General features: G+C 73.6%; 44 protein-coding genes (1 of these 44 running past the window's edge). 31 read left to right on the top strand and 13 right to left on the bottom strand.

All coding sequences use genetic code 11. The features are described from left to right. Positions 1-432 carry the beginning of a cytochrome P450 gene (locus ACLWS4_RS19090; RefSeq protein WP_416874716.1) on the bottom strand. 807 nt of this gene lie to the left of the window's left edge, so the window shows 432 of its 1,239 coding nt (coding positions 1-432); the start codon lies at positions 430-432; the stop codon falls past the left edge of the window. Between the two features lie 196 nt (positions 433-628). Here ACLWS4_RS19090 and ACLWS4_RS19085 point away from each other — a divergent pair, with 196 nt between their 5' ends. After that, positions 629-1,234, top strand: a complete 606-nt coding sequence (locus ACLWS4_RS19085; protein WP_416874715.1) for a hypothetical protein — start codon at positions 629-631, stop codon at positions 1,232-1,234. A gap of 113 nt (positions 1,235-1,347) precedes the next feature. Beyond that, positions 1,348-2,124 carry a hypothetical protein gene (locus ACLWS4_RS19080; RefSeq protein WP_387830285.1) on the top strand — a complete coding sequence of 259 codons (777 nt, stop codon included), beginning with the start codon at positions 1,348-1,350 and terminating at the stop codon, positions 2,122-2,124. A 111-nt stretch (positions 2,125-2,235) separates the two neighbouring features. On the opposite strand, the gene ACLWS4_RS19075 is transcribed toward ACLWS4_RS19080, so the two are convergent. Continuing rightward, positions 2,236-5,448: a M28 family peptidase gene (locus ACLWS4_RS19075; protein WP_416874714.1), complete on the bottom strand. Its 3,213-nt coding sequence runs from the start codon at positions 5,446-5,448 to the stop codon at positions 2,236-2,238. A 357-nt stretch (positions 5,449-5,805) separates the two neighbouring features. Here ACLWS4_RS19075 and ACLWS4_RS19070 point away from each other — a divergent pair, with 357 nt between their 5' ends. The 6 genes from ACLWS4_RS19070 to ACLWS4_RS19045 all read left to right on the top strand — a co-directional run bounded on the left by ACLWS4_RS19070 (position 5,806) and on the right by ACLWS4_RS19045 (position 22,186). After that, positions 5,806-7,245 carry a helix-turn-helix domain-containing protein gene (locus ACLWS4_RS19070; RefSeq protein ID WP_416874713.1) on the top strand — a complete coding sequence of 480 codons (1,440 nt, stop codon included), beginning with the start codon at positions 5,806-5,808 and terminating at the stop codon, positions 7,243-7,245. Between the two features lie 308 nt (positions 7,246-7,553). Further along, the gene (locus tag ACLWS4_RS19065) at positions 7,554-8,411 is read left to right on the top strand and encodes a sterol desaturase family protein (RefSeq protein WP_234348325.1); all 858 of its coding nucleotides are present in this window, start codon (positions 7,554-7,556) and stop codon (positions 8,409-8,411) included. A 72-nt stretch (positions 8,412-8,483) separates the two neighbouring features. After that, the gene (locus tag ACLWS4_RS19060; protein WP_416874712.1) at positions 8,484-17,729 is read left to right on the top strand and encodes an amino acid adenylation domain-containing protein; all 9,246 of its coding nucleotides are present in this window, start codon (positions 8,484-8,486) and stop codon (positions 17,727-17,729) included. After that, a complete protein-coding gene (locus tag ACLWS4_RS19055; RefSeq protein ID WP_416874711.1) occupies positions 17,716-19,440 on the top strand; it encodes a phytoene desaturase family protein in 1,725 nt (574 codons plus the stop codon). The genes ACLWS4_RS19060 and ACLWS4_RS19055 overlap by 14 nt, the downstream gene beginning before the upstream one ends. A gap of 29 nt (positions 19,441-19,469) precedes the next feature. After that, the gene (locus tag ACLWS4_RS19050; protein ID WP_375875498.1) at positions 19,470-21,134 is read left to right on the top strand and encodes a phytoene desaturase family protein; all 1,665 of its coding nucleotides are present in this window, start codon (positions 19,470-19,472) and stop codon (positions 21,132-21,134) included. Continuing rightward, positions 21,131-22,186, top strand: a complete 1,056-nt coding sequence (locus tag ACLWS4_RS19045) for an MDR family NADP-dependent oxidoreductase (protein WP_416874710.1) — start codon at positions 21,131-21,133, stop codon at positions 22,184-22,186. Before ACLWS4_RS19050 ends, ACLWS4_RS19045 begins: the two co-directional genes overlap by 4 nt. A 58-nt stretch (positions 22,187-22,244) precedes the next feature. Here ACLWS4_RS19045 and ACLWS4_RS19040 read toward each other — a convergent pair whose 3' ends face one another. The 3 genes from ACLWS4_RS19040 to ACLWS4_RS19030 form a co-directional block, all read right to left on the bottom strand. Then, entirely contained in the window at positions 22,245-23,630 is a 1,386-nt protein-coding gene (locus ACLWS4_RS19040) for a hypothetical protein (RefSeq protein ID WP_416874709.1), read from the bottom strand. A gap of 142 nt (positions 23,631-23,772) precedes the next feature. Further along, complete coding sequence (locus ACLWS4_RS19035; RefSeq protein ID WP_375875489.1) at positions 23,773-24,990, bottom strand: threonine synthase; 1,218 nt, start codon at positions 24,988-24,990, stop codon at positions 23,773-23,775. A gap of 131 nt (positions 24,991-25,121) precedes the next feature. Beyond that, complete coding sequence (locus ACLWS4_RS19030) at positions 25,122-25,676, bottom strand: YceI family protein (protein WP_074005987.1); 555 nt, start codon at positions 25,674-25,676, stop codon at positions 25,122-25,124. 175 nt (positions 25,677-25,851) lie between these two features. On the opposite strand from ACLWS4_RS19030, the gene ACLWS4_RS19025 reads away from it, so the two are divergent. Next, on the top strand, positions 25,852-26,154 hold the full coding sequence (locus ACLWS4_RS19025) for a hypothetical protein (RefSeq protein ID WP_416874708.1): 303 nt from the start codon (positions 25,852-25,854) through the stop codon (positions 26,152-26,154). A 42-nt stretch (positions 26,155-26,196) separates the two neighbouring features. Here ACLWS4_RS19025 and ACLWS4_RS19020 read toward each other — a convergent pair whose 3' ends face one another. Further along, positions 26,197-29,013 carry a penicillin acylase family protein gene (locus ACLWS4_RS19020; RefSeq protein ID WP_416874707.1) on the bottom strand — a complete coding sequence of 939 codons (2,817 nt, stop codon included), beginning with the start codon at positions 29,011-29,013 and terminating at the stop codon, positions 26,197-26,199. A gap of 193 nt (positions 29,014-29,206) precedes the next feature. Then, entirely contained in the window at positions 29,207-30,220 is a 1,014-nt protein-coding gene (locus tag ACLWS4_RS19015) for a zinc-binding dehydrogenase (protein WP_387830263.1), read from the bottom strand. Between the two features lie 99 nt (positions 30,221-30,319). On the opposite strand from ACLWS4_RS19015, the gene ACLWS4_RS19010 reads away from it, so the two are divergent. From ACLWS4_RS19010 to ACLWS4_RS18995, 4 genes are all read left to right on the top strand, one after another. After that, positions 30,320-30,982 (top strand): TetR/AcrR family transcriptional regulator, encoded by a 663-nt coding sequence (locus ACLWS4_RS19010; RefSeq protein ID WP_416874706.1) that lies wholly within the window; start codon positions 30,320-30,322, stop codon positions 30,980-30,982. Positions 30,983-31,103: 121 nt separating this feature from the next. Beyond that, positions 31,104-31,460, top strand: a complete 357-nt coding sequence (locus tag ACLWS4_RS19005) for a zinc ribbon domain-containing protein YjdM (RefSeq protein ID WP_117486841.1) — start codon at positions 31,104-31,106, stop codon at positions 31,458-31,460. 153 nt (positions 31,461-31,613) lie between these two features. Beyond that, a complete protein-coding gene (locus ACLWS4_RS19000) occupies positions 31,614-31,766 on the top strand; it encodes a hypothetical protein (RefSeq protein ID WP_158077791.1) in 153 nt (50 codons plus the stop codon). Next, positions 31,766-32,218, top strand: a complete 453-nt coding sequence (locus ACLWS4_RS18995; protein ID WP_117486839.1) for a MarR family winged helix-turn-helix transcriptional regulator — start codon at positions 31,766-31,768, stop codon at positions 32,216-32,218. The genes ACLWS4_RS19000 and ACLWS4_RS18995 overlap by 1 nt, the downstream gene beginning before the upstream one ends. Positions 32,219-32,339: 121 nt before the next feature. Here the strand turns inward: ACLWS4_RS18995 and ACLWS4_RS18990 are convergent, their stop codons facing one another. Then, entirely contained in the window at positions 32,340-33,302 is a 963-nt protein-coding gene (locus ACLWS4_RS18990; RefSeq protein WP_380741014.1) for an ABC transporter substrate-binding protein, read from the bottom strand. 90 nt (positions 33,303-33,392) lie between these two features. On the opposite strand from ACLWS4_RS18990, the gene ACLWS4_RS18985 reads away from it, so the two are divergent. From ACLWS4_RS18985 to ACLWS4_RS18975, 3 genes are read left to right on the top strand one after another with little or no spacing between them, the layout of a single operon-like run. Further along, positions 33,393-34,391, top strand: coding sequence for a FecCD family ABC transporter permease (locus ACLWS4_RS18985; RefSeq protein ID WP_079272857.1), 999 nt, complete (start codon positions 33,393-33,395; stop codon positions 34,389-34,391). 20 nt (positions 34,392-34,411) lie between these two features. Next, a complete protein-coding gene (locus tag ACLWS4_RS18980; RefSeq protein ID WP_416874705.1) occupies positions 34,412-35,530 on the top strand; it encodes a FecCD family ABC transporter permease in 1,119 nt (372 codons plus the stop codon). Positions 35,531-35,565: 35 nt separating this feature from the next. Beyond that, the gene (locus tag ACLWS4_RS18975; protein ID WP_074005983.1) at positions 35,566-36,378 is read left to right on the top strand and encodes an ABC transporter ATP-binding protein; all 813 of its coding nucleotides are present in this window, start codon (positions 35,566-35,568) and stop codon (positions 36,376-36,378) included. A 14-nt stretch (positions 36,379-36,392) separates the two neighbouring features. On the opposite strand, the gene ACLWS4_RS18970 is transcribed toward ACLWS4_RS18975, so the two are convergent. Together ACLWS4_RS18970 and ACLWS4_RS18965 are read right to left on the bottom strand one after the other, a co-directional pair. Continuing rightward, positions 36,393-36,956, bottom strand: coding sequence for a YbaK/EbsC family protein (locus tag ACLWS4_RS18970; RefSeq protein WP_387830247.1), 564 nt, complete (start codon positions 36,954-36,956; stop codon positions 36,393-36,395). A 74-nt stretch (positions 36,957-37,030) separates the two neighbouring features. Continuing rightward, the gene (locus ACLWS4_RS18965; protein WP_117486836.1) at positions 37,031-37,879 is read right to left on the bottom strand and encodes a universal stress protein; all 849 of its coding nucleotides are present in this window, start codon (positions 37,877-37,879) and stop codon (positions 37,031-37,033) included. A 275-nt stretch (positions 37,880-38,154) separates the two neighbouring features. Between ACLWS4_RS18965 and ACLWS4_RS18960 the strand changes: the two genes are divergently transcribed. The 8 genes from ACLWS4_RS18960 to ACLWS4_RS18925 all read left to right on the top strand — a co-directional run bounded on the left by ACLWS4_RS18960 (position 38,155) and on the right by ACLWS4_RS18925 (position 47,200). Beyond that, complete coding sequence (locus tag ACLWS4_RS18960) at positions 38,155-39,432, top strand: ABC transporter substrate-binding protein (RefSeq protein WP_416874704.1); 1,278 nt, start codon at positions 38,155-38,157, stop codon at positions 39,430-39,432. Positions 39,433-39,569: 137 nt separating this feature from the next. Beyond that, positions 39,570-40,421, top strand: coding sequence for a carbohydrate ABC transporter permease (locus ACLWS4_RS18955; protein ID WP_416874794.1), 852 nt, complete (start codon positions 39,570-39,572; stop codon positions 40,419-40,421). Next, entirely contained in the window at positions 40,418-41,251 is an 834-nt protein-coding gene (locus tag ACLWS4_RS18950; RefSeq protein ID WP_375875480.1) for a carbohydrate ABC transporter permease, read from the top strand. The genes ACLWS4_RS18955 and ACLWS4_RS18950 overlap by 4 nt, the downstream gene beginning before the upstream one ends. 75 nt (positions 41,252-41,326) lie before the next feature. After that, positions 41,327-42,553 (top strand): ABC transporter ATP-binding protein, encoded by a 1,227-nt coding sequence (locus tag ACLWS4_RS18945; protein WP_380741019.1) that lies wholly within the window; start codon positions 41,327-41,329, stop codon positions 42,551-42,553. Positions 42,554-42,636: 83 nt separating this feature from the next. Further along, a complete protein-coding gene (locus ACLWS4_RS18940; RefSeq protein WP_416874703.1) occupies positions 42,637-44,379 on the top strand; it encodes a multicopper oxidase family protein in 1,743 nt (580 codons plus the stop codon). Between the two features lie 264 nt (positions 44,380-44,643). After that, entirely contained in the window at positions 44,644-45,603 is a 960-nt protein-coding gene (locus ACLWS4_RS18935) for a SigB/SigF/SigG family RNA polymerase sigma factor (RefSeq protein ID WP_416874702.1), read from the top strand. A 100-nt stretch (positions 45,604-45,703) separates the two neighbouring features. Further along, positions 45,704-46,633 carry a DUF5133 domain-containing protein gene (locus ACLWS4_RS18930; RefSeq protein ID WP_241853195.1) on the top strand — a complete coding sequence of 310 codons (930 nt, stop codon included), beginning with the start codon at positions 45,704-45,706 and terminating at the stop codon, positions 46,631-46,633. Positions 46,634-46,759: 126 nt separating this feature from the next. Then, on the top strand, positions 46,760-47,200 hold the full coding sequence (locus tag ACLWS4_RS18925; protein WP_416874701.1) for an SRPBCC family protein: 441 nt from the start codon (positions 46,760-46,762) through the stop codon (positions 47,198-47,200). 48 nt (positions 47,201-47,248) lie between these two features. Here the strand turns inward: ACLWS4_RS18925 and ACLWS4_RS18920 are convergent, their stop codons facing one another. Then, on the bottom strand, positions 47,249-47,689 hold the full coding sequence (locus ACLWS4_RS18920; protein WP_416874700.1) for a hypothetical protein: 441 nt from the start codon (positions 47,687-47,689) through the stop codon (positions 47,249-47,251). A gap of 412 nt (positions 47,690-48,101) precedes the next feature. Between ACLWS4_RS18920 and ACLWS4_RS18915 the strand changes: the two genes are divergently transcribed. From ACLWS4_RS18915 to ACLWS4_RS18895, 5 genes are all read left to right on the top strand, one after another. Further along, a complete protein-coding gene (locus tag ACLWS4_RS18915; RefSeq protein ID WP_074005940.1) occupies positions 48,102-48,689 on the top strand; it encodes a restriction endonuclease in 588 nt (195 codons plus the stop codon). A gap of 674 nt (positions 48,690-49,363) precedes the next feature. Further along, the gene (locus ACLWS4_RS18910; RefSeq protein ID WP_416874699.1) at positions 49,364-50,710 is read left to right on the top strand and encodes a histidine kinase; all 1,347 of its coding nucleotides are present in this window, start codon (positions 49,364-49,366) and stop codon (positions 50,708-50,710) included. After that, positions 50,674-51,330, top strand: coding sequence for a LuxR C-terminal-related transcriptional regulator (locus ACLWS4_RS18905; protein WP_049650944.1), 657 nt, complete (start codon positions 50,674-50,676; stop codon positions 51,328-51,330). Before ACLWS4_RS18910 ends, ACLWS4_RS18905 begins: the two co-directional genes overlap by 37 nt. A 177-nt stretch (positions 51,331-51,507) precedes the next feature. Next, on the top strand, positions 51,508-51,777 hold the full coding sequence (locus tag ACLWS4_RS18900; protein WP_416874698.1) for a hypothetical protein: 270 nt from the start codon (positions 51,508-51,510) through the stop codon (positions 51,775-51,777). Next, positions 51,770-52,396: a DUF6879 family protein gene (locus tag ACLWS4_RS18895; protein ID WP_416874697.1), complete on the top strand. Its 627-nt coding sequence runs from the start codon at positions 51,770-51,772 to the stop codon at positions 52,394-52,396. Before ACLWS4_RS18900 ends, ACLWS4_RS18895 begins: the two co-directional genes overlap by 8 nt. Before the next feature lie 48 nt (positions 52,397-52,444). On the opposite strand, the gene ACLWS4_RS18890 is transcribed toward ACLWS4_RS18895, so the two are convergent. Further along, complete coding sequence (locus ACLWS4_RS18890) at positions 52,445-53,095, bottom strand: TetR-like C-terminal domain-containing protein (protein WP_117486827.1); 651 nt, start codon at positions 53,093-53,095, stop codon at positions 52,445-52,447. A gap of 106 nt (positions 53,096-53,201) precedes the next feature. Between ACLWS4_RS18890 and ACLWS4_RS18885 the strand changes: the two genes are divergently transcribed. Further along, on the top strand, positions 53,202-54,419 hold the full coding sequence (locus tag ACLWS4_RS18885; RefSeq protein WP_416874696.1) for an alpha/beta hydrolase family protein: 1,218 nt from the start codon (positions 53,202-53,204) through the stop codon (positions 54,417-54,419). Positions 54,420-54,440: 21 nt separating this feature from the next. Here the strand turns inward: ACLWS4_RS18885 and ACLWS4_RS18880 are convergent, their stop codons facing one another. Next, entirely contained in the window at positions 54,441-54,827 is a 387-nt protein-coding gene (locus tag ACLWS4_RS18880) for a winged helix-turn-helix transcriptional regulator (protein WP_416874695.1), read from the bottom strand. 65 nt (positions 54,828-54,892) lie between these two features. Here ACLWS4_RS18880 and ACLWS4_RS18875 point away from each other — a divergent pair, with 65 nt between their 5' ends. Beyond that, a complete protein-coding gene (locus ACLWS4_RS18875) occupies positions 54,893-56,320 on the top strand; it encodes an MFS transporter (protein WP_416874694.1) in 1,428 nt (475 codons plus the stop codon). Positions 56,321-57,671: the final 1,351 nt, after the last annotated feature.

The following is a 57,671-nucleotide window of genomic DNA, read 5'->3' as shown; positions in this document are numbered from 1 at the left end:
GCGCATCTCCTCGCCGACGTCGAAGGCCGCCCCGCTGCGCCGGTACCCCTCCCAGCGCTCGGCGGTGCGGCGCGCCGCCGCGGCGATCGGCCGCTCGTAGCGGCGCATCCCGGTGCCGGTGAACTGCGCCTGCAGCACCCGCCGTTGGCGCTTCCAGGGGTCGCCGGTGGCGGACAGCACGCCGTCCCCGACCAGCATCCGGGCGCGGTGCGAGCGCTTGACGTACCGGTCCGGGTGGTGGCCCAGGACGTGCTGCACGGCGGCCGGGTCGGTGACCAGGACGGTCGGTGTCGGGCCGAGCCGGAAGGCGGCGACGCCGCCGACACCGCGCTGGGTCCGGGCCAGCAGGTCGACGAGCTCGGCCTCCTCGGCCCGCCACCGCTCGACGACCTCCGCGGCCAGCTCCGGTACCGGACGGGTCTCGGTGCTCACAGGTCGTGTCCTTCCGCTCTGCTGACGGTTCGTCGGTTGCGGTCCGACTCTATGCCAGCGCGCGGCCCGTCCGGGCTGCGCCGAACGGCTGGCCGACCCGGCCGGGGGCGGCGCGGCGGCCCGATCGGCCGTACCCGCACGGGTACGGTGCGGCGGGGCCGACCGGCCCCTGCTCGCCGCGCGGATGGGAGAACGCATGCCTGGGACCCGGCACTTCGGAGGCGGCGGGATCCGAACGGGAAGGCCTGCCGGCGCGGGCCGGTGGCTGGCGGCCGCCCTGCTCGTCCCGGTCCTCGCGGCCTGCGGCGGCGGTGGCGGATCCGGGTCGGCCGGCGCCGCCCGGAACGGCCAGAGCAGCGGCTCGGGCCTGCCGGACGACCAGCGGACCAAGGACGAGGGGGACCAGGGCGGGTTCCGAACCGCGGGCGAGCCCTCGGCGAGCGTCCAGGGCATCGACAATAGGGCCCGGATCCGCCTGTCCTTCCCGTCGAAGACCAGTTTCACGGCCGTGATCAGCAAGGTCGCCGAGTGCGGCAGCACGTCGTACGCCACCCCCGCCTCGCAGCAGGTGCAAGTGACCGACGGCAAGACCGAGCTGGTCGATTTCCGGCTCCCGCAGTGGAAGCCCGGGACCAAGGACCGGACCGTCTGCCTCACGGTGACGGCCGACGACTCCTCCAAGCGGATCGAGGCCGCGGGCTCGGTGGTCGTCGTCAGCCCCGACGACGGGGCGACCACTGGCAACGGCGCGACCCCGAGTTACGGGTCGAGCCCGTCCAGCGGCGCCGGGAGCACCCCCTGAGACCTGCCGAGGAGGAACCCCCGGACGGGCAGCGGCAGCCGCAGCCGCGCTCCTGGGCCGACTGGCTCACCAGGCTCGCCACCTGGATCGCCCCGACCACCCTCCTCACCGCGTTGCTCTTCTTCTTCGGCTACGCCTACACCAGTTCGCTCTACGCCTTCTTCGGCATCGACGCCGGCACGATCGGCTTCGCCACCCAGGACCTGCTGATCCGCAGTTCCCCCGCGCTCTACCTCCCGGCCGGGGTCGCCCTGTGCGGGGCGCTGGTCGGCGCGCTGGGCTACCACCTCGCGACCAGGGCGGCCGGGAAGGGCGGGGCCGGCGCCCGGACGGTGCGCCGGGCCTGTTGGGCGGTCGCCGCACTGGTCGTCCCGCTGCTGGTGCTCGGCCTCCTGGCCGGCTTCGAGGTGTTCGACGCCGGCCCGCTGGGCACCCCGCTGCTGATCGGCGGCGCGCTGCTGCTCGGGGTCCTGGCCCGGATGATGTACGTGCGCGGCACCGGCGCACCGTACCCGCTGACCGGGGAGCGGGCGGCGCTGGGCGTCAGCGTGGCGATCATCGTGCTCTGCTCGTACTGGGCGGTCGGCGACTACGCCCAGCAGAAGGGGACGGCCGACGCCGAGGACCTCGCCCACCACCTCTACCGGCGCCCGGCGGTCGTCCTGGACACCCCCGAACGCCTCCACCTGGGGTGGCCCGGGGTGTGGGAGACGGCGCTGCCGGACGTGGACCAGGGCGCGCGGTTCCGCTACCGCTACGAGGGGCTGCGGCTGCTGGCCCTCTCCGGCGGCCGGATGTTCCTGGTCCCGCGGACCTGGACCTGGGAGACCGGCAACGGGCTGATCCTCCCGTTCGACGCCACCGTCCGGGTCGCCTTCCATCCCGGCTGAGCCCGCTGCGCGGGCTCCGCGCGACCCCCGCCCCGCGCACGGCTGCGCCGCGGTCCGTCCCCCTCGACGGACCGCGGCGCAGCGGCTTCACCGGGCGTCAGCGCACCCCGGTCACACGGCCTGCCAGAGCGCCGGGACGATCGGCGGCTCCCAGCCGACCTGGGCGGTGTGGCCCTGGAGGCAGCGGTAGCTGACCCCGTTGTAGGTCACCACGTCGCCCGCCTGGTAGGTGGTGCCGGGCGCCCAGGTGCCACCCGGGTTCGGCGAGTCGTTGCCCACCACCAGGGAGAAGCTGGTGCTGTGGGTGGCCGAGCCGGTCCCGGTCAGGGTGATGGTGTAGGTGCCGGTGGCGGTCGAGGCGGCGGTGGCGACGGTGAGCGTCGCCGAGCCGCCGGACTGCACCGAGGACGGGTTGAAGGAGACGGTCACGCCGGCCGGGGCGCCCGAGGCGGTCAGGTTGACCGTCTGGGCCGAGCCGGAGGTGGTCGAGGTGGCGACCGTCGCCGTGGTGGTGTCACCGGGCTTGACGGTGGCGGTGGTCGGGTTCACCGAGAGGGAGAAGTCGTTGGCGGGCGCGGTGCCGCCGACCGAGGTCTTCCAGATGGTGTACGCCACGCCGTCGGCGTTGCGGTTCAGCACCGTCGCGTCGACGTTGCTGGTGGTGTCGCAGGACGAGTGGTAGCAGGAGTCGTAGGAACGGCCCGCCGTGCCGCCCCACTTGGCCGCCTGCGCCGAGGTCTTGGTGGCGTCGGCGCCGGCCGCGTAGCCCGAGGTCGGGATGCCGGCCTGCTGGAAGGAGTAGTCGTCCGAGCGGCCCTGGCCCTCGACGTTCTCCTCCGGCTTGAGGTTCAGCGAGTCCCAGTAGGCCTTCATCGGGGCCGACGCCGCGGAGTTGATGTTGTTGATGAAGTAGCCGGCGTTGGGCGAGCCGACCATGTCGAAGTTGTAGTACGCCTTGATCGCGGAGCGCTGGGCGGAGCTCAGCTGGCCGACGTAGGACTGCGAGCCCTGGAGGCCCTGCTCCTCACCGGTCCACCAGCCGAACCGGACGTGCCGGGTCAGGCTGGGGTTCTGCTGGGCGAGCACGAGCGCGTTCTCCAGCAGGACGGCCGAGCCGGAGCCGTTGTCGTTGATGCCGGGGCCGGCCGAGACGCTGTCCAGGTGGGCGCCGAACATGGTGACCTGGTCGGACGGGCCGCCGGGCCAGTCGGCGATCAGGTTGTTGGACTGGTAGCTGCAGGAGGTGCAGGTCTGCTCGGTGACGTTGTAGCCGGCCGCCTGCAGCTTGGCCTTGATGTACGCGATCGACTGGCTGTGCCCGGCGCTGCCCGCCCGGCGGTGGCCGCCGTTCTGGTTGGCGATGGTGTTCAGCTGGGACAGGTGGGCCTGGACCTTGGCGACGTCGATGTCGGGCGCGGGCCCGCCGGGGTTGCCCCCGCCGCCGACCGTCAGGCCGTACTGGGCGGTGTGGGTGGTGGCGCCGGCGGTGCCGGTGACGGTGATCTGGTAGGTCCCGGCCACGGCCGCCGCGGAGGCGGACAGGGTCAGGGTGGACGAGGAACCGGCCTGCACCGACGAGGGGTTGAAGCTCGCGGTGACGCCCGCCGGGAGGCCGGAGGCGGTGAGGCCGACGGTCTGCGCGGTGCCGGAGGTGACGGCGGTGCTCACCGTCGACGAGGTCGAGGCGCCGGGCTGGACGGAGCCGGACGCCGGGCCGAGCGACAGCGAGAAGTCGTTGTTGCCGGACGGCGTGCAGGTGGGGTCGCCGCTCTGGGCGGGGACGCTGACGGCGTCCCAGGCGGCCTTGGTGCGGTTGAAGAAGGCGCAGGTGGCGTCGAGGCTCTTGGCGGCGGTCAGGGTGGCCGTGCGGTAGCGCTTGTAGGTCATGCCGCTGGTCTTGAGGAGCATGCCGCCGTAGAAGACCCGGCCGGCGTCCTTGATGCCGATGCCGGTGACGGAGGAGTTGTTGCAGGTGGGGCTGGTGGGCTTGCCGCCGCCCGGGTTGGAGCCCTCGGCCAGCAGGTAGAACCAGTGGTTCAGCGGGCCGGCCGCCGCGTGCTCCTCGGTCTGCGGGATCGACGCCGAGTAGCAGTTCGGGTCGTTGTTGACGAGCGAGGGGTTGTACATGTTGCGGATCGGGCCCTGGCCGACCAGGTTGATCATCTCGCCGACGGTGTAGTCCGGGGAGTCGTACGGGGCGGGCTCGTTGGCGTACGACTCGGTCAGCGCGCCCATGATGTCGCCGGTGGCCTCGCCCAGGCCGGACTCGTTGTTGGCGCCGCCGGGGGTGTACTGGTCGATGCCGTGGCCGAACTCGTGGCCGACCACGTCGATCGCCGCGATCCACTCGTTGGCCTGGCTGTGGCCGATGGATATCGTGCTGCCGTCCCAGTAGGCGTTGACGTCGTTGAGGCCGACCTTGACCGGCCAGCTGCCGCCGTTGCCGTTGTGCCCGTTGCGACCGAGCCAGTCGCGGAGCATGTCCCATTCCTTCTGGGCCGCGAACATCGCGTCGCCGCAGCCGGTCTCCTTGCTGGAGGCGCTGCCGGTGCCCCAGGAGTCGCTGGACTTGGAGAAGACCTGCCCGGTGCTGTAGTCGGAACACGACAGGCCGGGCCGGTTCGGGTCGCGCAGCGAGTACGAGCCGCCCGAGCTCGTGGTGCTGATGGTGACGGGCGCGGGGCCGTTCCACTTGCTGTTGATGGTGCCCGCACGGACGTCGTCGTAGCTGTCGAGCACCTCGCCGGTGGCCGCGTCCACGAAGACGTGCAGGGTGCTGGGCGCCGACGCGGTGCGGCCCTTGAGGACGGTCTCCCAGGCGAGCCGGCCGGTGCCGTCCTTGACCCGGACGACCAGGCGGGGGGAGTCCGCCGAGTCCACGGTGGCCAGTTTCGTCCGGGCGGTCTTCTCCGCGTCCGCCGCGCTGACCTGCGGGGTGGTCGAGCCGCCGACCGGTCCGGTGGCGGCGGACTGCAGGGCGCGGACCTTGCCCTGGGAGTCGGCGAGGACGACCGCGTCGCCGCCGACCACCGGCAGGCCGTGGTAGCTGCGCTCGTACGAGACGGAGTAGAGGCCGCCGAGCCAGGGGGTGACGGTCTTGCGCTCGTAGGTCTCGCCCGGGCCCTTGGCCAGCGCGTCCAGCCCGGCGTTCGCGGCCGCGTCGGCGGCGTTGACGGCGGCGGCCAGGGCGCTCGGCGGCGCCGAGGAGGGAGAGGGGGTGGGCGCGGCGGTGGCCGGGCCCGCGGCGGCGGCGATCATGCCGGCCAGCACGGTCAGGGTGGTCGCCGTGGTCAGCAACCTGCCTGCGGTGACTCTGCGTTGCATCGAGGCTCCTCGCATGTGGGGGTCCTCGACCGCGGACGGCAGGGGCTGGTGGCACACCGCGGGGCCGTATCAGGGGGACGGCCGTGCGGGCCGTCCGCGCTCGGGTGCCCGAACCCTCACACGACGTCATGCCCAGGTCAATGCCCGGTGCGCGCGGGGCAAGGGGTTGGCAAATTCCGTCAAGCCCGTCGGTCCGGCTTTGCGTCAAGCTGGGCTTTTCTTCAAGTGGTTGAGACCACCTCATGTACGAGGCGGGTGGCCATCGAGTACCGTCCTCCTGATCCGAGTCGTCGGAATCACTGGAATCGTCGACAGGCCCGGCGGCCGGCCGGGGACGACGCGCCCGGGGAGGCAGCCGTGCAGCGGAACCGTGTGGCCCCTGCGGCGGCGGTGCCGGCACCGCCGACCGGCCGGGGGCAGGACGCCTGGCGGGAGTTCGGCGCCCGGCTGCGGCACTGGCGGCGCCGGGCGGGCCTCACCCAGGCGCAGCTCGGCGCCGGGATCGGCTACGACCACACCGCGGTCAGCAAGATCGAGCACGGCGCCCGCCGGGTCACCCCCAGGGTCGCCGACCGGATCGACGACCTCCTCGGCGCCGCAGGGGAGTTGAGCGCCGCCTGTCAGCGCGCCGAGAACGCCGAACTGTGCGACCCGGACGCCATCTCGCCCGCCCTGCTCCGGCCCCCGCTGCCGGGCGGCGCACCGTCCGGCCCGTCCGCCCCACCCCCGCCCCCGGCGCCCGCTCCGCCGCGGCTTCCGGACTACGGGCTGCTCTGTCCGCTGCACGGCGCCGAGGGCTGCGCCGTCCCCGAGCCCGGGGAACTCGCCGCCCTGCACGCCGAGTTCTGCTCCGCCGAGGCGCTCGCCGACCCGGCCGCCGCCCGCCCGCTGGACGCCGTCACCGCACACGCCCTGACCGGCCTGCTCGCCGCCCGCCTGCGCTCCGGCGAGACCGGCGACCGCCCGGTCCTGGTCGCCGCCGTCGAGCGCACCCTGCGCGCGGTGCTCGCCAGGCTCGCCACCGCCCCCGCCGGGCAGCGCGGCCCGCTGGTCCGGCTGGCCGCCGAGCACGCCCACGCGGCCGGCGCGCTGCGGATGCAGGACGGCCGCAACGCCACCGCGATGGCCTGCTACGACCGCGCCCTCACCTGGGCCGGGCTGGCCGCGGACCGGGCCACCCAGGTCGGCACGCTCAGCGACATGAGCATCCTGGCCCGGCTGGACGGCGACCCGGTCGCCGCCCTCGGCTACGCCCGCGAGATCGAACGGGCCGCCCCGGACCGGCACTGGGCCGGTGCGATGGGCCGGATCAGCCGGGCCCGGGCGCACGCGCTCACCGGCGACGTGCGGGCGACCGTCCGGCAGATCGACCTGGCCCGGTCGCACCTGGACCACATCGGCGCGGAGGACGAGGTCGACGTGCCCTGGCTCTCCATCGCCTCGATGCGGATGCGGGTCGAGTCCGCCGCGGCCGCCGCGCTGCGCGACCTCGCCGCCGCCACCGACGACCCCCGGCTGGCCCGCCGGGCGCTGGACGCCACCGAGACCGCCCTCGGCCTGCTCGGTCCGGACCAACTGCCCTCCAGCCGTCTGCTCTTCATCGTCCGCGCGGCCGACTGCCACGTCTGCGCGCACGACCCGGCGACGGCCGTCGACCTGCTCGGCCCCGCCCTGGAGGCGACCGGCGCGACCGCGCTGCCCGCGCTGGTCGAGTACGAACTGCGCGGTCTGCGCGACCGTCTCGCGGCGCACGCGCCCCGTGCCGCACACCGATGGGCGGAGCCGGCCCGCTCCTGACCCGGGGGCGCTCCTGGAGTCGCGGCGCCGGCCGTGGGATATGGCCGGATCGGTAGCCGCGCGCGGCGGCGCAGAAGGGGCGCACATCAGCGCTCGAAGATCTGCACGACTGTTGTCACACACCGTCAAGTCCCGCTTCTTCTCGACAATGCGCCCCCTTCGCGCCGCACAGACGTCAACTTCGTGCGCGTATAGTCCGCCGATCGGGTCATTCATGGAGTTAACACGTCGAATGACTGTCACGGCGCGCGTCGCCCGCTAGAGTCTCTGACGTTTCCAGTCGTTAGTCCGCGAAGAACGGGGGGCGCGTGCTGTCAGCCATTGCCCGCCGGCTCGCCCATCCGCTGCTGCTCCTGGGTGTGCTGTGCACGGCCGTCGCGACCCTGCACTTCCGCTGGGGGCCGGACCGGGTCTCCCCGCTCTTCCTGATCGCCGTCCTCGTCTACCTGGCGGTGCTGGAACGGGTGATCCCGTACCGGACCGACTGGCATCCGAGCCGACGTGAACTCGGCTGGTACAGCGTCTACTTCGCGCTGAGCATGGTCGGCGGCGCACTGGCCCAGGGGCTGGTGGCGACGCTGGTGCAGGTGCTCGGCCCGGCCCACCCGGCGCTGCCGTTCGCGGTGGAGATCCCACTCGCGCTGCTGGTCGGCTCGCTCGGCGACTACCTCGTGCACCGCTGGTCCCACCGCAACAGGTGGCTCTGGCGGCTGCACGGGGTGCACCACGTCCCGGACAAGGTGAACGTCGCGAACAACGGCGTGAATCATTTCCTGGACGTGTTCGTCGCGCAGTCCGTGGTGCAACTGTCGCTGGCGCTGATCGGATTCTCGGCGGATTCAGTGTTCGTGGTCGGAATATTCGTCCTGGCTCAGGGGTATTTCGTCCACGCCAACATCGAAGTCCGCATCGGTCCGCTCGGCCACGTCCTGGCCGGGCCGGAACTCCACCGCCTGCACCACAGCACCGACCTCGCCGAAGCCGGCCACTACGCCTCCGACCTCTCGCTCTGGGACCACGTGTTCGGGAGCTTCACCTGGCGGCCCGGCCGAGTGCCGAAGGCCGTCGGCCTCACCGACCCGGCCGCGTTCCCCGCCACCGGCGAACTCGGCGCCACCCTGCTGCACCCCTGGCGCCGGGCGAAGACCACCGAGCAGTCCGTCTGACACCCGGCCCGAGCGGCCGCTCCCACCTGCCCGTGTCCCCGGCGCCACGCCATCACCACCCCGGATTGGATCATGACCTCCTCGCCCTTCGCCGTGCCCCGCGAACGCATCGCGATCACCGGTATCGGCTGCCGCCTGCCGGGACACGCCAACGACCACCGGTCCTACTGGCGCAACCTGATCGAGGGCCGGGACTGTCTCACCGAGACGCCCGCCGACCGCTACGACACCGGCACCCTGGGCAGCAGGGACCGGGCCAAGCCGGGGCGGCTGATCGGCGGCCGGGGCGGCTACATCGACGGCTTCGACACCTTCGACCCGGACTTCTTCGGGATCAGCCCGCGCGAGGCCGAACACATGGACCCGCAGCAGCGCAAGCTCCTGGAGGTCAGCTGGGAGGCCCTGGAGGACGGCGGCCTGCGCCCCGGCGAGCTGGCCGGCCGGGAGGTCGGCGTCTACATGGGCGCCTTCACCCTCGACTGGAAGATCCTCCAGTTCGCCGACCTCGACTTCGCCACCATCGCGGCGCACACCGCCACCGGCACCATGATGACGATGGTGTCCAACCGGATCTCGCACTGCTTCGACTTCCGCGGGCCGAGCGTCTCGATCGACACCGCGTGCAGCTCCTCGCTGGTCGCGGTCCACCTCGCCTGCCAGAGCCTGCTCCGCGGCGAGACCGAACTCGCCCTGGCCGGCGGCGCGTTGCTGCACATGGCGCCGCAGTACACGATCGCCGAGACCAAGGGCGGCTTCCTCTCCGCGGACGGCCGCTCGCGCGCCTTCGACGCCTCCGCGGACGGCTACGTCCGGGCCGAGGGCGTCGGCGTGGTCGTGCTCAAGCGGCTCTCCGACGCGCTGCGCGACGGGGACCCGGTGCACGCCGTCATCCTCGGCACCGGCGTCAACCAGGACGGCCGCACCAACGGCATCACCGTCCCCAGCGCGGACGCCCAGGTCACCCTGATCGAGCGGGTCTGCGCCGAGGCCGGGGTGCTGCCCGGCAGCCTCCAGTACGTCGAGGCGCACGGCACCTCCACCCCGGTCGGCGACCCGATCGAGGCCGCCGCCCTCGGCCGGGTGCTCGGCGTCGGCCGCCGCGCCGGGGACCGCTGCTACGTCGGCTCGGTCAAGACCAACATCGGGCACACCGAGGCGGCGGCCGGCGTCGCCGGGCTGATCAAGACCGCGCTCGCGATCAAGCACCGCCGCATCCCGCCGCACCTCAACCTGGAGCGGCCCAACCCCGGCATCGACCTCGACGCGCTGCCGTTCGAGATCCCGACCGCTCCGGTGGACTGGCCCGAGCACCGGGGCCCGGCCCGGGCCGGCGTCAACTCCTTCGGCTTCGGCGGCACCAACGCCCACGTCCTGCTGGAGGAGCCGCCGCGGCCCGGGCCCGCCGCACCGGTGGCCGAGCCGGCCCGCACGGTGCTGCCGCTGAGCACCAAGGACGCCGCCGGACTGCCCGAACTGGCCGCCGCCGTACGGCAGGAGCTCGCCGGCGGGACGCCCCTCGCCGACCTCGGCCACACCCTGGCGCACCGCCGCCAGCACCTGCCCCAGCGGCTCGGAGTGGTCTACTCCACCCGGGAGGACCTGGACGAGGCGCTGGCCGCGTACGAGCGCGGCGAGGAGCACCCGCGGGTGGTCCAGGGCCACGCCCGGGAGCGCCGGCAGCGCCGGCTGGCCTGGGTGTTCACCGGCATGGGCCCGCAGTGGTGGGGCATGGGCCGGGGGCTGTACGAGCACGAGCCGGTCTACCGGGAGGCCGTGCGGGCCGTCGACCGGGAGATCCGCGCGCAGGCCGGCTGGTCGCTGCTGACCGAGCTGGACCGCGACGAGGCGGACTCCCGGATGGCCGAGACCTGGCTGGCCCAGCCCGCCAACTTCGCCGTCCAGGTGGGGCTTTCGGCGCTCTGGCGGAGCCACGGCCTGCGCCCCGACGCGGTGGTCGGCCACAGCACCGGCGAGGTCGCCGCCTTCCACGAGGCCGGGGTCTACGACCTGGCCGACGCCGTCCGGGTGGTGCTCGCCCGCAGCCGGCTCCAGCAGCGCCTGGCCGGCACCGGCACCATGCTCGCGGTCGGTCTGCCGGAGGCCGAGGCGGAGCGCCGGATCCGCCCGTACCGCTCCCAGATCTCGCTCGGCGCGGTCAACAGCCCCTCCGCGGTGACCCTGGCCGGGGACGCCGAGGCCCTCGGCGAACTGGCCGAGGAGCTGCGCCAGCAGGGCGTCTTCGCCCGCCTGCTGGACGTCGAAGTCCCGTATCACAGCGTGCGGATGGACCCGATCCGGGGCGAGCTGGTGGCCGCGCTCGCCGCCATCAAGCCCCAGGCGGCCCGGCTGCCGCTCTACCTCACCGCCCGCGAGGGGCTCGCCCGCGGGCCGGAGCTGGACGGCGAGTACTGGTGGCAGAACGTCCGCAACCCGGTTCGCTTCCGGGCCGCCGTCGAGCGGATGGCCGAGGACGGGCACGGACTGTTCCTGGAGCTCGGCCCGCACCCGGTGCTCGGCCACGCGATCCGCGAGTGCGCGGAGCAGGCGCACACCCTGCCGTCGATCCGCCGGCAGCAGGACGAGCCCGAGCGCCTCGCCCGCAGCCTCGCCGAACTGCACACCCTCGGCGTCGAGTTGAGCTGGGACGCGCTGCACCCGGCCGGCCGCCCGGTGCCGTTGCCGGCCTACCCGTGGCGGCGCGACCGGTACTGGGTGGAGCCCAAGCCGGTCGAGCAGGTCCGGCTCGGGCGGCTGGACCACCCGCTGCTCGGCCGCCGCACCGCGAGTGCCCAGCCCGGCTGGACCGGCACCCTCGACCCCGAGCGGCTGCCCTACCTGACCGACCACCGGATCGAGGGCCAGGTGGTCTTCCCGGCCGCCGGGTACCTGGAGATGGCCGCCCAGGCCGTCCGCACCCTGACCGGCGGCACCGAGGTGACGCTGGCCGAGATCGAGCTGAACCGGGCGCTGTTCCTCTCCGAGACCGAGCCCGTCCCCGTCCAGCTCGGCTACGCGCCGGAGGACGCCCGCTTCACCATCGCCTCCACCCCGGCCGGCGGCGAGCCGACCGTGCACGCGGGCGGCCGGGTCCGCACCGGCCAGCGCCGCTCCTACGGCCCCGCACCGGACCTGGACGCCCTGCGCGCCCGGGGGCGGCACCTGGACGGCCCGGACTGCTACCGGCAGCTGGCCGAGCGCGGCTACGACTACGGCCCGGCCTTCCAGGCCATCGCCGAGGTGTGGGCGGGCCCCGGCGAGGCGCTGGCCCGGATCCGACCGACCACCCAGCTCGGCCCGGACGCGGCCGACCACCACCTCCACCCGGTGCTGCTGGACGGCTGCTTCCAGACCCTGCTCACCACCCGGCTGGCGGTGCCCGAGGGCGGCAGCGTCCGGCTCCCCGTCTCGATCGCGGAGGTCCGGCTCGACGCGATCGGCGACCGCCCGCTCTGGGTGCACGCCACCGTGACCCGGGACAGCGGCGAGGAACTCGTCGGCGACCTCGCGCTCTACACCGAGGACGGCACCCCGGTCGGCCGGGTCACCGGCTTCCGGGTCGCCGACGTCGCCCAGGCCCCGGCCTCCGTCGGGCTGTCCACCATCGACGGCTGGCTCACCGAGGTCGACTGGGTGGCCGCCGCCGAGGCGCCCCTCGACGAGACCCCCGGCGACCTGCTGCTCTTCGCCGACGAGGGCGGCCTCGGCGACCGCCTGGCGGCCCTGGCCGCCGGGCGCGGCGCCCGCTGCCACCTGGTCCGGCCCGGAGACGAGTACCGGCACGGTGAGGGGCACTCGACCGTCCGGCCCGACTCCGCCGAGGACGTCCGGCGGCTGCTCGCCGACCTCGACCCAGCCTTCGGCACCGTCGTCCACCTCTGGAACCTCGACCAGCCCGCGCTGGCCGCCACCACCGCCGACCGGCTCGGCCCGCTCGCGACCCTCGGCGCCTACTCCCTGATCACCCTCGCCCAGGCCCTGCCCGCCGCCCGCCCGGACGGCCGGCTGCACATCGTCACCCGGGGCACCCAGCCCGCCGCCCCCGGCGACCGGGTCGAACCGCTCGGCGCCCCTGCCTGGGGCATCGGCCGGGTGCTGTGGCAGCAGGAGCTGGTCGCCCAGCGCGGCACCCTGATCGACCTCGACCCGGCCGTCGACGCCGCCGAGCAGGCCGAGGCGCTGCTCGCCGAACTCGCGGCCCGGGACGAGCAGGAGATCGCGCTGCGGGCCGGCGGCCGGCTCACCAGCCGGCTGCGGCAGGCCGAGGGCCTCACCCGCCCGCTGCCGCCGGTCCTCCGCCCCGACGGCAGCTACCTGGTCACCGGCGCCTTCGGCGCGCTCGGCCGATTGCTCTGCCGCACCCTCGTACGGCGCGGCGCCCGGCGGCTGATCCTGGTCGGCCGCACCGCCCTGCCGGAGCGCTCGGAGTGGGCGTACACCGACCCGGACACCCCCGTCGGCGAGCGGATCGCCTTCCTGCGCGAACTCCAGGCGCTCGGCGCCGAACCGCTGCTCGCCCCGGTCGACGTCACCGACGAGGCCGCCCTCGCGGGCTGGCTCGCCGACTACCGGCAGCGCCAACTCCCGCCGATCCGTGGCGTGTTCCACCTCGCCGGGCAGGTCAAGGACACCCTGCTGGCCCAGATGGACCGTCCGGCCTTCGACGCCGGCTACGGCCCCAAGGTGGTCGGCGGCCACCTGCTGCACCGGCTGCTGAGCGACGAACCGCTCGACCACTTCGTGCTGTTCGCCTCCGTCGCCTCGCTGCTCACCACCGCCGGACAGACCAACTACGCGGCGGGCAACGCCTTCCTGGACGCCCTGGCCCACCACCGCAGGGCCGAGGGGCTGCCCGGGCTCAGCCTGGACTGGGGCCCGTGGGCCACCGGCATGATCGAGGAGCTGGGCCTGGTCGCCCACTACCGCGACGCCCGCGGCATGAGCTCGCTGCCGCCGGACGCCGGAACGGCCGTCCTGGAGCGCGTCCTCGGCCAGGACCGCGCCCAGCTGCTGGTCGCCACCGTGGTCGACTGGCCGACCTTCCTCGCCTGGTACCCGGCGCCGCCGCCGCTGGTCGCCGACCTCGCGGCGAGCGCCGCCGAGCAGGCCCCGGCCGAGACCGGCGGCTTCCTGGACGCCTACCGCGCGGCCGACCCGCAGGCCCGCCGGGAGCTGGTGGCAGAGCGGCTGACCGCCGCCGCCGCGGCCGTGCTGCGGATCGCCGCCGAACGGATCGACGCCGACACGAGACTCGGCGCGCACGGCCTGGACTCGCTGCTCGCCATGGAGCTGCGCGCCCGGGTGCACGGCGAACTGGGCGTCGCCCTGCCGGTGGTGGCCCTGCTCAGCAACGGCAGCCTCGGCGACCTGGTCGACCTGCTCACCGAGGGCCTGGCCGAGCGGCTCGCCGCCGCCGGCGGCCCGGCCGAGGCCGAGGTGGAGCTGTACGCCGACGAGTCCCGCTTCCCGCTCACCCACAACCAGCAGGCGCTCTGGTTCCTGCGCCTGCTGCACCCGGACGGCTTCGCGTACAACATCGGCGGCGCCGTGGAGGTCCGCGCGGAGCTCGACCCGGAGCTGATGTTCGGGGCCTTCCGGTTCCTGGTCGCCCGGCACCCCGAGCTGCGCGCCGCCTTCACCGCCGAGGAGGGCCGCCCGGTCCAGCGCATCCGGGAGGAGGTCGAGGCCGACACCGGGCTGTTCGACGTCGAGGGCCGGCCGTGGGAGGAGATCCACGACCTGATCGTCCGCGAGTACCGGCGGCCGTACGACCTCGCCGAGGACCCGCTGGTCCGGCTGCGGCTGTTCCGGCGCGGGCCGGACCGCTGGGTGCTGATGAAGGCCGTCCACCACATCGTCTCGGACGCGATCTCCACCTTCACCTTCATCGAGGAGCTGTTCGAGGTCTACGAGGCGCTGCGCCAGGGCCGTACCCCGGAGCTGCCCCCGGTGCCCGCCCGCTACCTGGACTTCCTCAACCGCCAGAACCGCTTCCTGGCCGGGCCCGAGGCCCGGCGGATGCTCGACTACTGGCGCGGCCACCTGCCGGCCGAGATGCCGGTGCTGGCGCTGCCCACCGACAAGCCGCGCCCGGCCGTGCAGACCCACAACGGCGCCTCCGAGTTCTTCCAGCTGGACGCCGAACTCACCGCCCGGGTACACGAGTTGGCCCGTGTCAACGGCGCCACCCCGTTCATGGTGCTGCTCAGTGCCTATTACCTGCTGCTGCACCGCTGGTCCGGGCAGCCGGACATCGTGGTCGGCAGCCCGGTCACCGGCCGCACCCAGGAGGAGTTCGCCTCGGTCTACGGCTACTTCGTCAACCCGCTGCCGCTGCACGTGAGCCTGGCCGGGGAGCCGACCGTGGCCGACCTGCTGGCCCGGGTGCGGGAGAGCGTGCTCGGCGGGCTGGACAACCAGGAGTACCCCTTCCCGCTGCTGGTCGAGCAGTTGGGGCTCCAGCACGACCCGAGCCGCTCCGCGGTGTTCCAGGCGATGTTCATCCTGCTCACCCACAAGGTCGCCGTGGAGCGCTTCGGCTACCGCCTGGAGTACATCGAACTCCCGGAGGAGGAAGGCCAGTTCGACCTCACGCTGTCCGCTTACGAGGACCGCGCGGACGGCTGCTTCCACTGCGTCTTCAAGTACAACTCCGACCTCTTCGAGCCCGCCACCGTCCAGCGGCTGGCCGCGCACTACCGCAACCTGCTGGACGCCATGACCCGCGCCGCCGAGGGCGAGCCGGTCGGGCGGCTGCGGATGCTGGGCGAGGCCGAACGGCGGGAGATCCTCACCGGCTTCAGCGGCGCCGAGCGCCGGATCGAGCACGACACCCCGGTGCCGGAGCTGATCGCCAAGGCCGCCGCCGAGCGGCCGGAGGCGGTCGCGGTGGTCGCGCCCGGCCGGGACGGCGTCCGCCGGCTGACCTACGGCGAACTGGACCGGCAGTCCCAGCGCACCGCCGTACGGCTGCGCGAACTCGGCGTCGGCGAGGGCTCGGTGGTCGCGGTCTGCCTGGACAAGTCGCCCGAGCTGATCAGCACCCTGCTGGCGATCTGGCGGGCCGGCGCCGCCTACCTGCCGCTCGACCCCGGGCACCCGGCCGACCGGCTCGCCCACCAGGTCACGGACGCCGGAGCGGCGCTGGTGGTGGTCGACCAGCGGCGCCCGCTCCCGGCCGACCTGCCCGCCACACCGGTCACCCTGGAGGAGCTGGACCGGCCCGTGCTGGGGGGCGCCGTACCGCTGCCCGCCGCCGACCCGGACCGGGCCGCCTACCTGATCCACACCTCGGGCTCCACCGGCCGTCCGAAGGGGGTCCGGGTCGACCACCGCAACCTGGCCGCCGTCACCGCCGGCTGGCGCGCCGAGTACCGGCTGGACACCGAGGTCCGGGTGCACCTCCAGATGGCCGGCACCGCCTTCGACGTCTTCTCCGGCGACCTCGCCCGGGCGCTCAGCACCGGCGGCACCCTCGTCCTGGTCGACCGCGAGCTGCTCTTCGACACCGCCCGGCTGTACCGGGTGATGCGCGAGGAGGCCGTGGACGGCGGCGAGTTCGTGCCCGCCGTGGCCCGCGCGCTGCTGGCCCACTGCGAGCGCGAGGGCCTGCCGCTGGACTTCCTGCGGCTGCTGATCGTCGGCTCCGACTCCTGGAAGGCCGCCGAGCACCAGCGGGTGCGCGCCCTGTGCGGCCCGCGGACCCGGCTGGTCAACTCCTACGGGCTGACCGAGGCCAGCGTCGACAGCACCTACTACGAGGGCGCCACCGACCGGCTGGAACCCGGCCGGATGGTGCCGATCGGCCGCCCGTTCCCGAACAGCGCCGTGTACGTCCTGGACCCGTACGGCGAGCCCGTCCCGGTCGGCGTGCCCGGCGAACTGTGGATCGGCGGCGCGGGCGTCGCGGCCGGCTACCCCAACGACCCGGAGCAGACCGCCCGGCGCTTCGTCACCCTGGACCTCGACGGCACGCCCGCGCGGCTCTACCGCACCGGCGACCTCGGCCACTGGGACGCCGCGGGCACGGTGCACCTGCTCGGCCGGATCGACAACCAGGTCAAGGTCCGCGGCCACCGGATCGAGCTGGGCGAGATCGAGGCCCACCTCACCGCCCGCCCGGAACTCGCCCAGGCCTGCGTGGCCGTCCGCCAGGATGCCCGGGGCGAGGCCGTCCTCGCCGCCTACGTGGTGCCCGCCGAGGGCACCGTGCTGGACCGCCGCGAACTGCGCCGCCACCTGGCCGAGCACCTGCCCACCGTGATGATCCCCTCCTACCTCACCGAACTGCCCGCCCTGCCGCTCACCCCGAACGGCAAGGTCGACCTCGCGGCCCTGCCCGAGCCCAAGGCCGACACCGCCGGGGCCCAGCACGAACCGCCCGTCACGCTCTACGAGACCAGCGTCGCCGAGCACTGGCGGAACCTGCTCGGCCTGGACGAAGTCGGCCTCCAGCACGACTTCTTCGAACTCGGCGGCAGCTCGATCCGGCTCATCGAGCTGATCCACCACCTCCAGAGCGAGTTCAACATCAGCATCCCGGTCGGCCTGCTGTTCAAGGTCACCACCCTGCACGGCATGGCCCGCACCGTCGAGCAGATCATCACCGGCGAGGTGGCCGGCGGCGAGCCCTACCTCTGGTTCAACGCCGGGGCGCCCGAGGAGCACACGGTCTTCTGCTTCCCGCCGGCCGGCGGCCACGGGCTGGTCTACCGGCAGCTCGCCGCGCACCTGCCGGAACACCGGATCGCCTCCTTCAACTACCTGACCGGCGACGACAAGATCGCCCGCTACGCGGACCTGGCCGAGGAGCTGCACGCCGCCGGGCCGTACGTCCTGCTCGGCTACTCGCTCGGCGGCAACCTCGCCTTCGAGGTGGCCAAGGAGCTGGAGCGGCGCGGACGCACGGTGGCCTCGGTGCTGATGGTGGACGCCTACCGGGTCACCGAGGCCTTCGACCTCGGCGAGGAGCACCTTGCCGTCTTCGAACGCGAACTCCACGAGCACCTGCACCGCCACACCGGCTCGCGGATCGTCGCCCAGGAGACCCTCGAACAGGCCAGGGACTACCTGGAGTTCAGCAGCCGGACGCCCAACACCGGAACGGTCAGGGCCCAGTTGGACGTGGTCTGCGAGCGCGACCGGCTCTCCGTGCACGTGGGCGGCGAACCGGGCTCCTGGCACGGCGCCTCCACCACGGGCACCGCGGTGTACGTCGGGCACGGCGCCCACGCCGAGATGCTCGACGGGGACTTCGCCGCCCGCAACGCCGAACTGGCGGGCGCCATCCTGGCCGGGGGCACCGCCGATGGCCGCGGCTGACCGCGGGCCGGACTGGTCCGGCAGGGAGCGGGCCGCCGGCGGCCCGCCCCGGGTGATCGTGATCGGGGCCGGCCTGGCCGGCCTCGCCACCGGCTGCTACGCGCAGATGAGCGGCCTGGAGACCCGGATCTTCGAGAAGCACGTGCTGCCCGGCGGCTGCTGCACCGCGTGGTCCCGGCACGGCTATCTGTTCGACTACTGCATCGACTGGCTGATCGGCACCGCCGAGGGCACCGGCGCGCACCAGGTCTGGAGCGAACTCGGCGCCCTGGACGGCAAGTCGGTGACCCGCTTCGACACCTTCAACCGGGTGGTCGACGAACACGGCCGGGCCGTCACCTTCTACGGCGACCCGGACCGGCTCGAGGCCCACCTGCTGGCCCTCGCACCCGGCGACGCCAAGCCGATCCGGGCCTTCTGCCGCGACCTGCGCCGCTACGCCGCGATGGAGCTGCCCTGGGAGCTCACCCCGCCGCCGCTGCGCACCACGGCGGAACGGCTGCGCACCCTGCGCGCTGTCCTGCCCGCGTTCCGGCTGTTCTGGCGCACCGCCACCACCCCGATGAGCGGCTTCGCCGAGCGCTTCCAGGACCCGCTGCTGCGGCGGGCCTTCCCCAACATGTTCCTCCAGGAACCCGAGGGCTTCCCGCTGCTGCCGTACCTCTACACCCTGGCGGCCGCCCACAACGGCAACGCGGGCTTCCCGCAGGGCGGTTCGCTCGGGCTGGCGCGCTCGGTCGAGGAGCGCTACACCTCGCTCGGCGGGGTGATCGGCTACCGCTGCCGGGTCGAGCGCGTCCTGATCGAGGACGGGCGCGCGATCGGGGTGGAACTCAAGGACGGCACCCGGCACTTCGCCGACCACGTGGTGGCCGCCTGCGACGGCCCGACGGTGCTCGAACGGCTGCTGGAGGGCCGCTACTCCAGCCCCGCCACCGAGAAGCTGTACGGCGAACTACTCGACAAGCCGGGCAACCTGTACCCGGCCGTGGTCTCCGCCTTCGTCGGCATCGACGGACCGCTGCCCGAGGGCGAGCCGCACAGCACCACCTACCTGCTGACGCCCGAGGACGGCGAGCGGCTGCCCGGCTCGCTCCAGCGCAGCCTGGTGGTGCAGCTGCGGTCCTCCTACGCGGACGGCTTCGCGCCACCCGGCAAGTCGGTGCTGCACTGCACCTACTTCAGCGACTACCGCTCCTGGAAGGACCTGCGGACCGGCGACCGCCGGGCCTACCGGGCGCGCAAGCAGGAAGTCGCCTCGTTCGTCCGGGAGTTCCTGGAGCGGACGTACCCCGGGCTCGGCGGCCGGATCGAACTCGTGGACGTGGCCTCGCCGGTGACCACCGAGCGGTTCACCGGCAACACCTACGGCAGCATCCTCGCCTGGCAGGCCTTCTCCGAGGCCGAGGACGCCGCCAACCGGCTGGTCAACAAGGACCGGATGCGGCTGCCCGGGCTGAGCGGCTTCTCCATGGCGGGCCAGTGGACCGCGCTCGGCGGGCTGATCCGGGCCGCCACCAGCGGACGGTTCGCCGCGCAGTACCTCTGCCGGGAGCTCGGCCAGCCGTTCCGGGCCTGGCCCAGCGACAACCGGGAACCCTGGCACGCGGGCAAGTGGGGCCGCCTGCCGCAACTCGACCGCGCCACCGTGGGAGCGCCGGACGTGGGAGTGCCGGAGGCAGGCGTGGCGGAAGTGGGTGTGGCGGAGTGAGCGGGACGACGACCGGCGGCCGGCAGAGCATGGTCATCATCGGCGGCGGGCTCGGCGGGCTCTCCACCGGCTGCTTCGCGCAGATGAACGGCTACCGCACCCGGATCCTGGAGATGCACGAGATCCCCGGCGGCTGCTGCACCGGCTGGGACCGGGGCGAGTTCACCTTCGACTGCTGCATCAGCTGGCTGCTGGGCAGCGGGCCGGGCAACGAGATGCACCAGATCTGGCTCGAACTCGGCGCGCTGCAGGGCAAGCGGATGCGCAACTTCGACGTCTTCAACGTGGTGCGCACCCGGGACGGCCGGGCGGTCTACTTCTACTCCGACCCGGACCGACTGGAGGCCCACCTGCTGGACCTGGCCCCGGAGGACGCCCGGCAGATCCGGCAGTTCTGCGCCGGGCTGCGCAAGTTCCGCCTGGCGCTGGCCCGTTACCCCTTCCTCAAGCCGGTCGGGCTGATGGGGCGGTGGGAGCGGACGCGGATGCTGGCCTCCTTCCTGCCGTACTTCAACGTGATCCGGCGCTCGATCACGGTGCTGATGAGCGACTACTCGGCGAAGTTCCGCAGCCCGCTGCTGCGCGAGGCGTTCAACTTCATCCTGTACGAGAAGCACCCCAACTTCCCGGTGCTGCCCAACTACTTCCAACTCGCCTGCCACGCCGGGCAGTCGGCCGGGGTGCCGGAGGGCGGCTCGCTCGGGCTGGCCACCTCGATCGAGCAGCGCTACCGGCGGCTGGGCGGCGAGATCACGTACAACACCAAGGTGACCGGGATCCTGATCGAGGACGACCGGGCGGTGGGGGTGCGGCTGAGCGACGGCCAGGAGGTGCGGGCGGACATCGTGGTGGCCGCCTGCGACGGCCGGACGACCATGATGGACCTGCTCAAGGGCCGCTACCTGAGCGACACCTACCGCCGGCTGTACACCCAGACCATCACCGAGCCGGGCATGGTCTTCCCCGGCTACGTGACCGTCTTCCTCGGCCTGCGCCGGCCCTTCCCGGCCGGGGACCCGTGCACCACCTACCTGCTGGAGGACGAGGTCGCCGAGCGGCTCACCGGCATCCGGCATCCGAGCATCAACGTCCAGTTCCGCAGCCGCCACTACCCGGAGCTGTCGCCCGCCGACACCACCGTGGTGTACGCCAGCTACTTCTGCGACATCGCGCCCTGGCGGGAGCTGAGCACCGGGCCGGAGCAGGAGCCCCGGGTGCGGCGCGGCGAGGAGCTGCACACCCTGCCGGTCGGCCGGGGGCGGGAGTACCAGCGGGCGAAGCGCCGGGTGCGCGACACCATCGTCGAGTACCTGGACGGCCACCACCCCGGGCTGCGGGACGCGGTGGCGGTCAAGGACGTCTCCACCCCGCTCACCCAGGTCCGCTACACCGGCAACTACAACGGGACGGTGCTGGGCTGGCAGCCCTTCGTGGAGAGCGGCGAGACCCTGGAGGAGGAGGTCAAGCGCAACGGCCCGGGGCTGCCCGGCCTCGCGAACTTCTACCTCTCCGGGGTCTGGGCGACGACCGGCGGGCTGATCCGGGCGGCGGCGGCCGGCCGGCACGTCGTCCAGTTCATCTGCCGGGACGACGGCAGGCCCTTCAGGGCCGAGGTGGACGACAGCGCACCGCCGCCCACCCTGCTCATCGAACCGGTCGGCCCCGCCGACCGCCAGTTTGGAGTCACCTCGTGAGGATCGAGAAGTGGGTCGTGCGGGAGCACGTGGACGGCGTGCCGGACGTCGAGCGGATGTACCGGAAGGTCGTGGAGGAGGTGGACGTCCGGCTCGCGGCGGACGAGATGCTGCTGCGCACCCGGTACGTCTCGGTCGACCCGTACCTCCAGGGCATCGCGCTGGACACGCCGATCGGCGACCACATGGGCGCGGACTCGATCATGGAGGTGGTGGAGGCCGGGCCCGCCGCGCGCTTCGGCGTCGGCGACCTGGTGCAGGGCTTCGGCGGCTGGCGCACCCACCTGGTCAGCACCGGCGCGCCGAGCTTCTGGCAGACCGGGACCTTCCCGATGGTCTTCCCGGCCTTCCGCCGGCTGGACCCCGCCGACTACGGCGATGACCTGCCGCTGACCACCGCGCTCGGCATCCTGGGCGGGCCCGGGATGACGGCCTGGGGGACGGTGGAGAAGTTCCTCGACGTGCGCCCCGGGTCGACGGTGCTGGTCAGCGGGGCCTCCGGGGCGGTCGGCTCGTTGGTCGGGCAGCTGGCCAGGCACCGGGGTGCCCGGGTGATCGGCACCACGGCCTCGCCGGAGAAGGCGGAGCGGCTGTGGGAGCTGGGCTTCGAGGGGGTGCTGCTGTACCGCGACGGCGACGCGCCGGAGCGGCTGCGGAAGGAGTTGGCCGAGCTGGCGCCGGAGGGCATCGACCGGTACTTCGACAGCCTCGGCGGGGCGCTCACCGACGTGGTCTTCGGGATGCTCGCGGTGGAGAGCCGGGTGGCCGTCTGCTGGCAGTGGGGGAGCCAGGTCGGCGGGGACTGGGCGGGGCCGCGGCTGCTGCCGATGATCATGTTCCCGCGCACCACGATCCGCGGCATCTTCTCGCTGGAGTGGTTCACCGAGGAGAACTGGGCCGCGCTGCGGCGGGACCTCGGGGCACTGGTCCGTAACGGGGAGCTGGCGTACCAGGAGACGCTGCACCGGGGGTTCGACAGCATCCCGGCGGCCTACCGCGGCCTCTACCTGGACCGTTCGGCCAACCGGGGGAAGGTGCTGGTCGAGCTCTGAGCGGACGGACGTGCGGCAGGGCCCTTCGGCGGATGTGCCGAAGGGCCCTGGCGCGCGGTCAGCCCAGGGGGAACCAGGTGCTGCGGGACTTCTTCCACTCGGGGTGGGTGAGGTCCTTGGCGGCGGTGCCGTCGTTGTAGAGGTCGGCGGAGCCGTCGTCGGTGATCAGCTGGGCGCGGGCGCCGGGGGCGTCCAGGTCCGGGACGTCCGTGACGGCCTCCCAGGCGCCGTAGTCGCTGGTCGGCAGGTCGATCAGCTTGGTCGGCTTGGAACCGGGCTGCCCGTTCCAGCGGTAGAGCGCGTACGGGGCGGAGTTGTCCTCGGCGGACCAGGAGCCGGCCACGATCAGGTACTGGCCGAGGTCGTTGCGGCGGATGTCGCGGACGGACAGCCCGCCGAGGTCCAGCTCGACCGGGTCGCCGAAGGTCGCGTGCGCGGCCGAACCGTTCACCAGGGACGGGAGATTGGTGACCGGGACGAGCAGCGCCCGGCCGCCGGTGACGGCCGGGGTGAGCGGCGCGCGGAAGCCGATGTAGGCGGTGCTGGTGCTGCCGGGGGCGAACTCCAGGCCCTCGACGTTGAAGCCGTCGATCTGCTTGGGCGCCTGGCCGTCGGCGGCACCGGCCGCGAAGCCGTAGCGCTTGCCGTGGGCGTCGTCCCAGGAGATCAGGTCGTCGCGCAGGCCGTGGTACGAACCGGCCAGGGACAGCTGGGTGTCGGCGCCGGAACCGGTGACGGTGGTGGCGAAGACGGTGTGCCGGTCGGGCTTGACCACGCCGTCCTTGTTGTTGCCGAGCGAGCCGGTCCAGTAGATGGTGTTGCCGACCCGGGTGGCGGCCTCGATGTCGATCTCCTTGGAGACGCCGAGGGCCGAGCTGAAGTCCCAGGTGCGGACCGGCGCACCGGAGTTGTTGCGGTCGTACAGGCGCAGGGTGTTGGACTCGTCGTCGCCGACCACGATGAAGCCGCCGCCCGCGTCCACGGCCGCCGAGGCGTCGCTGGAGCCGGTCAGGTAGCGGCTGGTCGCCGAGGACTGGACGGCGGGGGAGGCGGCGTAGTGCAGGGTGCGGGTGGCGCTCTTGCCGCCGAGGCCGGTGACCTTGATGGTGAGGTCGGCGTAGCCGACGCCCTGGGCGGCGACCGCCAGGGTGCGGGCGCCGCCGGTGCCGCTCACCGTCACGTCGCCGGTGCGGGCGACGGCGCTGCGGGTGGTCGCCGAGGCGGCGACGGTCAGCGCCGAGGCCGCGGCGCCGGACTGGGCGACCGTCACCGTCACGGTCGGGTCGCCGGTGGCGCCGACGGCGCCGGACAGGTACCCGGCCGAGAAGGTGATCGTCGGGGTGCCGTACGAGGCGGCGCCCGCCGGGAGGGCGGGCAGGGCGAGCACGGGCACCGCCGCGACGGCGACGGCGAGCGGCAGCAGGCGGCGGAGGGAACGCGACACGGTGGCTACCCTTCGGCAGGAGGCGGGAGTTGACGGAGGGTGCAAGCCTGCTGGCGCTCGGCGAACACCGACCCTACGGCGACCTTACGAGCTGGGACGGGCAGGCGAACAGCACGCCTCGCGGCGGTGAAGCACCGTGCGTTCAGCCGGTGATGCCGGCCGCCCGCAGGCGGCGCTCGACCGCGTCCCAGTCGGGGGCGACCGGCTCGGTCCTGCGGGTGCCGACGCCCTTGTCCTTGAAGCCGCTGGAGGTCGACACGCAGACCACCGGGCCGTCGGAGAGGTCCGGCTCGCCGAGGCTGCGCAGCCCGGCCAGACCGGCCGCCGCGGACAGCTCCGTCCACAGCCCCGCCCGGGCCAGCTCCCGCTGGGCGTCGGCGAGTTGGCCGTCGTCCAGGGTCAGCGCCCGGCCGCCGCTCGAGCGGACCGCGAGCACGCCCCGGTAGCCGCTGACCGGGGAGGTGATCGAATAGGCGTCGCTCGGGCCGACCGTCACATGGGTGGCGGGCAGGCCGTCGGCGATCGCCCGGGCGAGCGGACCGGAGGCGGCCGTCTCACAGGAGTGGATGCGCGGCACCCCGGCGGTCAGGCCCAGCCGGTGCAGTTCGACGAATCCCTTCCAGACGCCGAACAGCAGCTCGCCGTAGCCGGTCGGGACGAACACCGCGCTCGGCAGGCCGACGTCCTGGAAGATCTCGTACGCGACGGTCTTGTAGCCCTCGGGGCCGTACGCGTGCCCGGTGTGGGTGGTGGTCAGGTTGCTGACCGGGTGCAGGCCCAGCCGGTCCACCACCTGGCGCAGCAGCGGCCAGCGGGCCTCCCACGGCACCGGGAGCACCACCGCGCCGTAGGCGTTGAGGAAGGCGTCGACGTTCGGCGGCGTGTCCGGGCCGGTGAACACCACGCAGCGCAGCCCGGCGCGGGCGGCGTAGGCGGCGGCCGAGGCGCCGTGGTTGCCGGAGGAGGCGACCGCGAGGCCCGGCGCGCCGGCGCCCACGGCGGCGCTGGTGGTGCAGCGGTTCAGCCGGTCCTTGTGGCTCCAGGTGGGGTTGCGGGACTCGTCCTTGACGTACACCCCGGGCGAGACCTCCACCAGCGGGGTGGCGCCCTCGCCCAGGCCCGGCGCGAGCAGCGGTGGCAGCAGCGGGGCCCAGCGCTCCAGGCCGCCGCGCACCGGGGCGGGGGCGAACAGGCCCGCCGGGTCGGCCTTGTCGTAGGCGTAGTCGACCTCGACGGGGTAGGAGACGTCCTCGGTGCTGGTGCGCGGGCAGCCGGCGGTGAGCGGGGGCCAGAGCGGGTAGTCGAGGGCGGGGTCGCCGAGGGAGCGCTGGCCGGTCGCGAGGGAGTCTTCTGTTGGCATGCCAGGAGACTAGCCGGGCGGCCGCCCCGCGGTCCGGCGGTTCGGCGGGCCGCGGCGCGAACCCGTTCGTGGGGGACCGGTTCCGGCTGTTCCGGGCGTTCCGGGCCCGTTCCGGGCGGGGCGGGTCCGGATCAGGCGCTCTGGCGGACTGCGGAGATGTCGAACTCCAGGACGACCTTGTCGCCGACCAGGACGCCGCCGCCCTCCAGCGCCGCGTTCCAGGTGACGCCGTACTCCTTGCGGCTGATGGTGACGGAGCCCTCCAGGCCCACCCGGAGGTTGCCGTACGGGTCGACGGCGTTGCCGGTGTACTCGAAGTCGATGGTGACCGGGCGGGTGGTGTCCTTGATGGTGAGGTCGCCGGTGACCCGGAAGTCGCTGTCGGAGCGCGCCTCGACCGCGGTGGAGCGGAAGGTGATGTCGGGGAACGTGGGGGCGTCCAGGAAGTCGTTGGTGCGCAGGTGCTGGTCGCGCTGCTCCACGCCGGTGTCGATGCTCTCGGCCTTGATCACCACCTGGCCGGAGGAGCGGGACGGGTCGGCGCCGTCCAGGTGGGCGGTGCCCTCGAACTGGTGGAACGCGCCCCGGACCTTGGTCACCATGGCGTGGCGGGCGACGAAGCCGATCCGGGTGTGGGTGGGGTCGAGGACGTAGTCGCCGGTGAGTTCGGAGAGGTTGGCGGTCATGGTCGGCATGCCTCCTGGTGCGGGTCCCGGGTCTCGGCCCGGGGCTGGTCGGGCGGTCCCCGGACCACGCTAGGGGCAGTTCCCGCGGGTCGCGCGTCGGGCTGGGCCTAAGTGGGGCATGGGGTGGGAAGGCTCGCGGGGTACGTCGGAGGAACGGGGAGACGAGGGGGCCGGATTGGACAGCGGGATACGGGCGATGGTCGACGCGGTCGGCGAGGCGGAGCGGCAGGTGCGGGAGAACGCGCTGCCGAAGGCGCGGGACAGCGGCCGCGAGAGGGTGCCGGAGAAGGAGGAGGCGGCGCTGCTGGGTGCGCTCGCCGGGCTGGTGGAGAGCATCGGGGAGCTGGCGGGCGCGGTCGGCGGCCGGGTGACGAACCGGGGTACGGCCAGGACGTACACGGTCGCGGGCAGGCGGCTGCGGAGCGAGGCCGGCAACCTGCGGGGCGACGAGGACGAGACCGCGGCGCGGTCCAGGTGACCGGCCGCCGGTGCCCCCGGCCGGGGGCACCGGCGGTGTCGCTCAGCGGTGGCTCGGGAACTGCACCACCTGCTGGTAGGTCGGGCGGTTCTGCCAGGTGGTCTTGGCGTCCGTCACGCCGCCCAGCGGGCGCTGGATGATCGTGTCGGCGCACCACTGGTCGCCGGCCGCGCAGTCCGCGTCGCCCGGGTAGACCTGGGCCGGCGTCCGGGCGGCGGCCTGCTTCAGGGTGGTCAGCAGGACGGTCCGGCAGGCCGCGAGGTCGCCGCCGCCGCAGAACGGCCGGGCCAGCGGGCCGGCCACCCGGTCGCCGAGGACGGCGCGCAGGTCCTTGTCCAGGTAGCTCCACCAGCCGTACTGGAAGGCCGAACCCTTGTGCGGGATGGCCTCGTTGGCGCTCACCGGGCCGCCGCCGGGGCCGGTCTGCCCGCCCGAGGGGGACTCGTTGATCTGGAGGGCGCCGGTCAGCGCGCCGAACAGCGGGTCGCCGAGGCCCGGCCGCATGACGCCCTCGGCGACCAGCGGCCACCAGGCGTCCATCACCCGGATCGCGGTGGCGTCCGCGTAGCCGTGGCTGCCCGGTGAAGTCTCCTTCCGCTGCCCTCCGTTGGCGAGCCAGGCCTCCAGTTGTTGCAGGGCGGTGAGGGTGGCCTGGTCGGTGACGGGCGCGCTGCGCAGTACGCGGATCAGGTCGGGCAGCACGTCCTCGGCTCGCAGGTCGGCCAGGGCGGCGCCCTCCATGGCCTGGGTGAGCGAGACCCGGCTCACCTTGCCGCCGTTCCCGAGCAGGGACTTGACCCGGTCGTCCAGCAGGTTGCCGCGGTGCACCGAGCCGTTGCCGAAGCCGGCCGAGGTGTAGCCGTTCGCCTGCTTGTTGTTCCAGGAGATGTAGTAGTCCTGGTTGACGGACTGCGGGTGCTCGGCCGCCGGGGTGTACCGGGCGGTGTTGGCGACGGGGTCGAAGTCGGCCCACTCGTAGGCGGGTTGGGCCTTCACGGGGAGCCCGGGGTCGACGCCGGGCGCGCGGACCGGGTTGCTGCCGGAGTTGTAGTACGCGATGTCGCGCGAGTCGGCGTAGAACCAGTTGAAGGTGTAGTTGATGTCCTGCGCCGCCTGCTGGAACCCCGCCGCGTCGTGCACCGCGCCGGGGTCGTTCAACTCCTGGAAGCCGATGATGGATTCGGCCTCGTGCCGGTAGGTGGAGCGCAGCGAGGTGAAGGCGACGGGTGCGCCGCCGACCGTGCCGCGGGCGGTGACCAGGCCGTACCGGGAGCGGTTCATCACCAGGGTGTAGGACCCGGCCGGGGTGGAGTCGGCGGTGGTCGGGTTCCAGGCGTTCTTGCGTTCCAGCCGGTCGAAGGGCAGGCACTGGCCGTGCCAGAGGTAGGAGTTGGCGGCGGTGGTGACCGGGGAGCCGTCGGTGGTGCAGAGCGGGACGGCGTAGGTGTCGGTGATGTCCTGCCCGGCCGAGGTGGCGCTCCAGGCGTAGTCCTGGCCGCGGCCGAGCTGCACGTAGAAGCTCAGGCCGGCGAAGGCGGCGCCGCGTGCGCTGATCCCGGGGCCCTGGATCTCCTCCAGCATCAGCAGTTGCGGGGCGAAGTAGCCGGTCTGCGGGCCGAACACGGCCACCGGGTGGCCGTCGTCGGTGCGGGCGCCGGAGACCAGCAGGGCGTTGGACATGCCGTGCCGGGCGGTGAGCAGGTTGCCGGGCAGGACGCCGTTCGCCGCGGTGGTGGCGGAGTCGGCGGAGCCGGTGGCGTCGTAGACGACCCGCTCGGGCACCACCGAGCCGGGGTCGGGCAGTGCCTCGCCCTGCGGGTGGTCGGGGACGGTGGCGTACGGGAAGCTCTGCCCGTCGTGCAGGGTCTGGACGGCCTCCGGGTCGTCCGCCTCGCGCAGTGACGCCCAGACCGCGTCCCCGGCGTCCTTGCCGTACCGGGCCTCGGCGGCGGACTTGACCTGGGCGGAGGCCAGTTCACCGCCGCCGCCGGAGCCGAACAGGGCGCCGACCACGGAGGCGAGGGCGACCAGGTCGGTCAGCTTGAACGGTTCGATCGAGCCGGCGTTGGTGATCGGGTCGATGTGCCCGGTGAGGTCGTACTCGCCCGGGAAGGTGCGGGCGTTGTAGGACTCCTTGGCGTACTGGTTGACGCCGTCGAGGTAGGCGTTGGCGTCGGCGAGGGCCTGGGTGGCCCGGCCGCCGCGGGCGGCGATGGTGTCGATCTGCTGCTGGAGCTCGGCCTCGGTGTACGGGGCGGCCTGCCAGAAGGTCTGCTCCAGCTGGCGGTTGGCGGCGGCGCCGCCCGCGAAGCCGGACAGCTGGCCGCGGCCGACGTGCCGGAAGAGGTCCATCACCCAGAGCCGGTCCTGGGCGGCGGCGTAGCCCGCGCCGAACTCGGTGCCGTAGCGGGTGGTGCCGGTGATGTGCGGGACGCCGGTGGCCTTGTCGCGCACGATGGCGACGTCCGGGCGCGGGCTGGTGGTGCTGGCCACCTGGTCGGCGGGGACGCCGAAGGAGGCGTCGTTGAAGAAGTCGCGCAGCTTGGCCTCGGTCAGGCCGGGGTAGCCGGAGGCGAGGGCGGCGTAGGGGCCGAGCTGGTCGTCGGTGTGCGCGGGGCGGGTGCCGAAGGCCCGGTTGAGCAGGATGTCGGCGAGGGTGGCGTTGCCGTTCTCGCCGGGCGGCAGGATGTCGGCGCAGTGGCCGCCGCAGTAGTCGTTGGCGGCGGCGGTCGCGGGGGCCGGCGCGGCGGCGGTGGGGGTGGTGGTGAGGGCGGCGGTGACGAGCAGGGCCGAGGCGAGGGCGGCGGCCGGGAGTCGGAGGGAGCGGGGGCGGGGGCGTTGGTGTTGGCGTGACCGCAAGGCGGACTCCTCCGTCGAAGTCTCACGGAAGAGTCGACGGTAGGGGTGCTACTGGCCGGTTGGCTAGTGGCGTGCATGCCATTTCCCGTACGGGGGAGCGGAGTTGGCCGTCCGCGGGTCGGTCGGGAAGGAGCGGCGCCGCACCTGCCGGGCTCAGTCCGGAGGTGCGGCGCCGGGTCGCTGGCGCGTCGGGTCAGGGCTTGAGCACCAGGCGGATCGGGTCGCCCTCCTTGTGCTCCAGCGCTTCGACCGCGCGGGCCGCCTCGGCCAGCGGGAAGGTGCCGCTCACCGAGCGGGAGAACTCCAGCCGGCCGCCGCGGACCAGGTTGACCAGGTCGACGACGTCCTGGCCCTCGGAGCCGTAGTGGCCGCGGATCTGCTGGCGCAGGTAGCTGACCAGGGTGCCGTTGGTGACGGTCAGCGGCTTGTTGGTGAGGCCGACCAGCACCAGGCGGCCGTGCTCGCCGAGGGTGGCCATGGCCTGCTCGCGCACCGGGGCGACCCCGGCGAAGTCGAAGGCGACGGACAGCGGGCGGCCGCCGGTGGCCTCGCGCAGCAGCCCGGCGAAGCCCGGGTCGGCCGGGTCGAGGGCGGCGTCGGCGCCGAAGGCCAGGGCGCGCTCGCGGGCGGCCGGCAGCGGGTCGACGGCGACGATCGGGAAGGCGCCGATCGCCCGCAGCAGCTGCACGCCGTGGGCGCCGAGGCCGCCGACGCCCCAGACGCCGACCGCCTCGGCCGGGCGTACGGCGCCGGTGGCGGTGATCGCGGCCCAGGGGGTGGAGACCGCGTCGGGGATGAAGCAGGCCTGCTCGAAGGGGAGTTCGTCCGGTATCGGCACCAGGGTGGTGGCGGTGGCGAGCGCGTACTCGGCCCAGCCGCCGTCGTAGTCCACGCCGCGGGTGTGCACGACGCCGTCGCGGGTCTCGCCGGCCTGCAGCAGCACCCGGTCGCCGACGGCCGTACCGGTCACGCCCTCGCCGAGGGTGTGCACGGTGCCCGCGACCTCGTGGCCGAGGGTGACCTTGTCGCCCTCGAGGTAGAGCGGCTTGAGCATGCCCTCGATCAGGTGGACGTCGGAGAGGCAGACGCCGGCGGCCTCCACCTTGATCAGCACCTCGCCCGGGCCGGGGGCCGGGACGGGGACCTCCTCCACGGCGAAGGCGCCCTTCGCGACGTCGAGCCGGCCGGCGAGCATCGTGGCGGTCATCGGGACTTCCCTTCTCACGGGGGCGGCGGGTCGGGGGAGTGCCCGCCGCTCCGGAAGTTACTTGTTATTCAACAAGCAAGTTCACACTAGCATGGTGGCATGTCTACGCACGATGAGGACCGAACCGGCGGGGCCGGGGCGCTCCGGGAGGCGCCGGCGCGCCGCACCCAGGCCGAGCGGCGCGCCCGCGCCGAGTCCGCGCTGATCGCCGCCGCCGCCCGGCTGATCGCCGAGCACGGCAGCACCGGGGTCACGCTGGCCAGGGTGGGCGAGGAGGCCGGCTTCAGCCGGGGCCTGGCCACCCACTACTTCGGCTCCAAGGCCGCGCTGCTGGCGCGACTGCAGGAGGCGGCGCTGGCCGAGGCGATGGCGTCGGCCGCACCGGCGCGCAGCGGGGCGGGGGCCGCCGAGGAGCTGTGCGGGTTCGCGCGCGGCTGCCTGGAGGGCGTCCGCAACCCGACCGACCTGGGCCGGGCCTTCGTGGTGCTGGGGGCCGAGGCGCTCGCCGGGGCCTCGGAGCTGACCGGCGCGGTGGCGGAGCTGGACGCCCGGACCCGGGCGTGGACGGCCGAGGTGGTCGGGCAGGGGCAGCGGGACGGGGAGGTGCCTCCCGGTGTGGACCCGGTGGCCTTCGCGCCGGCCTTCGTCGGGCTGCTCAAGGGGCTGGTGGTGCAGGCCGCGGCCGCGCCGGAGGCCTTCGACGTGGGGGCGGCGGTCGCGGAGTCCGAGCGCTGGATCCGGCTCGCGCTCACCGCGGGCTGAGGCTGCGGAACGCAGGCGGCCGGGCGGTCCGCGCCGCTGTCGGCCGCTCCGCGCGCAACCCCCGCTGACCTCGCCGATCGCCGCGCGGACCGGATCCGTACGGCCTGGATATCCTGATCCCATGAGCGACAACCTTCCCCCGTGTCCGCAGTGCTCCAGCGAGTACACCTATGAGATGAACGCCCTCATGGTCTGCCCCGAGTGCGGCCACGAGTGGGTGCCCGGCGGGGCCGACGAGGCCGGAGCGCCGGCCGGCGAGCGCGTGATCAAGGACGCCGTCGGCAACGTGCTGAGCGACGGCGACACCGTGACGGTGGTCAAGGCGCTCAAGGTCAAGGGCAGCGTCTCCGGCATCAAGGCCGGCACCAAGGTGCGCAACATCCGCCTGGTGGACGGCGTCGACGGGCACGACATCGACTGCCGCGTCGAGGGTTTCGGTGCGATGCAGCTCAAGTCCAGCGTGGTGAAGAAGGCCTGACCCACGGGCCCGAACGGCCGCGCCCCGCCGGGAGGGACTGACGCTGTTGGTTAATTCGGGGTGGCGTTACTCGGCCCCGCTGAGCATCAGCTCGGCGGGGCCGAGTACTGCGAAGTGGCTGGTGCGGGTGCGGGCTCGTGGTGTTTCGGTGAGGTGGGCGTCGATGCGAGCGAGATTGATCGCAGCGCCGGTACGCTCACTTCCGGCCGCTGGGCCCGGGCGACGGCCGAACGCGCGGCGCAGCGGCTCGCCGCCGAGGAGGCGGCCGAGGAAGCCGAGCGGACGAAGGGGATGGTGGACGCCTGATGGAGCGCCTGGACAGCGGCGGGCACCCAGAGGGGAGCGGGAGCGAGGCCGGAGCGGCGGCCCGGGTCTGGCAGGGGATGAACGCCCTCGTGCTGGAACGCTACGACCGCCGCAAGAGCGTCGCCGAAGCCCTCGGCATGAGCTTCAGCCGGGTCAGGGCGCTGCGCCGGCTCGTCGCCGGCCCGATCACCCTGCGGGAGCTGGCCGAGCGGCTGGGCGCGGACCCGCCGTACACCAGCGTCATCGTGGACGACCTGGTGCGGCGCGGCCTCGCCGAGCGCATCACCAACCCGGTCGACCGGCGGTCCAAGCTGGTCCACCTCACCGAGGAGGGCGAGGCGAAGGCCGCGATCGCCACCGGGATCCTCAGCACCCCGCCCGACGCGCTGCTCGCGCTGCCGCCGGAGGACATCCGCGTGCTCGACCGGGTGGTGGCGAAGCTGCTGGGCTGAGTCGCCCCTGCCGACCCGTTCGGCGGTGCCGAGCCCGCGGCGGAAGGGCCGTCACCGGATCCGCTCCGGTGACGGCCCTTCAGAACTCCGGGGGGGGGGGGGAATTCCCCGGCGGGCGCGGTTACTTCGCGCCGAAGGCCTTCTCGATGTCCTCGACGACCTTCTCCGCCGCGATCGGGCCGGAGCTGCTGCTCCACACCTGGCCGTCGACGCCCATGAGCTGGTTGGTGCCGACGGCCTTGAGGCGGGTGAACGCCTCCTGCTTGCGGGCGGTCTCCAGGGCCTTCTCACCCTCGGCGTTCAGGGTGGCGACGAACACCCGGTCGGCGTCGGCCTTGTTGAGGTTCTCCAGGGACAGCGGGTCCGAGTGGGGCTGGGCGCCCAAGCCGTCGGCGATCGGCATGGTGCCGGCGCCGGCCTTCTTCAGCAGGTCGCCGGGCATGTTGGTGGTGTTCATCACGATCGGCCCGTTGGGCATCCAGCGCATCACCACGGCGCTGCCGCTCTTGCCCTCGCCAGCCTTGGCGGCACGCTTGTCCAGGGCGTCCAGCTTGGCGGCCAGGTCGGCCTTGTGGCCGAGCGCGTCGCCGTACACGGCGAGCACCTCGCGCCAGTCGCCGGCCTTGGGGACGATGGTCGGGGCGACCGCCGAGAGCTTGTCGTACTGGGACTTCTCGATGCCGGAGGAGGCCAGGATGAGGTCCGGGGTGGCCTTCAGGATCGCCTCGAGGTTGGGCTCCTTGACCGTGGCGACCAGCGGGATGCCGTCGGCCTTCAGGTAGGCGGGGGCGGTGGTGCCGCCGCGGCTGGAGCTGGTGCCGACCGGGGTGACGCCGAGCGCGAGGGCGGTGTCCAGCGAGGTGTCGCCGAGGGCGACGACCCGCTTGGCCTCGGCCGGGACCTCCACGGCGCCGAAGGCGGTGTCGATGCTGCGCTTGCCGCCCTTCGCGGCGGCGGTGGACGAGGAGCCGGAGTCACCCGCGGACCCGCCGGACCCCGAGGAGCCGCACGCGGTCAGGCCCAGGGAGAGGGCGCCGACCACGGCCGCGCCGAGCAGGGTCTTGGTAAAGCGGGTGCCAAGCATGGGTGTTCTCCGAGAAATGGTAGTTTACGGGCGAACCGTTTTTCTGAGGTTAGCCTAACCATACGTAAGGCCCTGACGGGGAGGCCCGGTGTGACATTCCGATCACTCCTGCTGCGCGGACTGCTGCCCGCCGGCGCGATACTGCTGCTCGCCGTACTGGCGAGCCTGCTGCTCGGCGCGGGCGACGTGGGACCGTCACGGGCGCTCTCCACCCTGCTCGGTGACGGCGACTCCGACTCCCGGTTCACCGTGTTCCACCTGCGCGCCCCGCGCACCGCGGTGGCCCTCGCGGTGGGACTCGCGCTCGGCGTGGCCGGCACCGTCCTCCAGGCAGCCGCCCGCAACCCGCTGGCCGAGCCCGGCCTGCTCGGGGTCAGCACCGGCGCCTCCTTCGCCGTCGTGATCGCGATCGTGCTCGGCGCCAGCGCCGCCAGCGTCGGCCCGTACGTCGCCGTACTGGGCGCCGGCGCCGGCTGCCTGCTGGCACTCGGCGCGGCCCGGCTGCGCGGCACCGGCGACGACCCCGTCCGGCTGGTGCTCGCCGGCGCGGCGCTGAGCGGGCTGATGAACGCCGGCTCCTCCGTGCTGCTGCTCTCCGACGCCCGGGCCGCCGACGAGATCCGGTTCTGGACCATCGGCTCGGTCGCCGGCCGCGGCACCGACCAACTGCTCGCGGTACTGCCGGTCCTGCTGCTCGGCCTGGTGCTGGCGCTGCTCTCCGGCCCGGCGCTGACCGCGCTCAGCCTCGGCGACGACGTCGCCACCGGCCTCGGCCACAAGCCCCGCCGGGCCCGCGCCCTCGCGGTGACCGCCGTCGCCCTGCTGGTCGGCGCCGCCACCGCGATCGCCGGACCGGTCTCCTTCGTCGGCCTGGTGGTGCCCTTCGCCGCCCGGGCCCTGGTCGGCCCGGACCTGCGCCGGCTGCTCGTCGTCTCCGCCCTGCTCGGGCCGGCCGTCGTGCTGCTCGCCGACGTGGCCTCCCGGCTGGTCGCCCGCCCGTACGAGATGCCGCTCGGCGTGATGACCGCCCTGTGCGGCGCCCCCGTGCTGGTCGCCGTCGTCCGCTCGCACCGAATGCCCGCGCTGTGAAGGCCCCCGTGAAGGCCCCTGTGAAGACCACCGCAGAGAACGACGCAGAGAACGCAGTGGAACCCGACGGCCCCTCGGCCGCGACCCGGCGGCCGGCGCCGCCCGTGCCGCCCGGCACCCGGCTGCTCGCCCTGGGCGGCCGCTCGGTGCTCGTCCCGGTCCGGCCGCTGCTCGGCTGCACCGTCCTGCTGCTCGCCGTGGTCGCGGTGACCGCCGTCTGCCTGGCCGTCGGCGAGACGAACCTCGACCCGGTGACCGCCCTGCGCGCGGCCTTCGGCGACGGCACCGCGCGCGACGTGCTGCTGGTGGAGAAGCTGCGGCTGCCCCGCGTCGAGGCCGCACTGGCCGTCGGCGCGGCCCTCGGCGTCGCCGGCTGCCTGATGCAGACCCTCGCCCAGAACCGGCTGGCCACCCCGGACACCGTCGGCTTCAACGAGGGCGCCACCGCCTTCGCGGTCGCCTCCGTCACCGGCGTCGCCACCCAGCTGCTGCCCTCCGCCGCCGCCCTGGTGGGCGCCGCCACCGCCGCCTCGCTCGCCTTCGCCCTCGGCGGCGGGGCCGGCCGCAACGGCTACCGCTTCCTGGTCGTCGGCCTCGGCATCGGCGCGGTCTTCGGCGCGGTGACCAACCTGATGCTCTCCCGCGCCGCCATCGACTCCGCCAACGCCGCCTACGCCTGGACGGTCGGCACCCTCAACAGCCGGGACGCCGACGCCGTCGGCTACCTCGAACTCGGCCTGCTGGCCTGCCTGCCCGCCGCCGTGCTGCTCGGCCGCCGGCTGTCGCTGCTGCGCTTCTCCGACGCCGTCGCCACCGGGCTGGGCGTCCGGGTGCGCGGCCTGCGGGTCGGCGTCCTGCTGGTCTCGGTGGTCTGCGCGGGCCTGGCGGTGGCCGTCGCCGGACCGCTCGGCATGATCGCGCTCGCCGCGCCCGAGGCCGCTCGCCGGATCGCCGGACCGCGCTGCGTGCCGGTGCTCACCTCGGCCGTCGCCGGAGCCGCCTTCACCCTGCTCGCCGACCTGATCGGCCGCACCCTCCTGTCGCCGCTGGAGGTGCCGGCCGGCCTGGTCACCGCCGTCGTGGGCGGCCCGTACCTGCTCTGGCTGCTGCTCACCACCCGTCCCCGGAGGACCGCATGACCGCCCGCCCCGCGACCGCTGAATCCTCCGGGACCGTGACGGCCACGGTCGGAGCGCCCCGGCTGGCGACCAGCGCGCTCAGCCTTGGCCACGACCGCACCATCGTGGTGCGCGAGCTCGACCTCGAACTGCCGCAGCGGCAGGTCACCGTCATCGTCGGCCCGAACGGCTGCGGCAAGTCCACCCTGCTCGGCGGCCTCGCCCGGACCATCGCCCCGCGCTCCGGCGCCGTGCTGCTCGACGGCAAGCCGCTGACCTCGCTGTCCACCCGCGCCATCGCCCGGATCATCGGCCTGCTGCCGCAGTCCGCCACCGCCCCGGACGGGCTGACCGTCCGCGACCTGGTCCGCTACGGCCGCCAGCCGCACCAGGGCCTGCTGCGGCAGTGGTCCGCCGCCGACGCCGAGGCGGTCGAGCACGCGCTCGCCGCCGCCGACCTGCACGAGCTGGCCGACCGCCCGCTGGACACCCTCTCCGGCGGCCAGCGCCAGCGCGCCTGGATCGCCATGGCCGTCGCCCAGGACACCGACATCCTGATGCTGGACGAGCCGACCTCGGCGCTGGACATGGGCCACGCGCTGGAGGTGCTGGAGATGGTGCGCGGCCTGACGGCCGAGCGCGGCCGCACCGTCGTCCTCGTCCTGCACGACCTGACCACCGCCTGCCGCTACGCCGACCACATGGTGGCCATGCGCGACGGCCGGGTGGCCGCCCAGGGCGCGCCGCGCGACATCGTCACCCCGGAGCTGGTGCGCGAGCTGTACGGGGTGGAGAGCGTGATCCTCACCGACCCGGTGCACGGCACCCCGGTGGTCTGCCCGGTCGGCCTCGCCCCCCGGGGGCGCTGACGCCGGCGGGCCGGTCAGCCGGCCAGGCCCGGCAGCACCAGGGCGCCCGGCAGCTCCGCCAGGGCCCAGCCGGGCAGGATGAGCTTGCCCCGGCGCCGACCGCTGCCGACCAGGACGTACGGGGCCGCGGCCACCGCCTCGTCGATCAGCAGCGGCCAGCCGCCGGGCAGGCCGACGGGGGTGATGCCGCCGTACTCCATGCCGGTCAGCTCGACCGCGGTGTCCATCGGCGCGAAGGACGCCTTGCGCGCCCCCAGCTGGGTGCGCACCGCCTTGTTGACGTCCACCCGGGTGGTGGCCAGGGCCAGGCACCCGGCCAGGGTCACCTCCCCGGCGCGCTTGGCGGCGACCACCACGCAGTTCGCGGAGAGCTCCGGCGGCACGTCGTAGGCCGCGCAGAACACGGCGGTGTCCGCCTGCTCCGGGTCGCTGTCCACGTAGAGCACCGAGGCGGCCGCTCCGGGCGCGTCCCAGTTCTTCAGCGCGTCGGCGACGGGCGCGGCGAGCTCCGCGCCGAGCTCCAGGGCCGGTACGGCGGTGGCGAAGTTCCCGAACGGCGGGGCGGTGGACTCACTCATGGACCGGACTGTAGCGCGCCCGGCCACCCGGTCGGCCCTACCCGGCTGCCGTCGGCCGTACGGGAGGAGCGCGGTCAGCCGTACGGGACGACGGCGACCGGGCAGTGCACGTGGTGGATCGCGGCGTGCGCCACCGGGCCGAGGTGGTGGTGGCGCAGCGGCATCCGCCGGATGCGGCGGCCGACGACCAGCAGCCGGGCCGTCGCGGCGGCGTCCACCAGCTCGACGGCGGCCTTGCCGCGGATCAGGTCGGTGCTCACCGTCACCTCGGGGTGCCGGGCCTGCCAGGGCTCCAGGGCCCGGGCGAGGCCGTCGTGCTCGACGGCCGAGACCTCGCCCTCCAGCCCGCCGATCGCCCCGTAGGACATGTACTCGCTGCCGGCCGGCGGGGACCAGACGTGCACCACGCGCAGCGGCGCCGAACGGAGCGCGGCGGCCTCGAAGGCGAAGGCCAGCACCTCGTCCGCCGGGTGCGCCAGGTCGAGGCCGACCGTCACCGCGCCGTCCGGTTCGTCCCCGCCGGCCCGGATCAGCACCACCGGGCAGTCCGCCCGGCGCAGCACCTCCTGGCTCACCGAGCCGACCAGGAAGCCGCGCAGGGTGCCCAGCCCGCGCGAGCCGAGCACCAGCAGGGCGGCCCCGTGCGCGGCGGCCTCCAGCGCCTCGACGGGATCGCCGGCCACGGAGCCGGCGGTGACCTCGACCTCCGGCGCGAGGGTGCGCAACTCGCGCTCGCGCTCGGCGAGTCGTGCCAGTGCGGAGTGGTCGCCGGGCCTGCTCCCGGGGGCGATCTGCTTCGGCCGGGGCCAGGCCTGGAGGACGTCCAGGCGCAGGCCGCGGCGCTGCGCCTCGTGGGCGGCCCAGGCGGCGGCGGCCAGGCTCTCGGGTGAGCCGTCGAATCCGACGACGACGGGTCCGGTCACGGCGTGCTCCTCGGTTCCGGTGCGGCCCCAGCCCCCGGAGGTCTCGGTGCGGCCAGTATCCGCGCCGGCCCGGACCGGCGCCTCCCGGAGCCGTCTCCGGTCGCGGTGGGTGACGGGACGGGCCCGGTTCCGCCGTCCGGCTGGTCGGCCGGGCGGCGGCGCGGCACGCCCGGGCCGGGCGGGGGCGCCGGGCTAGGGTCGGCCGAACCGCCGCGTGCCGGTCGCGCCGTTCCGACCGCTCCGCCCCAGCCGGTCCTTCTCAGCCCGGGAGAACGATGCCGAGGGTCCCCACGTTCCGCTCGCGGTGGGCGGGCGCCGCCGCCGGACTGGCCGTGCTCGCCGCCGCCCTGGTGGGCTGCGGGGACGGTGGGAGCGGCGGCCCGGTCGCCCTGAACTGGTACAACTTCCCGGACGACTCGGGCGCCCTCCAGCAGGCCGCCGACCGCTGCGGGCAGCAGTCCGGCGGCCGCTACACGATCCGCTACAACAAGCTGCCGCGCGGCGCCGACGGCCAGCGCCAGCAGCTGGTGCGCCGGATGGCGGCGCACGACACCGGCGTGGACGTCCTCGGCCTGGACGTCACCTGGCCCGCCGAGTTCGCCGAGGCCGGCTGGATCCGCGAGTGGACCGGGGCGATGCGCGAGCGGGCCACCGCCGACACCCTCGACGCGGCGGTGCGGACCGCGACCTGGCGGGACCGGCTGTACGCCGTGCCGTACAACTCCAACACCCAGCTGCTCTGGTACCGCGACGACCTGGTGCCGACCCCGCCCGCCACCTGGGCGGAGATGCTCTCCCAGGCCCGGGAGCTGGACCGCGAGGGCAAGCCGCACCTCGTGGAGATCCAGGGCGCCCAGTACGAGGGGCTGACGGTCTGGTTCAACACGCTGGTCACCAGCGCGGGCGGCTCGATCCTCACCCCCGACGCCCAGGGGCCCGCGCTCGGGGCGCCCGCCGTCACGGCCGCCGGGGTGATGCGCGACCTGGCGGCCTCGGTGGCCGCCGACCCCTCGCTGTCGAACCAGATGGAGGACCAGAACCGGCTCGCGATGGAGTCCGGCACGGCCGCCTTCGAACTCAACTACCCCTTCGTCTACCCCTCGATGAAGGCCAACCGGCCGGAGCTGTTCCCGCACTTCCGCTGGGCGCCGTACCCCGCGGTGAGCGCCGACCGCCCCGCCAGCGTCACCATCGGCGGGATCGACCTCGCGGTGGGCGCCTACAGCCGGCACCCCGACCTCGCCGCCGAGGCCACCCTCTGCCTGCGCGACCGCGACAACCAGCTCACCAACGCGCTGAAGGGCGGCCTCCCGCCCTCGCTGCGGAGCCTGTACGAGACGGCCGAGCTGACCGCCAGCTACCCGTTCGCCGCCGACGTGCTGGCCGCCCTCGACTCCGCCAGCGTGCGGCCGCAGACCCCGGCCTACCAGAACGTCTCCATCGCGATCTCGCACACCCTCTCCCCGCCCGCCGGCATCCACCCGGAGAAGGACGTGGCCGACCTCCGCGGGCAGATCCGGGACGCCCTCGGTTCGAAGGGGCTGATTCCGTGACACCGCCCGTTCCCGGGCCACCGCCCGCTCCTGGGACGCCGTCCGTTCCCGGGACACCGCCCGCCGAGGCCGCGGCCGGGGCCGCCGCCGGCCCGGGACCGGCCGGGCCCTCGCGCGGCGCCCGCCAGGAGAGCCGGCTGGGCCTGCTGCTGTGCGCCCCCGCCGTGATCGTGATGCTCGCCGTCACCGCCTACCCGATCGGCTACGCCGTCTACCTGTCCCTACAGCGCTACGACCTGCGCTTCCCGGCCCAGGCGCACTGGGTCGGGCTCGCCAACTACGGCGCGGTGCTGACCTCGCCGTTCTGGTGGCAGGCGCTAGGTGTCACGGTGCTGATCACCGCGGTGTCGGTGGCCGTCGAGCTGGTGCTCGGCCTGGCGCTCGCCCTGGTGATGCACCGCACGGTCTTCGGGCGCGGGACGGTGCGCACCGCGGTGCTGGTGCCGTACGGGATCGTCACCGTCGTCGCGGCCTACTCCTGGCAGTACGCGTGGACCCCGGGCACCGGCTACCTGGCCGCCCTGCTGCCGGAGGGCAGCGCCCCGCTGACGGAGCAGTGGCCGGCCGTCGGTCTGATCATCCTCGCGGAGGTGTGGAAGACCACCCCGTTCATGGCGCTGCTGCTGCTCGCGGGCCTGGCCCTCGTCCCGGACGAGACGGTCCGGGCGGCGATGGTGGACGGCGCGAGCTCCGGGCAGCGGCTGCGGCTGGTGATCCTGCCGCTGATGAAGCCCGCGATCCTGGTCGCGCTGCTCTTCCGGACCCTGGACGCCTTCCGGATCTTCGACAACATCTACGTGCTGACCAGCGGCTCCAACGGCACCGGCTCGGTGTCGATCCTCGGCTACGACAACCTCTTCACCGCGCTCAACCTGGGCATCGGCTCGGCGATCTCGGTGCTGATCTTCGTCTGCGTGGCGCTCATCGCGCTGGTCTTCGTCAAGCTGTTCGGCGCGGCCACGCCCGGCGCGGAACCGGAGCAGCGATGAGCGGCCGGCCCGCCCGGGCCCTGACCGGCTGGGGCATCGCCAACCTGGTGGTCGTGCTCTACGCGCTCTTCCCGGTGTGGTGGATCGTGGCGCTGTCCTTCAAGGACCCGAGCACCCTCTCCGACGGCGCCTTCGTGCCCCGCCGGTGGACCCTGGCCAACTACCGCGGCATCTTCCAGACCTCGGAGTTCACCCGCGCCCTGGTCAACTCGATCGGCATCGCGCTGATCGCCACCACCGTCGCCGTCGCGCTCGGCACCATGGCCGCGTACGCGGTGGCCCGGCTGCGCTTCCCCGGCAAGCGGCTGCTGATCGGGGTGTCCCTGCTGATCGCGATGTTCCCGCCGATCTCGCTCGTCTCGCCACTGTTCGGCATCGAGCGGGCGCTGGGCCTGTTCGACACCTGGCCCGGGCTGATCATCCCGTACATGACCTTCTCGCTGCCGCTGGCGATCTACACGCTCTCGGCGTTCTTCCGGGAGATCCCCTGGGACCTGGAGAAGGCGGCCAAGGTGGACGGCGCCACGCCGTGGCAGGCGTTCCGGCTGGTCATCGCGCCGCTGGCGGCGCCGGGGGTGTTCACCACCGGCATCCTGGTCTTCATCTTCTGCTGGAACGACTTCCTGTTCGCGATCTCGCTGACCTCCACCACCTCGGCCCGGACGGTACCGGCCGCGATCGCCTTCTTCACCGGGAGCTCCCAGTTCGAGCAGCCGACCGGCTCGATCGCGGCGGCCGCGGTGATCATCACGATCCCGATCGTGGTCTTCGTGCTGCTGTTCCAGCGCCGCATCGTCGCCGGGCTCACCGCCGGGGCCGTCAAGGGCTGAGCCCGACATCGAGTTTTCCCAGGATGGGTTTCCCAGGAAGAGCCCGCCCCACCCGGCGGGCCAGGAAGGCGGACCGTGGCCGAGATCGTCCTCGACGGCATCACCAAGCGCTACCCCGACGGCGCCCTCGCCGTCCGCCACGTCGACCTCACCATCGCCGACGGCGAGTTCGTGATCCTGGTCGGCCCCTCCGGCTGCGGCAAGTCCACCACGCTCAACATGATCGCCGGGCTGGAGGACATCACCGAGGGCACCCTGCGGATCGCCGGGGAAGTGGTCAACGACCGCGCGCCCAAGGACCGCGACATCGCCATGGTCTTCCAGAGCTACGCCCTCTACCCGCACATGAGCGTGCGCGACAACATGGGCTTCGCGCTGCGCCTGGCCAAGGTCGACAAGGCGACCATCGCCGCCAAGGTCGAGGAGGCCGCCCGCGTCCTGGACCTCACCCGGCACCTCGACCGCAAGCCCGCCCACCTCTCCGGGGGGCAGCGCCAGCGGGTCGCGATGGGCCGGGCGATCGTCCGCGATCCCAAGGTCTTCCTGATGGACGAGCCGCTGTCCAACCTGGACGCCAAGCTCCGGGTGCAGATGCGCACCCAGATCGCCGCCCTCCAGCGCCGCCTGGGCACCACCACCGTCTACGTCACCCACGACCAGGTCGAGGCGATGACGCTCGGCGACCGGGTGGTGGTGATGCGCTCCGGCGTCGTCCAGCAGGTCGGCTCGCCGCAGCAGCTGTACGACGAGCCGGTGAACCTCTTCGTCGCCGGGTTCATCGGCTCGCCCGGCATGAACTTCCTCGGCGCCGCGCTGGAGCACGGCGCCCTGCGCACCTCGCTGGGCGACCTGCCGCTGGACGACCGCACCCGGCGCGCCCTGGAGGGCGCGGACGCGCCGCGCGAACTGGTGGTCGGCATCCGCCCCGAGGACTTCGAGGACGCCGCCCTGGTCGAGGGGCACGCCGGCGGGGTCACCGTCACCGTGACCGTCGAGGTCCGGGAGTCGGTCGGCTCGGACGTCTACGTCCACTTCGCGGAGGAGGGCGGACCGGCGGCGGCCCGGGGCCCCGGCGGCCTCGCCGGACTGGCGGAACTCGCCGAACTGGCCGAGCTGGCCGAACTCGCCGCCGACTCGGGCCGGGCCGACACCGGCATGCGGGAGCACCGGGTGGTCGCCCGGCTGAACCCCGCCACCCGGGCCGCCGAGGGCGGCCCGCTGGACCTGCGGGTGGACACGGCGCGCATCCACGTCTTCGACCCCCGCACCGGGGCCAATCTGACCCACCCGGAACGTTCGTAGCGTGGTACGGAAGGCCCAACCCCCGGCCGGCGCGCGGTGTGCCTGACCGTTGCCGTACCGGACCCGACTTACATTGCCCGGTTATGGGAGAAAATGTCGGAATCAGTCGCCGATCGGTGCTCAAGGCCGTCCCCGTAGCCGTCCTCGCGGCCGGCTCCGGCGGGATCCTCGCCCGGCCCGCGGTGGCGGCCGCCGCCTTCCCGCAGCCCGTCGTCCGGCGCGCCCGGTCGGCCCCCGGCGGGCCGGCGGCGGTGCTCGACCAGGCGCTCGACGTACGGTTCACGACGCTCTCCGTCCCGGGCTACGGGACGGTCACCACGCGCACCTACAACGGGACCATCCCCGGGCCGACCCTGCGGGCGCGCGGCGGGGACGTGCTGTGGCTGACCCAGGTCAACGGGCTGCCGCCGAACCCGGTCGAGCCGGCCGGGTCGACCGGGATGTCTGGCATGTCGGGGGTGTCAGGCCCGGCGCACCACGGCGGCCACAACCGGCCGCACCGCGTGAACACCTTCAACCTGCACACCCACGGCCTGCACGTCTCGCCGTCCGGGCGTGCCGACAACATCCTGCGGGAGTTCCCGCCGCGCACCGCCGACGAGGCCGCGGCCGGCGCCCCGGAGCCGCGGTACCTGACCACCGTCCAGATCCCGGCCGACCATCCGGCCGGGACGTACTGGTACCACCCGCACGCGCACGGGGCCACCGCCGAACAGATCGCCGGAGGGATGGCCGGGGTCATCGTCATCGAGGGCGACGTCGACGAGGTGCCGCAGATCAAGGCCGCCGCAGACCTGGTCGTCTGCATCAACGAACTCCGGCTCAAGGGCGGCAGGGTCCCCGACTTCACCTCCGGCGACGCCCTGGCCGCCGTCCCGCCCACCTTCACCGTCAACGGCGAGGTCAACCCCGTCCTCGTGCTGCGCCCCGGCGAGGTCCAGCGCTGGCGCCTGGTCGCGGCGACCGCGTTCACCGCCCTCTCGCTCCAGGTCGCCGACGGGGAACGGAAGTTGACGCTGCATCAGATCGCCATGGACGGCGTGACCTTCCCCGCGCCGGTCGCCACCGAGGTGGTCCCGCTGGGTGTGGGCAACCGCGCCGACGTGCTGGTCCGGGGCGGCGAGGCCGGGACGTACGAACTGCGGGCCAAGGGCGTGCCCGTCCCGCTGATGACGATCGAGGTGGCGGGGGAGGCCGTCCAGCCGCCCATGGAGCTGCCGACCTCGCTGCCGCAGGGCATGCCGTTCCTCGACGAGAAGGACATCGCCAACCCCGGCGGCGACCGCAGGGTGGTCTTCCACGTCGACCCGAAGGTCTTCGCCCAGCCGTTCCCCAACGCCTACCGCGTCCTCGGCAGCCACCCGACCCCCGCGGCCGACCCTGGCGGCGACCTCACCCGCGACCCCGCCTACGGCCTGTTCGACCCCGAGTACGTCAACCACACCCTGGAACTCGGCACCGTCGAACGGTGGACCATCCACACCGACGAGACCATGCCGATCTTCCACCACCCCTTCCACCTGCACACCAACCACGTCCTCGTCACCCACCGCAACGGCGAACGGCTCGACCCGCCGGTGTGGCAGGACACCGTCGACCTGACCGGCGGCAAGCCGGGCGACACCGTCACCCTCCTGGTCAAGTACGAGGACTTCACCGGCCGCACCGTCCTGCACTGCCACCAGCTGCAGCACGAGGACCTCGGGATGATGCAGCTGGTCGAGTACGTCCGGCCGCGACGGCCGGAGCCGGCCGGATGGCCGGGGTGGCCCCAGCAGCCCGGGTGGCCGGGGTGGCCTGGCCGGCCTCGTCCGCTCGATCACTGAGCGCTGCCGGCCGCCGGCGGCGGCGGTGCAGGAAAGCTCCTGGAACGTGCGTTCGGAACCGGATCCCGGGGTAGACCAGTCGTACAGCGGCCGTGCGATTCCGGCTGCTCCAGCACCTCGGGCGGTGCCGCCGGGGCCGGTGCCACCGGGGCCGCGCCCGCAGTGGCCGGGCACGGGTCCCGGGGGAGAAGTCCGTGACACGCCGCACGAGGTGCGGGCCGTACGTGGCGCCGGGCGCTCACCCCGGCGCCCAGGAGCGATCACGTGTCCGTCCACCTGGAAACAGCCGGCTGGGAAGCGGCCCCCTCGGGCCTGCCGCCCGACCTCCCGCGACGGCCCACGGCGGCCGAACTCCGCCGCATGGGGAAGTCCGAGGCGCGGGAGCTGAGCGACGCGCTGTTCGAGCGGCTGGCCGGGCTGGTCCGGGAGACCCGCGCCTACAGCTACGTCCGCGGCACGATCATCGAGCTCAACATGCCGCTGGTGCGCTTCATCGCCGCCCGCTTCCGCCACCGGGCCGAGGACATGGAGGACATCCTCCAGGTCGGCACGATCGGCCTGATCAAGGCCGTCGACGGCTACGACCCGCGGCGCGGCGTCGAGTTCGTCACCTACGCGATCCCCACCATCACCGGCGAGATCAAGCGGTTCTTCCGCGACACCTCCTGGCCGGTGCGCGTCCCGCGCAGCATGCAGGAGCTGTACCTGTCCGTCGCCCGCGACTCCGACCGCCTGGAGCAGGAGCTCGGCCGGCTGCCACGGCCCGAGGAGATCGCCGAGGACCTGCACCTCACCGTCGAACAGGCCACCGAGGGGCTGCTGGCGGGCCGGGTCTACCGCCCCAACTCCCTGGACGCGCTGCGCGACCAGGACACCGACGAGACCGGCAGCGCCCTGCTCGACCGGCTCGGCGGCTGCGACCCCGGCATCGAACTCGCCGACTTCCGCACCGCCGTCCGCCCGCTGCTGGCCCGGTTGCCGGAGCGCGAGCAGACCGTCCTCAAGCTGCGGTTCTGGGACGAGTGCACCCAGTCCCGGATAGCGGACCGGATCGGCGTCTCCCAGATGCACGTCTCCCGGCTGCTCAGTGCCACCCTGGCCTGGCTGCGCGAGGAACTGGAGGACCGGGACGCGCCCGGGTGGGGTGATGGGGAGCCGGAGGCCGTCGCTTCCGGGGTCGGGGGCGAGGGCGGTGCCGAGGGTGGGCGCGAGGGCGGCGGCTGAGGCGGTCGGGCGGGCCGACGTGCGGGGTGGGGACCCGGGGTGCGGTTTCGCTGCGTGATCGGCGCATACTTTCCGTAAACACACGGAGGTGCTCATGCCCATGGTGGATGTCGCTGCCCTCGGCCGACTGGTCGCGGAGTACGAGGCCCTGTCCCCGTCGAGCTCGCCGGAGGCCCGGCAGCGGTTGCGCGACGTCTGCTACACGATCGGCATCTACACGGGCGAGGCCGACGCCGTCCGCGCGGTCGCCCGGGCCCGCATGCTGCTGGCCCGTCAGGGCCCGGCCGACGGCGGCGGGGCGGCGGCCGGAGCCCCGGCGACCGACCGGGCCAGGGCGGCGCTCCTCGCCGAACTCGGCGACCTCGCGGCCCGCGAGCGGGTACGGGCCGCGCCCCTCCCCAGCCTGCACGACGTGGTGCAGCTGACCAGGGTCACCGTCCCGGACTGCGTGGGCGCCGCCGTGAGCACCTGGCACGACGACGGCTCGGTCGAGACCTTCGCGGCGACCCCGTCCTACCTGCTGGCCCTCGAACGCGCCCAGAGCGGGGCGGACGCCGGCCCGCTGCCCCGGCTCCGCCGCCAGGGCGAGGGCCAGATCGTCGTCCGGCTCGACCCCGGACGGCCGGACCGGTTCGCCGACCGCGCCCGGCGCTGCGGCGTACGGGCCGTGGCCGGCGCGCACCTGCGCACCCACCCGCACGGCTGCACCGTGTTCAGCGCCTACCTGCGCACCCCGGTCGACCCCGGCACGCCGGCCCTCGGGCTGGTGGAGGTGCTCGCCCTCCAGGCGTCGGCCGCCCTCGACCGCTTCGCGCTGTCCCGGGCCGTGGCCGACCTGCTCGACCGCCGGCACGCCACCGGCCTGGCCATCGGCCTCACCGCCGAGCGGTTCGACGTCACCCCGCACGCCGCGCTGAGCCTGCTGGTCGGAGCCGCCCAGCGACTGGGCACCGACCTCGCCACGGTGGCCCGGCACCTCGCCGACGGCGACCGGCCGCGCACCGCGCCCGGCGAGCGGGGCGGCTCGTAGCGCGGGCGCGGGACGGTTGCGCCGGTGCCGGACGGGCAGGCGTACAGGAAGGGGGGCGGAAGGCGTGCGGACGGGCGCGCGCAGACGGGCGGGAAGGCCCCGGCCGCGCCGTACGAGGAGGTCGTCATGAGCATGGTGAAGGAATCCGTGGACGTGGCCGTCCCCCTGCACGCCGCCTACAACCAGTGGACGCTCGCCGAGGAGTTCCCGCGCTTCATGGAGGGCGTCGACTCGGTGAGCCGGCTCGACAGCCGCCACAACCACTGGCAGACCAGCATCGACGGCGTCACCCGCGAGTTCGACACCGAGATCGTCGACCAGGAACCGGAGGAGCTGATCGCCTGGCGGGGCATGGACGGCGAGGCCGAGCGGAAGGAGGTGGTGACCTTCCGGCGGCTCGACCCGGGCCACACCCGGGTCACCCTCGCCGTCGACCTCCGGCCCGCGGGCCCGGGGGAGCAGGCCTCCGACGTCCGGGGCGAGGTCGACCGGCGGGTGAAAGGGGACCTGAGGCGGTTCAAGGAGTACGTCGAGGAACGCGCGCGGGGGAGGGGCGGGGCGGGGTGAGCCGGCTCCGTCGGCCCGTGCGGCTTCCGTCGGCCCGCGGCGGCCCCGTCAGCCCGCGTCGGCCATCGCGTCGGTTCCCGCGTCGGCCCTCGCGTCGGCTCGGCGGAGGCCGCTCCAGTGCGCGAACGCGGCCACCGAGCCCAGCGCGGGCAGCGCCGCCGCCGCGAAGATCCCGAACAGGTACTCGCCTGACAGCGCGGTGAACGCCAGCAGCAGCACCTGCACCCCGGCCGTCGCCGCCAGGAGCCTCCAGCCGGGCCGCGGGCGCCAGACCCCGCGCACCGCCAACGCGTTGATCCCGGCCATCGCGAACCCGGCGGCCCCCATCACGTACGGCACCCACTGCGGCTTCGGCGCCACCTCGTCCTCGAACCCGATCCCGTTGTAGAACAACGGGACCGCGATGCAGAAGAACATCACCACCGCTACCGTCTCCAGGATCAGCAGCACGGTCGTCGCAGCCCGCGACAGCCAGGAGAGAGCGGTCATGGTGGGGAGCCTTCCGGGAGTTCGGTGTTCTGTACTGCGACGCCCGGGGAGCCCGAACCGCAGCGGTCCATCGCCACTGGAGGCATGGCACGACCGCGCGACGGGCACGTCCCATGACGCCGCCCGACCCGGCGGCCTCGGCACCGCAGCATAGTCAAGAAATGGCAAAGGCTGTAGTGCGGTGCAGGTCGGAGGGCGTCCTCCCCGCAGGCACGGGGGCAGCCACTGAAGGGGACGGTTCGGCCGCCGATGCCGAAATCCGGTCAACTCGGCCGCCCAGGCGCAGGAGTTCGTCCGGATCGCGGGCGTGCGGCGACGGCTGCTCCTAGGCTCGTCCGGACACCGTGGCGTGAGGGGGAGTGCCGTGGCCCGTAGGCCTGTTCGGCGACGTCGGTCGACCGTCGCCCGCCGGTTGAAGCAGAACACGCCGCTGCTGGGGGCGGCCGCGCTGGTCGCGGTCGTGCTGGGCACGATGGTGGTCCAGTGGCTGGCCCAACACCTGCTGCTGGTCGCCGCGTTCCTCATCGTCGGCGCGGGAGCGGGCGCCGCCGTGCTGCGCTCGCGGGTGCGGGCCCGGCAGCGGGAACTGGACGCGCGGACCGCCCGACTGCGGCACATCGGGCCGTTCCTGGCGATGACCCCGAAGGCCTTCGAGCACGCGCTGGCCGACCTGTGCCGCCGGGACGGCTGCACGAAGGTGAAGGTGGTCGGCGGGGCCGGCGACCTCGCGGCGGACGTCCTCGCCACCACCCCCGCCGGGCAGCGCATCCTCATCCAGGCCAAGCGGTACGGGCCGAGGACGTTCGTCGGCTCCCAGGACGTCCAGAAGGTCAACGGCACCTACCGCGATGTGCACCACTGCGACCTGGCCGCCGTGGTGACGACCAGTTCCTTCACCAAGGCCGCCGCCGCGTTCTGCGCCCAGGTCGGCATCCGCGCCGTCGACCAGCGGGCGCTCGCCCTGTGGGCGGACGGGCGGGGCGGGGCACCCTGGGTGTGAGCCACCGGCTCCCGCGTTCGAGGCCTGCCGGGGAGAGCGGGAGGCGGCGGCGCTGCCGGTCGACCTCGCTGACGAGGACCGTGAGTTCGTCACCGACCCGGACCATCCCTGACGGAGCTCCCTCGGGGGGCGAGGCGAGATCCCGCTGAGGGACCAGACGTCGAACTGTGCTCAGAGGTGTCGGCGGCCGCGAGCTTCGATTCAGTCGCGCTTTCCTTGATCAGGCCAAGCCCGTTTCGCCGTTGAGTGGTCCTCAGCGTCGGCGGCGGGCTGGGGGCGGGATGGGGCCAGCCCCACCCCTGGCCGGGGTGCAGGTGGATTCTGCCGTCGCGCCGCCGTCCGTAGCGTTGATCGCGTGCCGTCCGAGGTTGCGGGCGGGCGTGGTGATGCGGGGAGGGCGAGGTGTACGGAACGGTGCGCGCGGAGCGGGGGGTCCGGTGTTGCAGCTGTCGGGGTTGCGCAAGCGGTTCGGGGCGCGGTGGCGCTGGGAGGTCGGTCTTCGCGCCGGCCAATCGGAGCTGGTTCCTGGCCCGGTACCTGCCGGTGGCGGTCGGGTTCGTGCTGGGGGTGTGCCGGCTGACTCGCGGTCAGCGGGGGGTGGTGCCCGGGGGGACGTCCGAGCGGACGGCTGCGATCATGAACGGCCCGTACGACCGAATCCGACCGGAGGCCCCGTGAGCAGCCCGCAGACCCCAGCCGCCCGTGAGCCGGACACCGCCGAACCGGGCCGCGGCGCCGCCCGCGAGCTGCGCGGCGCCGTGCGGGCGCTCGGGCGGCTCGCCGCCTTCACGCTGCTGATACCGGTCGGGGTGGGGCTGACGGCGGCCTTCCTGCTGTCGTTCGTGATCTGGGGCTGCCTCGGGATCTTCCCGTTCTTCCCGACCGCCACCCGGATGGTCCGCTCCGCCGCCGGAGCCGCCCGGTGGGCGGCCGGCCACTGGTCGCAGGTGCCCGTACCGCCGCCGTACCGGCCGCGCCCGGCCCTGGAACGCACCCTCCACGGCTGGTACTGGACCGGCCACGACTACCACCGGAACCGCTGGTTCGCGGGCATGTCCCTCGACGTCCGCTGGCTCTGGACCGACCCGGCGACCTGGCGCGACGTCCTCTGGGTGCTCGCCGACCCGCTGGTCGGCGGCGGCATCGCGGCCGCGCCCGTGCTGCTGGTCGGCGCCGGCCTGTACGGGGTGGTCCAGGCGCCGTTGCCGTACGACCTGCCGTTCGGCGGCCCGGTCGCGCTGCTCCTCGGCCTCCTCGGCCCGGTGTCGATCGCCGCCGGACTCGCCCTCGCCCGGCCCGCGCTGCGCCTGCACGGCCGGTGGACCCGAGCCCTCCTCGGCCCCACCGAACGCTCCCGGCTCGCCCGGCGGGTCGAGCAGCTCACCGAGATCCGGCTGGACGCCACCGAGGCCCAGGCCGCCGAACTGCGCCGGATCGAACGGGACCTGCACGACGGCGCGCAGGCCCGACTGGTCGCGGTGAGCCTGCGCCTCGGCGCGGTCGCGGCACTGGTCGACCGCGATCCGGGCCAGGCGAAGCAGGTGGCGACGGACGCCCAGGAGAACGTCACCCAGGCGCTCCAGGAACTGCGCGACCTGGTCCGCGGCATCCACCCGCCGGTGCTCGCCGAACGCGGCCTCGTCGAAGGCGTACGGGCGCTGGCACTGGACGTCCCGCTGAAGGTCGAGGTCCGGGCCGAACTGCCCGGACGGGCCGAGGCGCCGGTGGAGTCGGCGGTCTACTTCGCCGTCAGCGAGGCGCTCACCAACGCCGTCAAGCACGGCGAAGCCCGGCACGCCACCGTGCACCTCACCCACGCCGCCGGACTGCTCCGCGCCGAAGTCACCGACGACGGCCGCGGCGGCGCCGACCCCGACGGGGGCAGCGGCCTGCGGGGCATCCGGCGCAGACTGGCCGCGTTCGACGGTACGCTCACGCTGACCAGCCCCCCGGGGGGTCCGACCAGGCTGATCATGGAGCTACCGTGCGTGTTGTCCTCGCCGAGGACCTCGTCCTGCTGAGGGACGGCCTCTCCCTGCTGCTCAGTGCCCACGGGCACGAGATCGTCGCAGCGGTGGAGAGCGGCCCCGAACTGGCCGCCGCCATCGCCGAACACCGCCCCGACATCGCGGTGGTCGACGTCCGCCTGCCCCCCACGTACACCGACGAGGGCCTCCAGGTCGCGCTCGCCGCCCGCCGCGAACGGCCCGGCCTGCCGGTCCTCGTCCTCTCCCAGCACGTCGAACAGCTCTACGCCCGGGAGCTGATCGCCGACGGCACCGGTGGCGTCGGCTACCTCCTCAAGGACCGCGTCTCCAAGGCCGACCAGTTCGTCGACGCCGTCCACACCGTCGCCGCCGGCGGCACCGTCATGGACCCCCAGGTCATCTCCCGCCTCCTCGCCCGCAACGCCGACGACCAGCCCCTCGCCCTCCTCACCCCGCGCGAACGCGACGTCCTCGCCATGATGGCCGAAGGCCGCTCCAACGCCGCCATCGCCCAACGGCTGCACTTCAGCGAGGGCGCCGTCAGCAAGCACACCTCCAACATCTTCGCCAAGCTCAACCTCGGCGCCTCCGACGACGACAACCGCCGCGTCCTCGCCGTCCTCGCCTACCTCGACGGGACGCGCACGCCCTGAGGCGACGTGCGACGCCCACGTGCCCGGAGTCTCTGTCGCACAGGGGACCGATGTGCCCGCGATGGTGGTCATTTAGGAGTACATGGCGAATGTACTGAACATTCTCCCGACTCCCCATCAGGTGTAAGATGCGGCAACCATGGTTCCGCGCCGAGAGCAATACCAATGGGGGCAGGCATGGCTCGCCGATGGGAAGCCGACCCTTCCGCTTCGTTGCAGAAACGCCTCGGGAAATCCGCCAAAGAACTGGGATCGTCCGACGGAAAGGACGAATGCCCGGACATCTGGCAGCTCTCGAACGGCGATGTCGCCGTCATCGGTCGCGATCTCACGGAGAGCTACCGCGGGCGGCTCCCCGAAGGCGTCGTCCTGGGCCCGGGTGAGCGGCTCGTCGTCATCCCCGGCCTCATGGTGAGCACGGCGAAGGCGGACATCCCGGATGCCTGATCGGAACGCCCCCGAGCTGCGGCCCGAGTGGGGCGAGCTCCTCGCCCGGGACGACTACAAGCGTGACTTCCGCGAGCGGGACGCGCTGATCCGCGGCCGGGACTCATGGAAGTTGGAGCGACGCCAGTACTTCGAGGAGCAGGGCAGTCCGAGCTGGGAGGCCGCCCGGCGCGGAGACTGGGGCGAGGCGCTGCGACTCCTGGAGGAGCGGCGCCCGGCGCTGCTCGCGATCGGGCGGGAGGACGCGGCGCGGCGGTCCTTCTTCCACCGGGTGCGGGTGGTCGAGCGGCCGTGGACGGACTACCTGCGCTGGCAGCTGCACTCGCTGCGGATCCGAGCCGAATGCGGGGAGCGCGTCCGTATGGTCGATGCCGCGGAACTGGCCGATTCCGAGGAATTCGGACAGCTGCCGGAAATCGTCGTTCTCGGTGGACGTACGCTCTATCAGGTGCGGTATTCGGAGGCGGGAATTCCGGCCGGTGCGATCAGGTACACCGATCCCGATCTCGTCCTCCGGTGGGAGGGATATCTCGCGGATCTCCACCGGGTGGGCGAAGACGTTCTGGCGTACTTCGAACGTGAAGCCGTACACGGCCGCGGGCGGTTCGGGGGTTGGTGAAGGCCGGTGCGGGTCTGGTGTGCGAGCGCCTCGGCGGTGGCTCGGCCGTCAGGCGGCGAAGGCGGCGAGGAGCTTGTCGGTGAGGCGGTCGAGGTAGTCGGGGGCGGTCGCCGTGTGGACGACGGCGAGGCGCCAGTACAGCGGGCCGGCGAGGAGGTCGAGGGCGAGTTCGCGGTCGAGGTCGGCGGGGAGTTCGCCGCGGTCGACCGCTCGTTCCAGTAGGTCCGTGGCCTTGCTGCGGCGGGGGTCGCGGACGGCGGTCAGCAGTACCTGCGCGAGTTCGGGGGTGCGGACGGCTTCGGCGAGCAGGTCGGGGATGATCTTCGCCGGGAGCGGGTGGCGCAGCGCGTCCGCGGTCGCGGCGAGGAAGGCGAGGACGTCGCCGCGCAGGGTGCCGGTGTCCTTGATCTCGGAGGCGTCCACGGCGACGGCGCGGATCAGGGCGACGGTCATGTCGAGCTTGGACGGCCAGCGGCGGTAGATGGCGGCCTTGCCCGCACCGGCCCGCTTGGCGACCGTCTCCAGGGAGAGCCGGGCGTAGCCGACGGCCGCCAGTTCCTCGAAGAAGGCGGCCGCGATCGCCTCGGTCACGGAGTCTTGGAGCACCGGCCCGCCGGGCGTCCGGCGTGCGGGGGGCGTGGCGGCGTCGGGGGCCGCGGAGGTGTCGGAGGCCGGCCGGGGCGCGGGGGTGCTGGGCATGCCCCGAACCTACATCAGGCGGAACGCTTGCGTCTCGACTGGGTGAGGGCTAGCGTCATAGACGAGACGGAACGGTTCCGTCTCGCCAAGACCCCGGGAGTGCACCATGCGATTCCTCTTCGAGGACGAGTCGTTCTCCTTTGAGACGCTTCGGGCGGCCGGATTCGCCGACTACGGCGGCGCCGACCTGGGCGAGGTCGTGGCCACCGCCCGGAACATCGGCGAGGGCGACGAGGAGGCCTGGCTGCGCGAGTGGAAGGCCACCGCGGAGCGCGTCCACGGCATCGGCAGCCGCGCTCTGGCGGCCGGGCACCGGGTCAGCGCCCGCGAGGCCCTGCTGCGCGCGTCGAACTACTACCGCACCGCCGAGTTCTACCGCCGCGACGACCCCGCGAACGACCCCGAGGCCAAGGGCCTGTCCGCCCTCTCCCGGGAGGCCTTCGCCGCGGCGGCGGCCCTGATGGACACCCCCGTCGAGGCCGTGGCCATTCCCTACGAGGGCACGCACCTGCCCGGCTACCTGTTCCTCGTCGACGACTCCGGCGCCCGGCGCCCCACCGTCCTGTTCACCAGCGGCTTCGACTCGACGCTGGAGGAGGCGTACTTCGCCGTCGCCGCGGCCGCGCTGCGCCGCGGCTACAACGTCCTCGCCTACGACGGGCCGGGCCAGGGCGCGGTGCTGCGCGAGCAGCAGCTGGTCTTCCGGCCGGACTGGGAGGCCGTGGTGACCCCGGTGGTCGACTACGCGCTGACCCGCCCCGAGATCGCCGCCGACGGGCTGGTGCTGTTCGGGTACAGCCTCGGCGGCTACCTGGCCGCCCGCGCCGCCGCCCACGAACACCGCCTGGCCGCCCTGGTGTTGGACGACGGCGTCTACAACTACCGGGAGGCCCACGACCGGTTCCTGCCGCCGTTCCTGCGCGAGTGGATCGAGGCCGGCCGGGACGACCTCGTGGAGCCCGTCATGGGCCTGTTCATGCAGGTGAGCACCCAGGTGCGCTGGGCGCTGCGCAACGGGGTGTGGACGTTCGGCGCCGCGTCGGTGGCGGACTATATCCGCCGTACCGCCGACTACACCCTCGACGGCGTCGCCCGGCTCATCGACTGCCCCACCCTCGTCCTGGACGCCGAGAACGACCAGTTCTTCCGTGGCCAGCCCCAGGAGGTCCAGGCCGCGCTGACCTGCCCGCACACGCTCGTCACCCTGCCCGAGGCCGAGGGCGCGGGCGAGCACTGCCACATGGGCGCCATGTTCCGCCTCCACCAGGTGGCCTTCGACTGGCTGGACACCACCCTGGCCGGGGCCGCCCGGCCCGCGAGCTGACGGGGGTCGGGCCGGAGGCTGTCACCGCTGGTGGGCGCTCCGGGCCTGGTCGACCTCGTCGAGGTGGGACTCGCCCCACGTCAGGAGCGGCTGGAGCGCCTGCCTGAGGGACCGTCCGAGGCCGGTGAGCTCGTACTCGACGTGCGGGGGGATGACCGGGAAGACGGTGCGGGTCAGCAGGCCGTCGCTCTCCAGCGAACGGAGGTGCTGGGTAAGGACCTTGGGGGTGATCCCGACCACCGACCGTTGCAGGGCGTTGTAGCGGGCGGTCCCTTCGGACAGGGCGCAGAGGATGGAGAGCATCCACTTGTCCGCGATCAGGTCGAAGACCCGGCGTGTGGTGCAGCCCTGCTCCAACTGCGTCCGTGCGACGCCGTCGACGGCCCGCCCCGGGGTGACACTATCCATCAGGAGAGTATGGCACTTTGTTGTGCATACTTCCGGGCTGGTTCCCCGCTTCGGAGACTTGGCGCATGACGACGATCCGATCCGGGACATCCCCTGCCCACCAGCTCCGCCGGACGGCGCGGGCGCGGAACTCCGGTGCCGTGCTGGCCATCCTGTGCACCGCCCAGGCCCTCGACATCATGAATCTCTCGTCGGTCAACATGGCGCTGCCGGAGATGGCGCGGGACTGGGGCGCGTCCCCGGAGCGGCTCTCCTGGGTGGTGACGGCCTACTCCCTGGTGTTCGCCGGATTCCTGCTGGTGGCCGGGCGGGCCGCCGACTTGTGGGGGCGGCGGCGGGCTCTGCTCTACGGGATGACGGTGTTCGCCCTCGCCTCCGCCGTGGTGTGGACGGCCGCCCCCTTGCTGCTGGTCGTGGCCGCCCGCGCGGTCCAGGGCGCCGGCGCGGCGGTGACGGTGTCGGCCGCGCTCGGGCTGATCGGGGCGCTGTGGCGTGAGGAGCCGGGACGGTCGCGGGCGCTGGGGGCGTTCGGGGCCATGGGCGGCGTCGGCCTCGCCTTCGGGCTGGTCGTCGGTGGCGCGCTCGCGGGGTCGATCGGCTGGCGGGCGATGTTCGCCCTGAACGTCCTGGTCGTGGCTGTGCTCGTCGTCGGGGTGCTGCTCCTCATCCCGGCCGACGACCCGGCGGACCGCGCCCGCGGAGGCCTCGACATGCCCGGCGCGGCCCTGGTCACCGTCGGACTGCTGGGGCTCTCCTTCGCCCTGACGCGGCTCGGCGGGGACGCGGCGGACGGCACCGGCTGGGCGAGCGCCGTCGTGGCGGTGGGCAGCCTCGGCGGTTTCGCGCGCTGGCAGCGGCGCGCGGCCGAGCCGCTGGTCCCGCCGACGGCCTGGAAGCGGCCCGACCTGGCCGCGGCCCTGACGGTGGCCGTGCTCATGTACGCGGGATGGGTCGGGGTGAACTACTTCGCCGCATTGCTGCTGCAGAACGTCCTCGGCTACAGCCCGCTCGGTACGGGCGTGGCCTTCCTCCCGCTGGCTGTCGGCGGAACGCTCCTGCCGCTGGTCGCTGGACGCCTGGTCCCACGGGTCGGCGCGCGCCGGCTCATGCTGTTCGGCCTGAGCTGCTACACGACCGGCCTGGCGCTGTTCTCCCTGGTGGGCCCGGGAGCGGGCTACTGGACCGTCGTCCTCCCGCTCCTGCTCGTCCTCATCGTCGGCCTTTCGCAAACCTTCGTGTCGGCGAACATCACCGCACTCTCCGGAGTCGGAGCCGACGAACAGGCCCTGGCCGGCGCCATGTTCAACACTGCTCTGCAGATCGGCGGCGGCCTCGGCCTCGCCGTCCTCTCCACCGTCGCCGGCACGGCCGGCGACGACCTGCCGGCCGGCTACCGGTACGCGTTCCTCGCCGCTGCGGGCATGGCGCTCGCGGGGCTGGTCACCGTCTTGGTCGGTGTTCGCCACTCTGGCGGGCGAGGCGCAGAGAATTGACTGATTGTCAGTGGCCGCTGCTGTACTTGCCCATGAGCGGAGAGCATCCACACAACCCTCCTGGGGGCTACATGGTCAAGACAGTTCCGGTTCGCGGCCACTACCGTGCCGATGGGACGTTCGTGCGGCCCCACAGCCGACGGATCCGGGGTGCGTCGCCGCATGCCCGACCTGGCGGGGGTGTGGCGGCGCCATCCGCGGCAGCGGTGGTAGGAGGTGGTGGGGGTGCTTTGGTGGCGATGCTGGGGATCCTGGTGCTGATCGCCCTGTCATCGACGGGTAGTCCAGGTCCCTCGGTCAGTACAACCAACTCGTCGCCGACGACTTCCGCAACACAAACCGCCCAGCCTGGTGTGTCGCAGGCGCGTTGACCGCCTGAGGCGGCGGTCCCGTAGGGCGGGTGCGGATGTCCCGGGTCGCCCGGGACATCCGGCTGCCCCCGCCGGTGGCGGGGAGAAGTGGTCCAACCTGCAGCGTTCAAGCGCCAGTAGTCGGGTAACCCCGCGAATGCGCGGGAAACGAGTCGGCATGGGCTTCCCATGAGTGGTTCGCCTCGGCGACGGCTGATTCTATGGGAAAGCCATATTGAGTGAGATGCTGCTATTGCAGTATCAAATGATGATCTGAAGCTCTCGCGCGACATCGTCAATCTGTGCGGCAGCAGATGGGTGAGTGCGGTGGAGCAGGATTGACTGCGGCGGAGAAATGATCTCAGAGTCCAGAACGCCTGTAGTCATCATGCATGGCAAGCATTGCGAGGATGGCAAGGGGAACAACTGTCGTGCGAGTGCGATCTGATGGTTTCCATGGCTGGTCGGCGCGGAGATTTTCGCCCGCTGCCGTACTCCCAGGGGGCTGATTGATCATCAAGCGCTTTGGGAGTGCGGACCAGAGGCTTCGCTGGCCCAGTGGTGATCTTCCAAGGCCTATAGGGTGAATCTCGAAACAACGCCCTTCTCCCGCCGGGCGGACTTGCGAGACGTCCGGAGGGTCCGGGATCAGCGTCTCGGGGAAGGGAGGTCCGCTTGAACACTCGCCACAACAGTGAGGGTCGGGCGGAATGCAGTGGGATGGACCGGCGGTTCGATCCCCTCGCCGATGCGGTTCGCGATCTCGTGACCGAGGCCAGGGCCAGGACCGAGTTGGAGCAGGCTCGGGAGCGCCACAGCTTCATCACGGGTCTCGTGAAGGCCGCGCTCGCATTCGGTGCGAGCGTGGCGACCCGGGTGATCGGTGGGGTGATGGGGGGGGGGGGGGGGGGGGGGGGGGGGGGGGGGCCGCGGGCCCCCCCCCCCCCCCCCTCCGGGGTCGCGGCCCCCCGGTCAGGAGGTGGGGGCCGTCAGGTCGTAGA

The sequence above is a fragment of the Kitasatospora sp. SC0581 genome (assembly GCF_048159585.1).
Lineage (GTDB): Bacteria > Actinomycetota > Actinomycetes > Streptomycetales > Streptomycetaceae > Kitasatospora.
Note: the sequence above shows the minus strand (reverse complement) of the source record. Positions and strands in the feature narration are given on the sequence as shown.

Coding starts and splice junctions, on each gene's coding strand:
- ACLWS4_RS19085 (WP_416874715.1), top strand. CDS start 629: ATGCCTGGGACCCGGCACTTCGGAGGCGGCGGGATCCGAACGGGAAGG.
- ACLWS4_RS18875 (WP_416874694.1), top strand. CDS start 54,893: ATGACGACGATCCGATCCGGGACATCCCCTGCCCACCAGCTCCGCCGG.
- ACLWS4_RS19055 (WP_416874711.1), top strand. CDS start 17,716: ATGGCCGCGGCTGACCGCGGGCCGGACTGGTCCGGCAGGGAGCGGGCC.
- ACLWS4_RS18885 (WP_416874696.1), top strand. CDS start 53,202: ATGCGATTCCTCTTCGAGGACGAGTCGTTCTCCTTTGAGACGCTTCGG.
- ACLWS4_RS18900 (WP_416874698.1), top strand. CDS start 51,508: ATGGCTCGCCGATGGGAAGCCGACCCTTCCGCTTCGTTGCAGAAACGC.
- ACLWS4_RS18880 (WP_416874695.1), bottom strand. CDS start 54,827: ATGGATAGTGTCACCCCGGGGCGGGCCGTCGACGGCGTCGCACGGACG.
- ACLWS4_RS19050 (WP_375875498.1), top strand. CDS start 19,470: ATGGTCATCATCGGCGGCGGGCTCGGCGGGCTCTCCACCGGCTGCTTC.
- ACLWS4_RS19035 (WP_375875489.1), bottom strand. CDS start 24,990: ATGCCAACAGAAGACTCCCTCGCGACCGGCCAGCGCTCCCTCGGCGAC.
- ACLWS4_RS19010 (WP_416874706.1), top strand. CDS start 30,320: ATGTCTACGCACGATGAGGACCGAACCGGCGGGGCCGGGGCGCTCCGG.
- ACLWS4_RS18960 (WP_416874704.1), top strand. CDS start 38,155: ATGCCGAGGGTCCCCACGTTCCGCTCGCGGTGGGCGGGCGCCGCCGCC.
- ACLWS4_RS19030 (WP_074005987.1), bottom strand. CDS start 25,676: ATGACCGCCAACCTCTCCGAACTCACCGGCGACTACGTCCTCGACCCC.
- ACLWS4_RS18940 (WP_416874703.1), top strand. CDS start 42,637: ATGGGAGAAAATGTCGGAATCAGTCGCCGATCGGTGCTCAAGGCCGTC.
- ACLWS4_RS18920 (WP_416874700.1), bottom strand. CDS start 47,689: ATGACCGCTCTCTCCTGGCTGTCGCGGGCTGCGACGACCGTGCTGCTG.
- ACLWS4_RS18895 (WP_416874697.1), top strand. CDS start 51,770: ATGCCTGATCGGAACGCCCCCGAGCTGCGGCCCGAGTGGGGCGAGCTC.
- ACLWS4_RS18995 (WP_117486839.1), top strand. CDS start 31,766: ATGGAGCGCCTGGACAGCGGCGGGCACCCAGAGGGGAGCGGGAGCGAG.
- ACLWS4_RS18925 (WP_416874701.1), top strand. CDS start 46,760: ATGAGCATGGTGAAGGAATCCGTGGACGTGGCCGTCCCCCTGCACGCC.
- ACLWS4_RS19060 (WP_416874712.1), top strand. CDS start 8,484: ATGACCTCCTCGCCCTTCGCCGTGCCCCGCGAACGCATCGCGATCACC.
- ACLWS4_RS19075 (WP_416874714.1), bottom strand. CDS start 5,448: ATGCAACGCAGAGTCACCGCAGGCAGGTTGCTGACCACGGCGACCACC.
- ACLWS4_RS19015 (WP_387830263.1), bottom strand. CDS start 30,220: ATGACCGCCACGATGCTCGCCGGCCGGCTCGACGTCGCGAAGGGCGCC.
- ACLWS4_RS18990 (WP_380741014.1), bottom strand. CDS start 33,302: ATGCTTGGCACCCGCTTTACCAAGACCCTGCTCGGCGCGGCCGTGGTC.
- ACLWS4_RS18930 (WP_241853195.1), top strand. CDS start 45,704: ATGGTGGATGTCGCTGCCCTCGGCCGACTGGTCGCGGAGTACGAGGCC.
- ACLWS4_RS18950 (WP_375875480.1), top strand. CDS start 40,418: ATGAGCGGCCGGCCCGCCCGGGCCCTGACCGGCTGGGGCATCGCCAAC.
- ACLWS4_RS18970 (WP_387830247.1), bottom strand. CDS start 36,956: ATGAGTGAGTCCACCGCCCCGCCGTTCGGGAACTTCGCCACCGCCGTA.
- ACLWS4_RS18890 (WP_117486827.1), bottom strand. CDS start 53,095: ATGCCCAGCACCCCCGCGCCCCGGCCGGCCTCCGACACCTCCGCGGCC.
- ACLWS4_RS19005 (WP_117486841.1), top strand. CDS start 31,104: ATGAGCGACAACCTTCCCCCGTGTCCGCAGTGCTCCAGCGAGTACACC.